The sequence below is a fragment of the Schaalia sp. lx-260 genome (genome assembly GCF_021083645.1).
GTDB lineage: Bacteria > Actinomycetota > Actinomycetes > Actinomycetales > Actinomycetaceae > Pauljensenia.
Map to the genome: position 1 here is coordinate 287,424 of NZ_JAJNRQ010000003.1, position 57,671 is coordinate 345,094.

A 57,671-nucleotide genomic window follows, 5' to 3' on the forward strand; every position below is an offset into this window, starting at 1 on the left:
ACGAGTAACCACCTCATAATTGATGGTGGAAGCTGCCTGCGCCCATTCATCAGCGCTTGGTTCTCCACGGGTTGCATCACCAATCACAATTGCCGTATTCCCTACCTGAGCAGGCGGTAAGGTATCAGCAGTAACCGGCCCAAGATCAATAATGAACTGGTCCATGCAAATACGTCCCACGACAGGTGCTCGCACGGGGCCGCGGTCCGTGCGCACAATCACGTAAGCCCCTGGGGATGAGGCTCGAAGCACCCCATCTGCGTATCCTATCGGCACTAAACCGAGCCATCGATCCGTTTGGGTGCGCGCAGTACCACCGTAAGAAATAGGGCGGTCGTATGCCACTTTTTTAACCGAGGTAAGCGGAGCGCTGATACGCATTGCCGGGTGTAAACCAAGTTCGTGTGAGGAGGCAACATCAGGGTCAGGACTTAAACCGTATATGCCTATTCCTGCACGTACCATGTCGAGGTGAGTCTCGGGATGCCACAAAATACCAGCAGTAGCTGCTGCATGACGTATCTGTGGGTGGAGTCCTTCTTTTTCGAGGATGCTCAGGCCTTCAGCAAAAATTTTCATATGTTCCGCTGTGGAGGCACGACCTGCCTCACTCATATCATCTGCACGTGAAAGGTGAGTCCATGCTCCGATGAGTTCCACGTGACCTTTGTGGAGAGATTCATGTACAGATTGAGCCAGCAGGAGAAGATCTTCAATTGTGGAGCCTGCACGTGACATTCCTGTGTCAATCTTGACGTGAATACGAGCAGGAGTCGCGCATCGTATTGCTGCTTCAACAATTTCTTCTAAAACCCATGTCCACGATACTGCGAGGTCAATATCGGATGTAATGAGCGGTACCCAATCTGTTGCAGGTGGGGCAATCCATGTCAAAATCCGAGCTTTGTCGCGTGAAATCCCCAGTTCATCCAATCCGCGTCGTAATTCCAGTGCTTCACTTACTTGAGCCACTCCAAACCATGACGCTCCAGCTTCTAAAGCGGCCACGGCCACCGGAATAAGGCCATGACCGTAGGCATTACCTTTCACGATAGCCATGAATTGTGACTGCGGGGCTAGGCGTTGTAGCGCGCGCACATTGTGACGAATAGCTGCAAGGTCGACACTGACGCTGGCTGGGTGTAATTCTGTGCGAGTACTTCCAGTTTCTTGCTGGTCAGATTCTTGCTGCTCAAAGAATGAGGAAATCACTGTTCTAGTATTCCACTTTCTGCGTATATGCTCGTGTTTTGCCACTATTTCGCGCCTTTTTCAAAAAATGCCGCCGTGTTTTCCTTTCCTTTATGGGTGAAGTAGCTGCAAACAGGAAGCACGTTATTATGAAAAGTCGTGACGTTTCTTTTTAAGGAATTGTCATGCCGAGTATTTCTCCCAGCAGTTCAGGGACGTATTCAGCAATCTGTTCTGGACGTATTGGGCCACCGTATTTACCTAGCCTTTCAGATATGCGTCGGCCAGATTGCATATGTAGCCACACTGCACCATATACGGCATGTGCGTGTTCCTGTGTCCATCTGTTTTTTCCTGGCACAGCAGGCGTATGCTGCAACGGCACAGGCAAAGAGTGCGGCATATCCTGATGGCTTGATGCAGCGGCAAGAGCAGCGCCAATCATTCCAGCCAGTACATCACCGCTGCCCGCACATGCCATCCATCCTGTTCCTTGAGGAACAATTGCGGGCCTGTTACCGGGGATAACAATAACGGTGGCGGCCCCTTTCATTACGACAGCTGCTTGCGTACATTCAGATAAATATTGTGCTGCTTTAACGGGTGAATGTGTGACATCGGTACTGGTCCATTGATACCCGTAGGCACGTAGCAGTCGTGCTGCTTCTCCTGCGTGTGGTGTCAGCACCCACAGTTTTTCCTGCGTTTTCTTTTGCACATGTTCATTGAGGGTTGGCACATAGTCTAAAGCGCCTGCGTCTATGACGATACTGATACCGTTTAGGGTGGCTTGAGGTATTTTTTCCGCTGTTTCAGCTTTCAGGTCCTCTATCCCCGGGCCTACAACGAGTGCGTGCGTTTTCCCCGGTGTCACAACAATTCCTGGGAAGCGTTGAAGCGTCAGGTTTTGTACTCGTTCTGTTGAATCAAGTCGTACCATACCCGCGCCCATTGCGATGGCCCCGCTGACCGCAAGGATTCCTGCACCTGGGTAGGAGTTTGAACCGGCGATCAGTGAAACGACTCCGCGCGTGTATTTATGGTCGTCATATCTGGGGATACGCAGTGCGTGGTATGCGTGGAAGGGACCGATAATTTCTCCGCATTTTTCTTCGGGTTCTTTTATACCAAGATTAGCAATTTCAAGACTTCCCGCATAGTAGCATGTTGGGGGTTCGATAATTTCTTGGCGAGCACCAATCATTGCGATCGTGTGATTGGCTGGCAGGATAGGATCATGCTCTATTTGGTATCCGCTATAAAGTCCTGAGGGTGTATCCACAGCTACTATATGTGGCCGATGCTGCGTGGCATATATTCGCATAGCAGATATTGCGTAGGCTAACGGTTTGCGGATAGGTCCTCTTAGGCCTGCTCCAAGGATTCCATCAATCCATATGCTTGCACGTAAAGCCACCTGAATATGATCGGGAAATACCTTGCGGACCGTGCAGTGGCTTATATGCGTGTGTTCCTTACGAAAATCATCTGTTTCTTTTGTTGTATTATCAGATATTTCTTTTTGAGGAAACTGCCATTCATTCATATTTGCCGGAATAAGTGTAACTCCCACAGATTCTGCGTGTTTTCGTGCCCGCTGATGCGAGTGCCCCGTAAATTCAATTGCTGTCACTCGATAGCCTTGCTCAGCAAGATATGCACATGCGTATAGGGCGTCTCCCCCGTTATTACCGCCTCCGATAAGCGCGCATATATCCACCTGCGTGTCGGCGCCTAGTTCTTCATCAGTGTTCGCAGTGGATGTTGGGCGGCCTGTTTCTTTCGTCGTATTCCGATCAGGATGGGCTTCATGATAACGATGAACTGCTGAGGCAACTGCGCGAGCAGCACGTCGCATATAGCGGTCAGGATCGTTGAGGGCACGTGCTTGGTCGCAAACGATAGCTTCAGTTTTAGCTATTTGAGCAGCGGTGTAATAGTAAGCACGTGTCATACACCTATTATTCATCGCCTGACGTTTTGTGCGCGCCACGGATTAAAGGCCTGTTTCACGTGCGAGAGGGCGCATCACCTAGGTGTCCATTGCTTGAGCAAGTCCTGCGCATACAGCGCCGAGGACAACAAGTATGACACCGGCACCTGTCCAGATAGCTTCACGGCGAGTGCGATGTTCTCCGAGCAGGACGATACCGCCGAGGGTTGAAATAATGACGCCTAATTGAGAAAGAGTAAAACCAACTGCTACACCATTACGAGCTGTGGATATTTGCTGTATGAGGACAGCCGAAGCCCATAAGATTCCTGTCAGCATTTGACGGAAAGTAGCTGGGGCCCAACGTGAATTCTCATTTTTACGAGGCCGCCCGTGCAGCCGTTCTCGCATGGGTGAGGATAAAAGGTATCCCGTCACCAAGCACCCGAACGATTGTGGAAGCATAATGCTTTGCCCGTCAATGCCGAACCATTGGGCGAGCAGAAGAAAAGCAACTAAGCCGATCGTTGAGGTTGTTAGTAGGCGTATTCCTCGGGGCCAATCAATATTTTGCTCTGGAGAGGACTGCGCAGAGGTTTTTTCATGTAACGAAGTAAGCCATACTCCGGCGATCAGCAAAACGATTGCAAGTATTCCCACAGGTAAAGCCCCCGGTGCTTGTAGTTCGCCAAAAAGGAGGACACCACCTAAGGACATAAAAGCGAGTTGAAGTCCCGTGGAAATCGGCATGGTACGTGACACGCCAATGACTCGCAAACATACTGTCTGGTCGTATAAACCCCATCCGAGTAGTGCACCGGAAATAAAAGAAACCACCCATGTTTTCACGTCCCAGTGCACTTCTAAGAATGGAGTGACCGTTGCAGCGGTAAGGAAACCACCGGTGTATAGGCCGGTAATTTTTTGGCGGTCTGTACCGCCAAAAAGCATGAGCAGCAAACTCATGCTGCCGAAAATCACGCTGGGGATGAGTGCGAAAAGAATGTCGAGCACCGACACAGAATACTTGGCATGGATTCCTATTGAACAGCGTATGTCGGCTATTACACGCAGGTGTTGACTAATTCACCTTGGAATAACATGTCAAAACGCAGGTGAAATCTAGGCGTAGACTGCCTCTCATGACAGGGAATTCTTCCGCGCATGCAGGCAGCCTTGGCCTCATAAATCCTTATAAGTCTTTTGAGACTACTCGCAGGGCTTGTTATTCAACGGTGACAGACTTCGCGAGGTTACGTGGCTTATCAACATCACGTCCTTTTACTGCTGCCAGTTCACATGCGAAAATTTGCAGTGGAATCACAGTCAGAAGCGGCGCATACAGAGTAGGTGTCTGCGGGACGTGGAATACAACATCTGCGAAAGCATCGACCGATGTGTCACCTTCTTCCGCAATGACGATGGTACGCGCCCCGCGTGCCCGGACCTCTTGAATATTTGAGACGACTTTGTTGTGTAGCTGAGGTCGACGAGGAGTTGGCACAATAATAATGACCAGTTGCCCCTCATCGATCAGGGCGATCGGACCATGTTTAAGTTCTCCTGCCGCGAATCCTTCAGCATGCATGTAGCAGATTTCTTTGAGTTTCAGCGCACCTTCAAGGGCTACTGGGAAACCCACGTGACGGCCAAGGTAAATGACCGATGATACGTCTTTCATGGTGCGAGCAGTTTGACGTACTGTTTCCGCATGGTCAAGTACCCATTGGATCTGCTGTGGCACGAGGGCAAGTTTGTCCATGTAATCATGAATTTCATCGACGTACTTATTGCCACGCACCTGTGAAAGGTACAAGCCAAAAAGTAAGCAGGCTGCTACTTGCGCTGTAAATGCTTTTGTTGAGGCGACCGCGATTTCAGGACCAGCATGGGTCAGTAGGACAGCATCTGATTCACGTGAAATCGTTGATCCTGACGTGTTGATAATGGATACTACACGGGCGCCTTGTTCACGTGCGTGACGCACCGCCATAATTGTGTCCATCGTTTCACCTGATTGTGAAATGGCGACAACTAGGGTTTTTTCCGTGACAACGGGATCGCGGTATCGAAATTCGTGAGCGAGTTCAACTTCCACAGGGATACGGCACCAGTGTTCAATGGCGTAACGCGCGACCTGTCCAGCATAGGAGGCAGTCCCACATCCGACAATAATCATTTTGTCGATTCCGCGGAGTACGTATTCGGGGATGCGTATTTCGTCAAGTGTTAAGTGCCCGTGCGTGTCGAAACGGTCAGCTAGTGTGTCTGCCACACCGCGGGGCTGTTCATGGATTTCTTTTTCCATGAATGTGGGCCAGCCGTCTTTTGAGGCGCGATCAGCTGCGAAGTTAGCTTCATATATTTTAGGGGTGGTAACGATTGTGCCAGCAGGGTCAATGACTGTGACTTTTTCTGCGCTGACAACAGCGATATGGTCTTGTCCGACGTCAAGGACACGTGAGGTATATTCCACAAATGCAAGTGGGTCAGAGCCAAGAAAGTTTTCGTTTTCGCCTAATCCGATAACCAAAGGTGAGGATCGGCGGGCGGCCACGATGACATCAGGGGCGTATTCGCTGAGCAGAAGTAAAGTGAATGTGCCTTCGAGTTGAGCTGTCACATGATGCATAGCATTCACCAGACGTGAAATCGCCTCGGTGTTGTTACCTGAGGTATCAAGGTTTTCTGCGACCGATGTTGGAAGTTGTGGATCTTCATATGCCTGTTGGAGCATGTGGACGACAACTTCAGTGTCCGTATCGGATTGACATTCGATACCGTGTTCACGAAGTCCTGCACGCAGGTGCTCAGCGTTTTCGATTATGCCATTATGAACGAGCGCAAAACGCCCGTCAAAGGAAAGGTGTGGGTGAGCATTGACTACTGTGGGGCGGCCGTGTGTGGCCCATCGTGTATGGCCGATAGCTGCGCAGGAGGGTTCAGGCTGTGCTGCTTCAAGAGCCTCATTCAGGTGAACTAATTTGCCTAAAGTTTTAACGACATCAATTTTCTTTGGGTGTGCCAGGGCTATTCCTGCGGAGTCGTATCCGCGATATTCTAAGCGTTCAAGTCCTGATATGACGACCTCACGAGGGCGCTGCGAATACTGGCGGGCAATATATCCAACAATTCCACACATATGTCCATTGGATCATAGAGCACGATCATGAAGGTGGTGATACGCACCACCTCGACTCCCCTTGCTCACTTTTTCCAATGCGAATTACTTTGCCATTTTCGCTTGTCTTTGCACACATGTAGGTGATATTTTATTCAAAAATTCACATATTTATTTTTCGGTATACCCGAATAAAACCACTCCTACACGCACAGCAAACAGAAAAAATCACAGTAGGATGTTTTCTTCGCGCTATCATGTGCGTGTGTGGCTTTTCTGCCTGTTTTCTTCATAAGGATAACTTTTATGAGCGATGTATCAGAGGATCAGAACTCACCGTACACGTTTTTTTCCAGACAAGACTGGGATCGTTTAGCAGCTCGCACTCCGTTACCCCTCACTGAAGCAGATGTCAACCGCATTGCCTCACTTGGTGACCCCATCGACATGCGCGAAATAGATGAAATCTACCGGCCTTTATCTGCCCTTCTTCAGTTATATGTTGATGGCCGTCGTCGCATCGCCAAAGAACGCCACCGTTTTCTGGGAGAAAAACATTCACGCCCTACCCCATTTGTCATCGGAGTTGCTGGCTCAGTTGCCGTAGGAAAATCAACAGTTGCACGACTTTTGCAGTTACTGCTTCAACGCTGGCCACATACGCCGCGCGTTGATTTAGTCACCACTGATGGCTTTTTACTGCCAAATAAAGAACTGGAAGCACGGGGTATTCTCACCCGTAAGGGATTCCCTGAATCCTATGATCGGGTGGCCCTCATTGATTTCCTGTCAGCAGTTAAGGCGGGAGTTCCTCGCGTACATGCCCCCATGTATTCCCACATTGTCTATGACGTTCTCCCCGGTCAATATGCTGTTATTGACCAACCGGATATCCTCATTGTTGAAGGAGTAAATGTTTTACAACCGCCGCGCATACATACAGGCAGGCAGAGTGTCGCAGTTTCTGACTACTTTGATTTTTCCATTTACGTTGATGCAGACGAAACGCATATCGAGCACTGGTATATTGATCGTTTCTTGGCACTAAGGAAAACTGCTTTCATGCAGGAAGATTCTTTTTTCCGTAACTACGCTCATCTATCCGACGAAGAATCTCGCACAACCGCTCAAATGATCTGGCGTACGATTAACCTGCCAAATTTGCAGGAAAATATTTTACCTACACGCGAACGAGCCACCATGATCTTCACTAAAGGAGCCGATCATCGCGTAGAAAACTTACGACTACGCAAAGAATAAAGCATGAAGCTCACCGCTTCCCGTGCTACCAGCTCAAAAGTAGGCACGGGATAGCTGAGCATCAGTTTCACGATAAAGCAAGATTTTCTTTGACAACATCTGCTAAAGAAACCGCTACACGATCTGCTTGTTCTTGAGTATGAGCTTCCACCATGACACGTACCAGCGGTTCTGTTCCTGAGGGGCGTAAAAGTACGCGCCCTGTGTCACCCAGCAGTTTTTCTGCTTCCATAACAGCTTGTTGCACAGCCGGATCGGTTGTTGCTCGTGAACGGTCAACACCTGCAACGTTAATCAGGGTCTGCGGTAAACGTTGAATGAAAGAAGTGAGTTGAGCAAGGTCACCATCATTTTCTTTCACCATACGTGCCAGCAGTAATGACGACAAAATGCCATCACCTGTTGTCGCATGGTCTGAGGCAATAATGTGCCCTGATTGTTCGCCACCTAAGTTATATCCACCTGCGAGCATGGCTTCTAACACGTAGCGATCTCCCACAGATGTCTGAAGTGTATGGATTCCTGCTTCACGCATTGCAAGGATCAAACCAAGATTTGACATCACTGTGACAACAAGCGTGTCCTGAGCAAGTTTCCCGTTGTCTCGTAGATTCAGGGCCAAAGCGCCCATAATTTTGTCACCATCAATGAGGTTTCCGTGGCGGTCAACGGCCAGACAACGATCCGCGTCCCCATCGTAGGCAACACCAAAGTCGGCTTCTGAGGCTACGGTGACTGCTTGGAGTTGTTCGGGATGCGTTGATCCTGATTTGTGGTTAATGTTGCGACCATCCGGAGAGGCGTTGAGTACAACAACGTCTGCTCCTGCTTCACGTAAAGCACGTGGGCCTAGCTCTGAGGCACCACCGTTTGCGCAATCAACCGCAATGCGCAGGCCACGTAGGTTTGTGCCAACAGCCGCAACAAGGTGGTCAATGTAGGAATCAACCGCCCAATCATCCTCATATTCGACTTCGCCTACACCATCACCGGTTGGTCGTTCCCATTGAGTTCCGAGGAGCTCTTGCACGCGGTCTTCAACTGAGTCAGCGAGTTTGTAGCCTCCGTGGGCAAAGAATTTAATACCGTTATCTGGCATGGGGTTATGAGATGCCGAAATCATAACGCCCAGATCAACGTCGTCATGACTTGCAGTTAAGTGAGCGACTGTCGGGGTTGATACGACACCTACACGTACAACATCCATTCCTGCGCTGGCAAGCCCCGCTGCTAGGGCGTGATCTAAAAACTCTCCCGATATGCGGGTATCGCGGCCGATAACTGCGCGTGGTTTAGTTCCATCCGGACGTGTTCCGGTTCCGATGAGGCGGGCAGCAGCTTCACCAAGTTCCAGTGCTAATGAAGCAGTAATATCTACGTTAGCTAAACCACGTACACCGTCAGTTCCGAAAATACGCGACACGAGTTCTCCTTGATTATTTTTTATGTACAGATTTAGCCTAGGCGGTTTCGTGGATTCCTGAGGGGAACTCATGCTTGTGTCGTTTGTTTTGCGCATGAAAATGGCGCGCGTAACAGTTGCATGACATAAACCTGTTGTCGCAGAACGAGCGCATAAGCCAGTTCGTGTGTCAGTTGTGTTGCCTCAGATAAAAATATTCAGGTTCGCTCTCTGCTGCGAGAACGAACCTGAATATGTGTGTCTTTGCGAAAGCAAAAACGTGAAGTAACGCAGATCAGCGCTTGGAGTACTGCGGTGCCTTGCGTGCCTTCTTGAGGCCTGCCTTCTTACGCTCGATAGCGCGGGCATCGCGTGTCAGGAAGCCAGCCTTCTTAAGAGCAGGACGATTTGCTTCACGGTCAATCTCGTTCAATGCGCGAGAAATGCCTAGACGCAAAGCACCTGCCTGGCCGGAAATGCCACCGCCGTTGATACGTGCAATGACATCGAAACGGCCATCAATGTCCAGCAGGACAAAAGGTGACTTCACAAGCTGCTGATGTAGCTTGTTTGGGAAGTAGTCCTCAAGAGTGCGACCGTTAATCTTCCATTCGCCGGTGCCGGGCACCAAGCGAACGCGAGCAACGGCCTCTTTACGACGGCCAAGGCCAGCACCGGGAGCGGTGATGGATTGACCTGCACCCGCAGGAGCAGTTTCAGTTTCTGTTGTGTACGAGCTAGGAACTGTTTCCTCATCGAGCTCGACAATCTCGGTGGTCTCTGCCACGGTTCTCCTCAGTGAAGTTCGGTGTGCTCAGTTGCGCAATGCGCTCACTGGGCGACCTGGGTGATCTCGTAGGAAACCGGCATTTGACCGGCATGGGGATGCTCAGCTCCGGCATACACGTGCAGTTTCTTGAACTGCTCACGACCGAGGCTGGTGTGGGGAAGCATACCGCGAACAGCTTTTTCTACCGCGCGCTCAGGACGTTCTGCCATGAGTTCACGGTATGGGGTGGCGCGTAAGCCACCGGGACGACCCGAATGATGGTAGGCCATCTTCTGTTCAAGTTTCTTGCCGGTAAGGGCAACCTTGTCCGCATTAATGATGATGACGTAATCGCCCATATCCATATGAGGGGCGAACGTCGGCTTATGCTTCCCACGAAGAATCGCGGCAACTTGAGCCGCCAGACGACCGAGGACGACATCAGTGGCGTCAATGACGTACCACTTCTTATCTGCGTCTCCCGGCTTGGGTGAATAGGTGCGCACGGGCGTTAACCTTCAATTCTTTACTCGATGGAGGTTCACTTTCACGTGTCTGTAAAAGTTTCCCTCACGAAACGATTCGCGCGAGGCGTTAGTTCTTCACATTCAAGCGAGTGGGAATACACCCGAATGTATCTAACGCACAGCGCCATCCATCCTATTCGCTTTTACCCTTCAGGGTCAAAGCAATATGTCTATTGTGTTGAATTCCTCAGTTCTTTTACGCTTTCATCACAGGCAAAATATCTGCGCTTTCAAAAGGAAAAGAAGGGGAAAGCTCATGCCGAATAAGTTATTTTCCTCATTTTCTGTCGCGTAACTTTATCGCTTTCGCACATGCGAGCACGTATTCATCCTGTCATTGCTTTTGTTTTTACATACTGTCGGGATCACAGACATCCACATTCCCCTGCTGATAATCCATCACGCCTATGACGAGCAGCGTAGACACGAGCTGCCCATTTTTCCTGAGGCGGATAGTCGACACGTTCCAATGTCAGACCGTGGGCCGGTGCAATCGGGGCTGCCTTCTGACGTGAACGTGCATCCAATAATTCACGAGGCCACGTCGGCGAGCGCCGACCTGCACCTACTTCCAATAGCACCCCCACTAAGGAGCGCACCATTGAATGGCAAAAAGCATCAGCTTCGACATGGAAAATCACGCTGCGATCCGGTGACTGTTCCACGTCTAAACGACGCAGTGTACGAATTGTTGTGGCTCCTTCACGTGGCCGACAATATGACAGGAAATCGTGCTCGCCCAGTAGTTGCTGGGCTGCCTGATGCATGGCAGTCACGTCAAGTTCTTCCGAGTGCCATAAAACATTCCATCGTTTCAAAGGATTCTTTTCACTGCCGGGTGCCACACGATACGCATATACGCGACCTGATGCTGCAAATCGCGCATCAAAGTCCTCATGAACAGCAGCAACAGCAAAGATCACCACATCTGACAGATTTTTTGGTACGACCAGTCCGTGTTGGCGCGCCCACTCACTATAGGCCTGAGCAAGTAACGCATTCATCCGTCGTTTGAATGAGTGGCACCTATTTTCCGTATCAGATTCGTTTTCCCCACGTATTTTTTTCTTTCGGCTTAGCTTTTCCCATGCTTGGTAGGGAATATCTGCATGTATGACTTGGTGTGCGGCGTGAACTCCGGCATCCGTACGACCGGCAACAGTCACATTCACAACGGCTCTCACAATAGTTGACAGCGCTTTTTCAATTTCACCTTGAACGGTGCGTAATTCTGGTTGGGCTGCCCAACCATGAAAGTAGGTACCGTCATAGGATAAATCCATACGTATTCTGAGGGTCTGGGTTGCAGAGTGCGGCTCAGCGTTGCCCTGCGCCATCATGCTGTTCATTGTTTCTCCCCTGTATGCTCAGCGTGTCGGTGATTATTGAGGCGCAGTCGCGTCATCAGCTTTTCTTCGTCGCATCATTCTTATCTGAGGGATTTCCTTGGCGTACATACTTTTTGTACCTACCATTGTCTTACAGAAATTCATAAATCCCATGCGCGTACTCCGCCGATAATTCCGGCATCGTTGGGGACGATAATGATGTCATTTCCCATGCGGCTCAGTTGAGCTGAGCTTATGCGTTTCGAGTTACCGCCGCCGATATATAAACGATCCCACATATACATGGCTCGTAATCCATCGACTATGCGGCGGATTCTGCGTGACCAGTGCGCATCCCCTAAACGTAAACGCTCATGTTCACCGACATAATCATCATATGTCAGGCCCCAACGCACAAAGCCTTGAGAGATTTCCACGTGCGGCGCTAAAGAACCGCTGTCAAAAACTGCGTTTCCAAGTCCTGTGCCTAAGGTCAGAATCATTTCTAGGCCCGTGCCTGTAATAACACCTGCTCCAGCGACTTCTGCGTCATTGAGGACTCGGGTTGGCAGGTGTGTAGCTTGTGTGATTGCGTGGCGCATATCGAAATGTTTCCAGCGCGTAACGAGTTCTGGTATGACACGTGAGCGCGGCCCGTCTTTTGTAATGTAATGAGGGGTTGCGACAACAACGCCATGTCGAATCATTCCCGGCATCCCCATGGTGATTCGGGTTGCTGCTGGTAGGTTCTGCGCGTGCTCGACAACGATATCTACCAGTAATTCTGGAGGTAAAGGGTACGGTGTCGGAGTTCGTCGAGGAGCGGCCAGCATGGTTCCGCGTTCGTTAACAACTGATGCTTTGATTCCACCGCCGCCACAATCAATCGCTAATGTGATGCTTTCGTTTGCTGTCATGGGTTAAGCCTACGTCTTTCCCGCTTTTACACGATTGTCTCATTGAAATACGGTATTGCTGTACCTTGGCCTGTATTCTCGCATGTGGGAAAAGGAAGTCCCCGAAGCCCAGTGGCTTCGGGGATCCAGGTTCACGGTGGTCAGCTCATATGCTCACCACATGTGATTTCACTCAGCGTCTTTTTCTTCCACTGTTTCGACAGTTTCAGTCGCCTCGGTTGCTTCGGTTTCTTCCACCTCGGTTACTTCGGCGGGAGTTTCCTTTGCGGCGGCTGCAGCAGTCTTTTCAGCGCTGGATACAACAGCCTTCTTTTCGAGTCGTTCCATGACGAAAGCAATCTGCATCATGGGAGCGTTGTCGCCCTTGCGGTTGCCCACGCGTGTTAAGCGAGTGTAACCACCTGTACGTTCTGCATCAATTGCTGGAACAATCACGTCAAATAAGGTGTACACAGCATCCTTATTTGGGATTTTGCTGGCAACTGTACGGCGAGCATGCATATCGCCACGCTTTGCCTTTGTCACGAGCTTTTCCACGTACGGACGCAGTAGCTTGGCTTTTGCCTCTGTCGTCACTAGCTGACGGTGCTCGATGAGCTGAATCGCTAGGTTAGACAGAATGAGCTTTTGATGCGCTGGGCTGCCGCCCAGACGCGCACCCTTTTTAGGGGTAGGCATAGGTATCTCCTACGGTTTCAGGCGCCCATCGGACGCACATTTGTCAGATGGACTGGTCGTCACTGAAGATTGAACCCGATTCCACGTCGCCAATTTGCGGCATGATCGAATCTTTCAAGGTCATGCCCAAGGTGGCGAGGGCTTCCTTGATTTCTTCAATAGATTTCGTACCGAAGTTACGAATGTCGAGGAGGTCGGCCTCAGAGTGCGCAACCAATTCACCGACGGTGAGGATTCCACGACGACGTAAAGCGTTGTACGAGCGTGACTGCAAGTTGAGGTTTTCGATAGGTAATGCGAGATCAGCAGCAAGTGTCGTGTCTGTCATCGAAGGACCGACTTCAATGCCTTCTGCTTCTTCGTTCAGTTCGCGCATGAGGCCGAAAAGCTCAACCAATGTTTTACCGGCAGAGGCAAGTGCATCGCGAGGGGCAATAGCCGGCTTTGTTTCAACATCAATGATGAGGCGATCAAAGTCGGTACGCTGTTCCACACGAGTTGCTTCAACCTTGTAGGTTACTTTCACAACCGGTGAGTAGATTGAATCAATCGGAATACGCGAAATCTCGGCCTGCGGGTCTTTGTTCTGAGCAGCAGAAACATAGCCGCGGCCACGTTCCACTGTCAGTTCAATTTCCAGCTTACCTTTATCGTTGAGGGTTGCTAAGTGCAGCTCAGGATTATGAATCTCCACGCCAGCGGGCGGAGTAATATCTCCAGCTACGACCTCGCCTGGCCCTGCTTTGCGTAGATACATCACAACAGGTTCGTCGTTTTCTGATGACAGAACGATCTGCTTGATGTTCAGGATAATTTCAGCAACGTCTTCTTTTACGCCTTCAACGGTGCGAAATTCGTGTGGCACACCATCGATACGGATGGAGGTCACAGCAGCGCCGGGGATGGATGATAAAAGTGTGCGACGCAGGGAATTACCCAGTGTGTAGCCGAAACCCGGTTCAAGGGGTTCCAAAGTGAAGCGTGAGCGGAAATCGCTGACCTTTTCCTCTGTGAGGATGGGTCGCTCTGCAATGAGCACGTCTTGTCCTTTCTAACCGATGCCCGCCATATGACATCAGATTGGGGTCCGCAATTGCGGTCAAGGGAGTATGGATTTTCTTTCGCGGAAGAATCCAGACGTGGGGGCATTCATCTCCTCAATTGTCGGTGACAACTGATTTGCTGAAAGTCCCTCTGAGTATCACACGCGGCGGCGCTTGGGAGGACGAGCGCCGTTATGAGCCTGAGGTGTCACGTCCTGAATAGAACCAACTTCTAGGCCTGCTGCTTGAAGCGAACGTATCGCGGTTTCACGGCCAGAGCCGGGGCCTTTAACGAATACATCCACTTTCTTCATGCCGTGTTCTTGAGCACGACGCGCAGCGGCTTCAGCAGCGAGCTGAGCAGCGAATGGAGTGGACTTACGTGAGCCTTTGAAACCCACTTGACCTGAGGAGGCCCAAGAAATAACGGCGCCTGTAGGGTCGGTGATCGAAACGATTGTGTTGTTGAACGTGGACTTGATGTACGCGTGTCCATGTGTCACGTTCTTGGAGAGTTTACGGCGAGGCTTACGGCCTGCACCTGTACGGGTGGTCTTTCCAGCCATCTGTGATTTCCTTCGAAGTCGTGTCTCTAGCGCTCATCTCATTCCTAGATGAGGGATGAGCAGTGCCTATTACTTGGCTTTCTTCTTACCTGCAACGGTGCGCTTCGGACCCTTACGGGTACGAGCATTGGTCTTGGTACGCTGACCGTGGACCGGCAGGCCACGACGGTGACGAAGGCCCTGATAAGAGCCAATTTCAATCTTACGGCGAATATCGGCCTGAACCTCACGACGCAGGTCACCTTCAACCTTGAAATTGTTCTCAATGTATTCACGAAGTTTAACCAGCTCGTCCTCTGAGGCGTCTTTCACGCGCAGATCAGGGCTCACGCCGGTTGCTTCAAGGGTTTCCTTGGCGCGGGTACGTCCAACGCCATAAATGTACGTAAGCGCAATCTCCATCCGCTTTTCACGGGGCAGGTCTACGCCGGCAATACGTGCCATCTTTTGCTCCAGTTGTTCTTCGGAGGTCGTCGTTCCCCTTTCCGGATGCAGTGTCCGGCCTCAGCCTCCGAACCGAGGGTCGCTCTTGAGCGTACAGAGGAACGCTGTCGGGCATGTCGCCCAGTTGTTCAAGCAGTCAAAGATTCAGCCTTGACGCTGCTTGTGTCGAGGATTGTCACAGATGACCATGACGTTGCCGTGGCGACGAATCACCTTGCATTTGTCACAGATCTTCTTGACACTCGGCTTGACCTTCATGGTGTGTACCTCCACCGTCAAAAGACGGTTAGTGTCGGTGTTATTACTTGTAGCGGTAGGTGATACGACCTCGCGTAAGGTCGTACGGGCTCAACTGAACAACAACCCGGTCCTCAGGGAGAATGCGGATGTAGTTTTTCCGCATCTTGCCAGAAATGTGGCTGAGAACAATATGACCATTTGTGAGTTCGACGCGAAACATCGCGTTAGGCAGAGCTTCGACAACTGTGCCTTCAACCTCAATCACGCCGTCATTATTTGCCATATGACTCGGATTCACCTCTACGCTTCTAGGAGTACTCAGCCGCATGAGCGACTCAGTAGGCGTACGCAGGGTACGGACGTACACATGCGACACACCCAATGTGCCATACTACGCGATTTCTTTGGGTTTACGCCACTAACAACACTGTCAGGTCGCTCACCTTCTGCTGTTATTTTCAGTATTTACGCTATCAGGCGTCAAGTATCACAGGTTCAATACCGTAGGGTGCTAGACCTGCAACGCCTGAATCTGTGGCAGTAAGTATTGAAATTCCATCATCAAGAATTGCTACAGTGTGCTCCCATTGGGCGGCATCAGAACCATCAATGCTGCGCACTGTCCATTCATCAGATTCTGTAATTGTGTCGATGGAACCTGTTGTGAGCATGGGTTCAACGGCAAGCACCATACCTGGTTGCAGTTTTGGTGAGATCCCTCGGGCACGATAATTCAGGACTTCAGGTGCTTGATGCATTGCAGTCCCGATGCCGTGGCCGGTAAATTCTTCAATAATGCCAGCTTCCCATCCGAATTCTTCTGCGCGGTCAGCAACAACGTTTTCTACAGCTGTTCCTACGCAGGATAAGCGTCGTGAGGTTGCAAGCGAGGCAAGTGCCGCCCACAGGGATTCTCGTGTAAGAGCATCAAGTTGCCGGCGACGTTGAAGAAGCGTGTTTCCTTCATGCGTACTGGCAGTGACGATCGGACCTAGGGCACCTGCACCACGGTTTGCAGCAAATTCTTCGTCGCTCACCCATGGGTCCCCTACTATCATGCTGAAAGCAGCATCACCATGCCATTGTTTGCCTTGTGCGCTTATCCATGCGCCGCAGTCAAATGTCACGATGTCGCCGTCATGGAGTATTTGGTTACCTGGAATACCGTGAACAACCACATCGTTAATTGAAATGCATACTGTTGCTGGATATCCGTAATAGTTGAGGAAGTTCGAGTGTGCTCCAGCACGCGCGATTACATCAGCGCATACGGCATCGAGTTCACGCGCACGAACACCTTCACGCGTCGCTTCACGTAGGGCACGGTGAATATCAGCTACTACTAATCCGGCGCGGCGCATGTGGAGAATCTGCTCACGCGTTTTTATTTCAATTTTCGACACGTACGCTCCCTGTGCTGACTCGGCCGTTTATCGATTGGAAGTATCCACAGCCTCTAGCACAGTAAGGATGCGTTCCCATACTTCATCTATTGAACCGGATCCGTCAATCGTTTCTAACAGATCTTGGTCAGCATAGTATGTGGCAATCGGTTCTGTTTGCTCGCGGTAGACCTCAAGACGATGACGCATCACTGGTTCAGTGTCGTCTGAACGATGTTGTTCTTCTGCGCGTTTGAGCATACGTGCTACGACTTCGTCTTCATCAACTTCAATGGCGAGGACAAGGTCAAGGCTCCGCCCAAGATCTGCTAACACGTCACGTAAAACATGGGCTTGAGCCACTGTGCGAGGGTATCCGTCCAGTAGGAAACCTTTTTCTGTGTCAGGCGCAGCCAGACGAGCTTTAACCATTGGGTTGGTGACGCTGTCTGGTACAAATTCCCCGCGATCCATGAACTCTTGAGCGCGTTTGCCTAGCTCTGTTCCACTCGCCATATTTGCACGGAAAATTTCCCCGGTTGAGATCGCTGGGATACCGAGTTTTTCAGCAATACGTTGAGCTTGAGTTCCTTTACCTGCTCCAGGAGGACCTAAGAGAATAATCGCTGTCATCGTAAGAAACCTTCATAGTGATGCTGTTGAAGCTGAGTGTTGATTTCTTTCACTGTTTGCAAACCGACACCCACAACAATAAGGAGCGTCGTTCCACCGAAAGGCATTTGTCCTTGGCTTAGTTTCAGCGGAATAATCAACAAGGCGGGTAGCAGTGCGATAACTACCAGGTATAAAGCGCCGGCAGTTGTTAAACGGTTAACAACGTAGCGCAAGAATTCAGCGGTAGGACGGCCTGCACGATAGCCCGGCACAAAGCCTCCGTAGCGTTTCATGTTATCGGCAACTTCTTCAGGGTTGAAAGTAATCGCCGTGTAGAAGAAAGTAAAGAAAACAACCAGCACAGCATACGCAGTTAAATAGGGCCATGCGCCACTGGTGAAGTTTGCTCCAATCCATTGAACCCATTTAGCTGTCTGATCGCCGAACTGAGCAAACATGGGTGGCAAGGCCAGGATTGAGGTAGCGAAAATTACCGGAATAACACCGGACATGTTGATTTTCAAAGGAATGTAGGTCGTGGTACCACCGTATTGGCGGCGACCGATCATGCGTTTCGCGTATTGAACAGGAATACGACGTTGAGCCTGCTCTAAGTACACGACAACGATTGTCACCAATAGGATCAAAAGGACGATAACGCCAACTGCTCCCCATTTGCCTGCTTGCCCGATGGCAAGGAGTTGAGAGGGCATGGAAGCTGAGATTGAGGTGAAGATCAGCAGTGACATACCGTTGCCGATGCCGCGTTCTGTGATAAGTTCACCCAACCACATGATGACACCTGTTCCAGCAGTCATCGTAATCAGCATGACAAGGAAGCCCCATACTGTGTTATCGCCGATCACGCTTTCACTACATGTGGAAAATAAGCGTCCTGAACGGGCCAGTGAAATCGTGGTTGCTGATTGGATAAGGCCCAAACCAATTGTCAGGTAACGGGTGTACTGAGTGAGTGTCGCTTGTCCTGTCTGACCTTCTTTGTGGAGGTCATCAAAGCGCGGGACGACGACACGCAGCAATTGAATGATAATCGATGCTGTGATGTAGGGCATGATACCCAAAGCAAAGATTGACAATTGCAGAAGGGCTCCACCTGAAAAGAGATTCACCAGGTCAAGAAGTGATGCCTCTGTTTGTGCTGCCAAACATTTTTGAACAGCAACTGAGTCTACGCCAGGCGCAGGGATGAACGAACCCATACGAAAAGCTGCCATGATGAAAATGGTAAAAAGCAGCTTCCGACGTAGGTCGGGAGTACGGAACGCCTGCGCAAAAGCTCCAAGCACAGCTTCCTCCTGATGGTTTGGGGATCCTTACGGATTATGTAAACAACTCAGCCAGATTACCGGATAAGAAACAGTTATGGAATCTGATAGCCAATATTGATACTGTTCCCACACGTAATAGGCAAAATATATGTTTTTAGGTAAGTGGAAAAGAAATTAGAGGGGTGATCCGACCTATTTGTCGGAGCACCCCCCTAACACATGTCAGCGGGCCTGTAAGGTACCACCGGCAGCTGTAATCTTCGTTTCGGCGGATGCGGACCATGAGTCCACGATCACGTCGAGTTTCACGGAGATTTCACCTGTGCCAAGAACCTTGACAGGTAATCCGTCACGAACCGCGCGCTTTGCAACAAGATCTTCAACAGTCACTGTTCCGCCTTCAGGGAACAATTCCTGCAGACGAGCAACGTTGACGACCTGGTATTCCACACGGAATGGGTTCTTAAAGCCACGTAACTTCGGCAGACGCATATGCATAGGTGTTTGACCACCTTCAAATGCGGCTGATACTTGGTAACGAGCCTTTGTACCCTTTGTGCCGCGTCCAGCGGTTTTACCCTTGGAGCCTTCACCGCGACCGACACGGGTCTTTGCAGTTTTCGCACCGGGGGCAGGACGCAAGTGATGCAGCTTAACGATGCTCACTGTTTCTTCCGCGGTTTTCTTTGTGGAGTCAGCCATTGTCAGTCGACCTCCTCGACGGTTACCAAGTGGCGTACGGTACGGACAGCACCACGCACAGCGTTTGTGTCTTCACGTACGACCGATTGGCCTATCTTGCGCAGCCCGAGGGTACGCAATGTGTCTTTCATGTTCTGCTTCGTGCCGATCGTGGACTTGACCTGCGTAATTTTCAGGTTTGCCATCACTCACTCACCCCTGCAGCCGCTTTATCAGCTTCGGCTTTTTCAGCTTGAGCGCGTTTTTCGGCTTCGCCTTCAGCGCGCGCACGGAGCATTGACTCTGGTGCGATACGTTCCAGCGGTAAGCCACGACGCGCTGCTACAGCCTCAGGCTGTTCAAGCTGCTTGAGTGCCGCAACTGTTGCGTGAACAATGTTGATTGCATTGTCAGAACCCAGTGACTTGGTAAGTACGTCATGCACACCTGCAGCCTCAAGGACTGCGCGCACCGGACCACCGGCGATAACGCCTGTACCGGGAGCTGCTGGGCGCAGGAGAACTTCACCGGCCGCATCGCGGCCTTGTACCAGGTGGGTAATGGTACGGCGAATCATAGGAACTCGGAAGAAATTCTTCTTTGCTTCCTCAACGCCTTTGGAAATAGCCTGAGGAACTTCCTTGGCTTTTCCGTAACCCACGCCGACGGTTCCTTCACCATCACCAACGACGACCAGAGCTGTGAATGAGAAGCGACGACCGCCCTTCACAACTTTGGAGACTCGGTTAATGGTGACAACGCGTTCAATGTACTGGTCTTTGTTTTCGCCGCGACGGCCTTCGCGGTTTTCACCGCGGCCGTTACGACGCTCGCGACGCTCGCCGTCGCCCGAACGTTCAGAGCCTTCCTGACCGTTCCTGCTTCGCTGCTGTGCAGCCATCAGATGATCTCTCTTTCTCCGAGTTCGGTCACAGCACGAGTCCGCCCTCACGGGCGGCTTCGGCTACGGCGGCCACACGGCCATGATACTTATTACCACCGCGGTCAAAAATGACAGCGGAAATGCCGGCAGCCTTGGCGCGCTCTGCAATCAGTGCGCCAACCTTGGCGGCCTTGTCCTTCTTGGTACCTTCGGTACCTTGGAGGTCGGCTTCCATCGTCGAAGCGGAAACTAAAGTATGTCCGACGGTGTCGTCGACAACTTGAGCCACCATGTGACGGTTGGAACGAGTCACTACCAAACGGGGACGCTCGGCAGTGCCAGTGATCTTCTTGCGTAGGCGCAGGTGGCGGCGCTTGCGGGCAACAAATTTGCCCTTGCCCTTGACAGAGTAGGACATTACTTACCTGCCTTTCCGACCTTGCGACGAATAACTTCACCCACGTAGTGGATACCCTTACCCTTGTAGGGTTCAGGCTTCTTCAACTTACGAATACGGGCTGCAGTTTCACCAACGAGTTGCTTGTCGATGCCTTTCACCGTGAATTTGGTGGCAGAGTCAACAATAAACTCGATACCTTCGGGGGCCACGACCGGGACAGTGTGTGAGAAACCCAAGGAAAATTCAAGATCTTTTCCTTTGGCGACGACACGGTAACCGGTACCCGTGATTTCGAGCTGCTTTGCGTAGCCCTCAGTCACGCCAATGACCATATTGTTAATGAGTGTGCGGCTCAGGCCGTGCAGAGAACGTGAGAGGCGCTCATCGTTAGGACGGGTGACAAGGATGTGTCCGTCTTCCATCACGACAGTGATGGGGTGAGCGACTACATGAGTCAATTCCCCTTTAGGACCTTTCACCGTTACGGTCTGTCCGTTAATAGTAACGTCAACACCAGCGGGAATGACGATAGGGTTTTTACCGATACGTGACATTGTTCAGCCTCCCCTATCACCATACGTAAGCGAGGACTTCGCCGCCCACGCCTTTGTCAGCTGCTTGACGGTCAGTGAGCAGACCAGATGACGTGGACAGGATTGCCACGCCAAGGCCGCCGCGGACCTTCGGCAGGTTGGTGGACTTAACGTACACGCGCAAACCTGGCTTAGACACACGCTGTAAACCTTTAATAGCAGCTTCACGGCGTGAGCTGTATTTGAGGTTCAGAGTCAGGGTCTGACCAACACGAGCATCCTCAACCTCGATGGAGGCAATGTAGCCTTCATCCACGAGGATGTTCGCAATAGCTGCCTTCAGTTTTGAGTAAGGCATTGAAACGGAATCATGATGAGCCCGATTCGCGTTACGCAGGCGCGTCAGCATATCTGCGATTGGATCAGTCATTGTCATGGGGGTATTCCCCTTCCTCGTCGCGGTTTCTCCACTTCAAGCAGAGACCTACGACGTCAGTGTTACCAGCTGCTCTTGGTGACGCCAGGGAGCTCACCACGAAGGGCGAGTTCACGCAAGCACACGCGGCACAGTCCGAACTTACGGTACACGGAGCGGGGACGACCGCAACGATTGCACCGTGTGTAGCCGCGCACCGCGAATTTCGGGGTGCGAGCGGCTTTGACTTTGAGAGAGGTCTTAGCCATAGGTCAGTTCTCCTTGAAAGGGAAGCCGAGGTGACGAAGAAGCGAACGTCCCTCATCATCGGTCTTGGCCGAGGTGACAACGGTGATGTCCATGCCACGAACTCGGTCAATGGAATCCTGATCGATCTCATGGAACATTGACTGTTCGGTCAGACCGAAGGTGTAATTGCCATTCCCATCGAATTGCTTTGCCGACAGGCCGCGGAAGTCGCGGATACGTGGCAGAGCTGTGGAAAGGAGACGGTCCAAGAATTCCCACATACGATCGCCACGCATGGTGACGTGTGCACCAATAGCTTGGCCTTCGCGGAGCTTGAACTGAGCAATTGACTTACGCGCCTTGGTGACAACTGGCTTTTGGCCTGTAATCGCGGTCAGGTCACGAATGGCTCCCTCAAGAGCTTTTGAATCACGAGCTGCCTCACCAACGCCCATGTTGACGACGATCTTTACCAGACCGCCGACTTCCATGACGTTTGCATGGCCGAACTCAGAACGTAAAGCCTCGCGGATTTCCGAGTTGTACTTTTCCTTCAGACGAGGTGCCATCTCAGATCTCCTTGCCCTGTTCGATGCCACGCTTAGCACCACCACGAGTTACACGAACTCGGACGGTACGAACACGGCCATCGCGTTCAATGGTGTCCTCGCGGAAACCTACACGCACACGCTTCTTGGTGTCTGGGTCAACAAGCGCAATTTTGGACAGCGAAATGGGGGCTTCGATAGTTTCGATGCCGCCAGCTTGTCCTTGAGCGCCTTGACGTACGTGGCGTGTCTTGAGGTTAATGCCTTCGACAAGCACTTTTTCTTCGCGTGGGAACACCTTGATTACTCGACCCTGACGACCTTTATCGCCTGGTTTGAGTGGTTCAAGGCCTTCTGCCTCACGACGTGCATTGCGCTCAGCGAGCTTTGCCTCATCCGAGGTGCGGCCGCGTACAACCTCTACGAGGTCTCCCTTGCGGATTTTCGCTGCCATCAGATCACCTCCGGTGCGAGTGACACGATCTTCATGAATTTCTTGTCACGTAGTTCACGTCCAACTGGACCGAAGATACGTGTGCCGCGGGGTTCGCCATCGTTTTTAAGGATGACTGCCGCATTTTCGTCGAAACGAATGTAGGAACCGTCGGGACGGCGAGTTTCTTTGCGCGTGCGCACAACAACCGCCTTAACGACGTCTCCCTTCTTGACGTTGCCGCCAGGGATTGCGTCTTTCACGGTAGCGACGATGACGTCGCCGATACCCGCGTAACGCCGACCCGAGCCACCGAGAACACGGATGGTCAGGATCTCCTTGGCCCCTGTGTTATCAGCGACTTTCAGTCGCGACTCCTGCTGAATCATTTTCTGTGACTCCTGTCGTCGAGCCGGTTCTCTGCGGCGAGGTTACCCTCGCCGCCGAGCCTTGCCGAACGGATTTCGGTCTAAAAGGGCGAATGTCACTTCGCCTTTTCGAGGATTTCCACAACGCGCCAGCGTTTGGTTGCTGACAACGGGCGGGTCTCCATAATCAGGACAAGATCCCCAATCTGGCATTCGTTATGCTCATCATGAACCTTGACCTTCTTGCTCTTGCGCATGACCTTGCCATAAAGAGCATGCTTGACGCGGTCTTCGATCTCGACAACGACGGTTTTATCCATCTTGTCTGAGGTCACGTAGCCGCGACGAACTTTGCGCTGATTACGAGGTGCGGACTCGGACATCCTACTCACTCCTGAGTGCTAGGGGCGGTGCGGTAGCCGAGCTCCCGCTCACGCGCGATCGTGTAGATGCGGGCGATGTCACGGCGCACGGTACGCATACGACCGTGGTCTTCCAATGAACCTACTGCTTGAGCAAAACGTAAGTTGAACAGTTCTGCTTTAGCTTTTTCGAGCTCTTTGGATAACTGGGCATCGTCCATGGCATCGAGGTCGGCGGTGGTCAGACCCTTATCGGCCATCAGAAATCACCACCCTCTCGGACCACGAAACGGGTCTTCATCGGAAGCTTGTGCTGGGCACGTCGCATAGCCTCACGAGCAAGGCTCTCTGAGACACCACCCAACTCGAACATGATACGTCCTGGTTTAACAGGCGCAATCCACCATTCAACCGAACCCTTACCGGAACCCATACGAGTTTCAGCAGGTTTCTTGGTCAAGGGGCGGTCAGGGAAAATATTGATCCACACCTTGCCACCACGCTTGATGTGACGTGTCATGGCAATACGAGCGGCTTCAATCTGTCGGTTGGTGACATATGCACCTTCAAGCGCCTGGATCCCGTACTGGCCGAATGCCAGTTCGGTACCGCCTGTCGCGTTGCCCGTGCGATGCGGACGGTGCTGACGGCGCCACTTAGTACGGCGGGGAATGAGCATGTTGGCTCAGGCCTCCGTTCCGGTCTCGGAGCCAGCAGCTGTAGCAGCGGGGGCTGCTTGTGCTTGGCTATTGTCCTGCTGGGAACGTCCACCGCGACGCGAGTTACGACGGTCGCTACGACGGCCACCGCGGTTGGATTGCTCAGCCTGTTGGCGAGCAAATTCGCGTTCGGTGATGTCACCCTTGTAGATCCACACTTTTACGCCGATGCGACCAAAAGTGGTGCGAGCTTCGTAGAAGCCGTAGTCAATATTTGCGCGCAGAGTGTGCAAAGGTACGCGGCCTTCACGGTAGAACTCTGAACGGCTCATTTCAGCGCCGCCTAAACGACCTGAAACCTGAACACGGATTCCTTTAGCGCCTGCACGCTGCGCAGACTGGATACCTTTACGCATTGCGCGGCGGAAAGACACACGAGCGGTCAGCTGTTCAGCAATGCCTTGAGCGACAAGCTGAGCATCCAAATCAGGGTTCTTTACCTCAAGGATGTTGAGCTGAACTTGCTTGCCTGTGAGCTTTTCTAAAGACTGACGCAAACGATCGGCTTCAGTTCCACGGCGACCAATGACGATACCCGGACGAGCTGTGTGCAGATCAACACGGACACGATCACGTGTACGTTCAATGTCAACCTTCGCAATACCAGCCCGTTCAAGGGTTTCAGACAAGGTCTTGCGGATTGCAACGTCCTCGGCCACGTAGTCGGCGTAGCGCTGACCCTTGGCTGAGGAATCAGAGAACCAGCGGGACCGGTGATCTGTAGTAATGCCAAGACGGAACCCGGTGGGGTTAACCTTCTGTCCCATTACTGGTCTCCCTTCTGCTTATCTTCTTTCGTGCCGACCACGATTGTGATGTGGCTCGAACGCTTGAGGATGCGGCCTGCTCGACCCTGTGCGCGCGGACGGAACCGCTTCATGGTCGGACCTTCATCAACATACGCTTCAAGAACCAATAGATCGGCTTCGTTGAAGGTTTCACCGGCCAGTTCGGCCTTAACCTTCGAGTTGGCAACTGCTGAGAGCAGTACCTTGCGAACATCGGTGGCGACGGCCTGCGGAGCGAACCGCAGGATGTCGGCGGCCTCCAGTGCGCGCTTGCCACGAACCTCGTTCACGACGCGGCGTGCTTTCTGGGGCGTGACGCGAACGTAACGCGCCTGCGCCTTGGCTTCCATAGCTTCCTGCCTCTTCTTATCTGCGGGCCGGCTCAGCGCCGACGTCCCTTACGATCATCCTTGTCGTGGCTACGGAAAGTACGCGTAGGAGCGAACTCACCGAGCTTGTGGCCCACCATCGACTCGGTAACGAAAACGGGCACGTGTTTGCGTCCGTCATGGACGGCAAAGGTCAGTCCCAAGAAATCTGGGGTGATGACCGAACGACGTGACCACGTCTTAATGACATTCTTTGAACCAGTCTCGATCGCTGCGTCAACCTTCTTCATCAGATGGTCGTCAACGAAGGGACCTTTCTTCAGACTACGTGGCATGTTTCCAGCTCCCTATCAGCGCTTCTTACCGGTCTTACGACGACGTACAATCAGACGATCGCTCGCTTTATTCGGGCGACGAGTACGGCCTTCAGGCTTACCCCATGGTGATACTGGGTGACGACCACCTGAAGTACGACCTTCACCACCACCATGCGGGTGATCGACCGGGTTCATCACAACACCGCGGACATGAGGACGCTTGCCCTTCCAGCGCATACGTCCAGCTTTGCCCCAGTTAATGTTGGATTGCTCAGCGTTGCCGACTTCGCCAACCGTTGCGCGGCAGGTGATTTCGACGTTGCGAATTTCGCCAGAGGGCATACGCAGTTGAGCGAAGCGACCTTCTTTAGCAACAAGCTGCACTGATGAACCTGCGGAGCGGGCAATCTTTGCGCCGCCACCTGGTTGCAGTTCAACAGCGTGAATAACGGTACCCAGTGGGATGTTACGCAGTGGCAAGTTATTGCCGGGCTTGATGTCAGCGGCCGGTCCTGCTTCGACGATATCGCCTTGGTTCAGCTTTGCAGGGCACAAGATATAACGCTTGTCGCCATCTGCATAGTGCAGCAGAGCAATGCGAGCAGTACGGTTCGGGTCGTACTCAATGTGAGCGACCTTGGCGGGTACGCCATCTTTGTCGTGACGACGGAAGTCAATCAGACGGTAAGCACGCTTATGCCCGCCACCACGGTGACGAGAAGTAACGCGACCGTTGTTGTTACGACCACCGGTCTTGTGCAAGGGGCGTACCAACGACTTCTCAGGGGTGGAACGAGTGATTTCGACAAAGTCGGAAACGCTCGCGCCACGGCGACCTGGAGTCGTGGGCTTGTATTTACGGATTCCCATGATGTTCCTCTACCTCTGACGCCTCAGGCCTGCTCGCCGAAGATGTCGATAGTGCCTTCACGCAGGGTGACGATGGCACGCTTCACGTCCTTACGGCGTCCGGTCCCTGTGCGGGTGCGGTACACCTTACCCTTGCGGTTCTGGGTAGCAATAGCGCCAATTTTGACACCGAAGATCTGCTCAATAGCGATCTTAATTTCGGTCTTGTTAGCGCGGGGGTCAACCTCGAATGTGTACTTACCCTGATCAACGAGGATCAGTGCTTTTTCAGTCACAACGGGTTTGAGGATGATGTCGCGGGGGTTCTTTCCCGCCTCAATCGTGCTCACTTGGCTTCCTCCTTGGTACCGAGGAAGGTCTGCAGAGCGCCGACTGTGAACACAATGTCATCTGAGTCGAGGACATCGTATGTGTTCAACTGGTCTGCCCATAGGACATGAACCTCGGGTAGGTTACGAAGGGACAGTGCTGTCATTTCTTCGTGTCGTTCGAGGACCACAAGAGCTTGACGATCCTCAACGATGTTTTGCAAGGCGGCTTTTGCTGCTTTGGTTGAGGGCTTTTCAAGTTCAACCAGAGCGGTCACCACGTGGATGCGGCCAGCACGTGCACGATCAGACAATGCTGAACGCAGAGCGCCCACCTTCATTTTCTTAGGTGTGCGCTGTGAGTAGTCACGAGGCTGTGGACCGTGGACAACACCACCACCGGTGAAATGAGGAGCACGGATAGAGCCTTGACGCGCGTTACCGGTTCCTTTCTGACGGAATGGTTTCTTGCCACCGCCAGAAACTTGTCCGCGTGTCTTTGTCGCGTGGGTGCCCTGACGTGCAGCGGCAAGCTGTGCGACGACTACTTGGTGCATCAAAGGAATGTTGGTATCCACGTCGAAAACTTCTGCAGGAAGTTCAACTGTTGTGGTCTTTTTTCCTTTGGCATCAAGAACATCAATGGTACGGATGTCAGACATAATCACGCGCCCTTCACAGAGGAGCGAACCAGGACCACGCCGTTCTTAGGGCCAGGAATAGCGCCGCTGATGAGCAGCAAGCCTTTTTCCGTGTCAACGGCTTGGATCTTCAGGTTCTGGACGGTACGACGAACGCCACCCATGCGGCCGGCCATGCGCTGTCCCTTGAAAATACGACCAGGTGTTGCACATGCGCCAATGGAGCCGGGCTTACGGTGGTTGCGGTGTGAACCGTGAGAAGCGGAAACACCTGCGAAGCCGTGGCGCTTCATGACACCTGCAAAGCCTTTGCCTTTGGTGTTACCGGAAACGTCCACAGCGGTACCGGGGGTAAAAACGTCAGCATTCAGTTCTTGGCCGAGTTCATAGGAATCAGCTTCAGAGGTACGTACCTCGACAAGATGACGCTTAGGAGCAACGCCTGCTTTGGCAAAGTGTCCGGCCAAAGGCTTGGTTACTTTGCGCGCGTCGATGTCTTCAAAGCCAAGCTGAATAGCGGTGTAGCCGTCAGTTTCTTCGGTGCGAAGCTGAGTGACGACATTGGTGCCGACCTGCACGACAGTCAGGGGCACGAGATGGCCGTTGGCATCCCAAACTTGGGTCATGCCGAGCTTACGGCCTAGCAGTGCCGTAATTGGCCTGCCAGCGTGCTGCTTCTTGTTGATTGTCATTGCAGATGTCCTCAGAGCTTGATCTCAATGTTGACGTCCGCGGGCAGGTCGAGTCGCATAAGCGAGTCAACAGCCTTCGGAGTCGGGTCGATGATGTCAATGAGCCGCTTGTGTGTGCGCATCTCAAAGTGTTCGCGGCTGTCCTTGTACTTGTGGGGTGACCGAATGACGACAAACACGTTCTTTTCGGTCGGCAGCGGTACTGGGCCTACAACGGTGGCTCCTGCTCGCTGCACGGTGTCCACGATCTTGCGCGCGGAACTGTCGATAACCTCATGGTCATACGACTTCAGCCGGATGCGGATCTTCTGTCCCGCCATGCCGTCCTACCTCTTCTCGTACAGATTCGTCACCGGTCCCCGCACTCGGGTGTGTCGCTATCTGAGCGACACTGTCCTAGCGCACGGTTCTCCCAGGTGGGAGGTGGACCGTTGTCTTGTCCAAAGATCACGGGCATTATGCCCTGCCCCACGTATTGACATGGGACAGCCCCGCTGCTGCGGGGCAACCGTTCAAGTCTGCCAGATAACACCCACTGAGATCAAGTCAAAAAGACTTTCGTGAATGTGAATCCAACGACAAGAACATTCCATCATGCACAGCACTTTTTGCATTGTGCATGACGCACGTCTTATAACACTCACCTACGGTACCCGCACTCGGGCGTGTCGTCCACTCGCTTCGTGAGACTTTCGCTCGCTTTTATAGAAAAAGCGCTTAAAATCCCTAGTTTTCCAGCGAAAAGTATTTTTATGTGACTTTCATTAAATCTTGTTTTGTATCTATTTGAAAGATATTTCCCATGCCGCTTTGGGAACTTATAACGCAGCACCTAGTGTGCTGACTAGTGACCTCTCCGCGTGGGTGGGAAACTTTTTAGAGAACAGGCAGCACGCATTCCAGCAGTAGCCTTCTCCCCTTGTAATACTTAAACGCTTATCGCAGGAGAGGGATCATGGATGTGTAAGGCATAAAAACTGCTCCCCGTTCATATCAACGGGGAGCAGTGATGCTCAAATTCTCAACGAGAGAGAATGAGAGTGAGATCAGGCTTGACGACGGCGAAGAATCAAAACACCTGCGCCAGCAGTAATGAGAGTAGCTGCTGAACCACCAAGCAACAGAGCGGTTGTACCGGTCGTTGCTAGTTGCTTGCCACCCTTACCCTTGGTAGGTTCTGGTTTCTTCATGTCCTTTTCAGGCGTAGGTTCCTTCATGTCCTTTTCAGGCTTAGGCTCCTTCATTTCCTTCTCAGGCATGGGGCAAGACATTGACATTTCAGTCTTACCACCAGCGAAAACAAAACCAGCCTTAGCTGTCGCAACAAGCTTACGATCCTTGCCTTCACCATCCCACTTATACGAAACCTTGTCAGTATCAGCAGGAAGCTCATCACCAGCAGGACACATCAGTTCAAAATCAAGAACCTCAGACTTTGGCTTTTCGCTGAAGTGCCAATAGCCAGTCACATTCGCTACACGACACTCAGGTGAAACTGCGGTATCGTCATTCCAATTCCATTCAGAAAGCTTGCCCCAAGAAGCAAAATTCCAGACTCCATCAGCTGTTTCTACACGTGTTTGTGCAGGGTCAGCAGGTTTGTAAGGAGTCGTCGCATTATCAGCGGAGGGCATCATAGCTGCCATAGAAAAGAGCGCTTCGGAGGGAGCAGGAAGCAAAGCTGTCACTTCAGCCGGCAGAGCTTGACCTGGGACATCGGATTCAAAATGGTGAATTGCTTGTACCTTGCTGATGCTACGGATAGTCGCAGCGTTGTACTTTTCCTGTTTGAACTTCACAGGGAATTCAGGGGCCATAACAGCATCGGCAAAAGGCTGTGCCACTGCATAGTAAGCATTACGTGTCGTATCTAGCGTAGGCTTCTCAAAGGTGCCCTGAACCAGTGGAACAGTCAGATCAAAGCTACGCGCAGCAGCTTCAAGGTTTCGGAAGTTTTCTTTCGAAACAGTGAAAAGATTCGCCGGCGTATCAATGGCGAGTGTCTTCAAAGTCTTGTAGTCATTATCTAAATCTTCAGCGTGAAGCCCGTCTGCCAGTTTGAAGTGAATTGTCAGCGTGCCATCCTCAGCATAGGTTGGTGGTTTTGCTGTATCAATCACCATATGATTTGGATATTGCGTGTCCGTATTAGCTGCACGGTAAGCAGCATCCCATGCAGCCGTATCCACCAGAACAGTCTGGTTTACAGAGACAACCGCTGGATCAATCTTCATTGAAATATGAAATTCCCCGCGAACCAGAAGATCAGAGAAAATTTTGTTGTAAGACTGGTTCACATCTGAAGTACCAAAAACCCGTGGAAGATAAGCTCCAATCCCGCTTCCGCTAATTTGCGTAACAAAAGCTTGACGTCCTTTTTCTTTTTTGGAGTTCCATGCGTCGATAACTGACTTCATATCCAATGTGCCACGATAGTCAATCGCATACGTATCTTTAGCTGGCACGCAGACCAATGAGGGGAAAAGTTTGTCTTCAGGATCCCCTGCAAGAATACCTTTATGGTCTTTAATGTCATTACGTCCGGCAGGGTTAATAGGTTCCGCATTCGTCGGAGCAATCACATTATTGTCATCAGCATTTGCAGCAACACTAAAAAGTAGCAGACCGCTACACGCCATAAGTGCTGCAGTGCCCGCAGCAACAGCCTGACGAAGATTTCGCATATGAGGAAACCTCTCTATAGATAAAGTTTAGAAGGGTAGCCCCCCCCCCCAAAAAAAAATTCCTTTATTAAGGTACATTGTTTCGTTTCCTTTGAAAAGAAAACAAAGCGAGATTTAGTTCATAGACACCATATTTATACGTATTCGTTATCTTTTCGTTCTATTAGTCGGTGCCATTCTTTTTCGCACAAACTTGCGTATAAAAGAAAACTTCCCTTATAGCAAAACAAGTGAAGGCCGCTACCTTACGGTAACGACCCTCACTTGCGAAAGAAAGTATCACACCATACTTACCGGTGCACTAGCTCCAGTAAGTATTCAGGTTACTCACTTCAAGATAGCGGTCACACGACCTGAACCAACGGTACGGCCACCCTCACGGATAGCGAAACCGAGGCCCGGTTCCATAGCGATCGGCTGGATCAGCTGAACAGTGATCTCGGTGTCGTCGCCAGGCATAACCATTTCGGTGCCTTCAGGAAGGGTGATAACGCCAGTCACGTCAGTGGTACGGAAGTAGAACTGCGGACGGTAGTTGGTGAAGAACGGGTTGTGACGGCCGCCTTCTTCCTTCTTGAGGATGTAAACCTGGCCGGTGAACTCGGTGTGCGGGGTGATGGTGCCAGGCTTGGCCACAACCTGACCACGCTCAACTTCATCACGCTTGGTGCCACGGAGCAACAGACCACAGTTCTCGCCAGCCCATGCCTCATCCATGGACTTGTGGAACATTTCAATACCGGTAACGGTGGTCTTTTGCGGATCACGGATACCGAGAATTTCAACTTCAGAGTTGATCGGCAGAGTACCGCGCTCCACACGACCGGTCACGACGGTGCCACGACCAGTAATGGTGAACACGTCTTCGATTGGCATAAGGAATGGCTTGTCCATATCACGCTCAGGGGTGGGCACGAAGGTGTCCACAGCGTTCATGAGTTCTTCAACCTTGCCAACCCACTGGGCATCGCCTTCAAGAGCCTTGAGAGCTGAAACCTGAACGATCGGAGCTTCACGATCAAAGCCCTGTGATTCAAGCAGGTCGCGGCATTCTTCCTCAACCAGCTCAAGCATTTCTTCGTCGTCAACCATGTCAGCCTTGTTCAAGGCGATCAAGATTGTCGGAACGCCGACCTGCTTGGCGAGCAGCACGTGCTCACGGGTCTGAGCCATTGGGCCGTCAGTAGCAGCAACCACGAGGATTGCGCCGTCCATCTGAGCGGCACCGGTAATCATGTTCTTAACGTAGTCAGCGTGGCCGGGAGCGTCAACGTGTGCATAGTGACGCGCCTCGGTCTGGTACTCCACGTGAGAAACGTTGATCGTGATACCACGATCGCGTTCTTCGGGAGCGTTGTCGACCTGGTCGAACGGGGTGAACTCGTTCAGGTCTGGGTACTTGTCATGCAGGACCTTGGTAATCGCCGCGGTCAGTGTGGTCTTGCCGTGGTCAACGTGACCAATGGTACCGATGTTAACGTGCGGCTTGGTGCGCTCGAACTTGGCCTTCGCCACTTGTGTCCTCCTGGACTCGGGTAGATTTTTCTCAGCCTATGGCTAGGTGTCACTTTAACACCCATCAGGGCATGAGACCTACAGGGTTATCATTGTGTGAGGCGAACCGCCATAATTACAACATGTAAATTCTGTTGTCCTCATGGCGATTCCACCTGTGGGACTCATTCGCCCCGAGACTTTCCGATGATCTCGTCCGCGACATTACGCGGGACCTCGGCGTAGCTATCGAACTGCATCGAATACACCGCGCGACCTTGCGTCTTTGAACGCAGATCACCGACATAACCGAACATTTCTGACAGCGGAACATGTGCGCGTACAACACGCACACCGTGCTGCTCATCCATTGACTGAATGGCACCACGACGAGAATTCAGGTCGCCGATCACGTCACCCATGTATTCCTCAGGTGTACGCACCTCGACGTCCATAATTGGTTCTAGCAGTACAGCAGAGGCTTTCTTTGCAGCCTCCTTCATTGCCATAGTACCAGCAATCTTGAATGCCATTTCAGACGAGTCAACGTCATGGTAAGCACCATCAAGCAGTGTCGCGCGGACACCCACCATCGGGTAACCAGCCAAAACACCAGTCTGCATAGCATCTTGGATACCAGCATCAACAGATGGAATGTACTCGCGTGGAACACGGCCACCAGTGACCTTATCCACGAACTCGTAATCCTTCTCTGAATCAGCTTCGATAGGCTCAAGAGCAATAATGACACGCGCGAACTGACCAGAACCACCGGTCTGCTTCTTATGCGTGTACTCGTGCTTCTCCACAGCCTTACGAATGGTTTCACGGTAAGCAACCATCGGCTTACCAACATTCGCCTCAACCTTGAATTCGCGACGCATACGGTCAACGATGATGTCAAGGTGAAGCTCACCCATACCGCCGATAATTGTCTGACCGGTTTCTGGATCCAACTCAACAGTGAATGTTGGGTCTTCTTCAGCAAGCTTCTGGATAGCAATACCCATTTTTTCCTGGTCAGCCTTCGACTTTGGCTCTACAGCCACGTGAATAACCGGCTTCGGGAATGTCATGGATTCCAGAATTACTTGCTTATCAAGGGCACTCAAAGTATCACCAGTAGTGGTGTCTTTCAGACCAATAACCGCGTAAATGTGACCAGCATGTGCCACATCGACAGGGTTTTCCTTATTGGAGTGCATCTGGAAGATCTTGCCGATACGTTCCTTCTTGCCCTTCGTGGAATTCGATACCTGAGCACCCTGCTCCACTTTACCTGCGTACACGCGGATGAAGGTAAGTTTGCCGTAGAAGGGGTGAGCAGCAATCTTGAATGCCAAAGCAGCAAAAGGCTCAGAATCAGAAGGCAGACGTGTTTCAGTCGGCTCCTCATCCTCAGCACCTGGCTTAAAGCCTTTCACCGGAGGAATATCCAAAGGTGAAGGCAAGAAGTCGATCACAGCGTCCAGAACAGGCTGAACACCCATGTTACGCAAAGCAGTTCCACAGTACACGGGGAAAGCACGACCAGCGATCGTCAATTCACGGATACCGGCTTTGATCTGCTCAGATGTGAGCTCACCATTTTCCAAGTAGGCTTCGGTGAGTTCATCATTTGCGTCAGCTGCTGCTTCCATCAACGCTTCGCGGTATTCCTCAGCTTTTTCTTGCAGCTCAGCAGGAATTTCGCCACGCACAACGAGGGCACCCATTGTTGGCTGACCATTTTCATCTTTCGCCGGATAGCGAACCGATTCCATGGTAATCAAGTCAACGGTACCCTCGAATTCGTTTTCTGCACCAATAGGAAGGTGCATCACGATCGGAGTAGCATTCAGACGGTCTTTAATGGTCTGAACCGAGAAGTAGAAATCCGCGCCCATCTTGTCCATCTTGTTGATGAAGCAGATACGCGGAACATCGTACTTATCAGCCTGACGCCACACGGTTTCAGACTGAGGTTCTACACCTTCCTTGCCGTCAAAAACAGCAACAGCACCATCGAGAACACGCAAGGAGCGTTCCACCTCAACGGTGAAGTCCACGTGTCCGGGGGTGTCAATCACGTTAATCTGGTTGCCGTTCCAGAAAGATGTCACAGCTGCCGAGGTGATGGTGATACCACGCTCTTTTTCCTGTTCCATCCAGTCAGTGGTGGACGCACCATCATGCGTTTCACCAATCTTGTAGTTAATACCCGTGTAGAACAAAATACGTTCCGTCACGGTGGTCTTACCGGCATCAATGTGAGCCATGATGCCGATGTTGCGGACCTTCTTCAGGTCGGTCAACACCTCAAGTGCCACGGAGTCAATCCTTCGTTCGTATTACTCAGTTGGTTTGTCGTTCGTTAATTTTCTGACGATAAGTGAAGCCCACAATCGCATACAGCAGAATATAAGCCCACTTATCCAGACGATTACCAGCGGTAGTGAGCGAAAGCGCGGTTCGACTCTGCCATCTTATGCATGTCTTCACGACGCTTGACAGCAGCACCTAAGCCGTTGGAGGCATCAAGAATTTCATTCGCGAGGCGCTCAGTCATTGTCTTTTCACGACGCTGACGTGAGTAGTCCACCAACCAACGCAAAGCAAGCGTGGTTGCACGTGCAGGACGAACCTCAACCGGAACCTGGTAAGTCGCACCACCAACACGGCGTGAACGAACTTCCAGAGCAGGACGAATATTGTCCATAGCGCGCTTGAGAACGGTAACCGGATCTTGCTCTGTACGTTCACGAACAGTTTCTAACGCGCCGTAAACAATACGCTCAGCAACAGTCTTTTTACCGTCCAAAAGAACACGGTTGACCAGCTGGGTCACCATCTTTGAGCCGTAAACCGGATCATCAACCAAAGGACGCTTGGGAGCGGGGCCCTTACGAGGCATTACTTCTTCTCCTTCTTTGCGCCATAGCGGGAACGAGCCTGCTTACGATTACGAACACCCTGAGTATCCAAGGAACCGCGAACAATGCGGTAACGAACACCAGGAAGGTCCTTTACACGACCGCCACGAACGAGCACAATCGAGTGCTCCTGCAAATTGTGGCCTTCACCGGGAATATATGCCGTAACCTCAATACCAGAGGAAAGACGTACACGAGCCACCTTACGCAAAGCCGAGTTCGGCTTCTTTGGGGTGGTGGTGTACACACGAGTGCATACGCCGCGACGCTGGGGTGAACCCTTCAGCGCAGGGGTCTTCACCTTTGAGCGCTTCGAGCTGCGACCCTTGCGGACGAGCTGCTGAATAGTTGGCACTGGGACTCCAGTTCTTGTTCCGTCTTTAGCTAAGCATTCTGCTCAACTCTTATAGGTCAGTCTGCCGCTTATCTTGCCCCTTTCAACGGACACACGTATCCGTCACAGGGCCGGAATGCCATGATGAAAACCCACATGAAGGTAATCAGAGAATGACACCCGGAGCTCCGACGGAACGGAACCCGCATACCTCACATACATAAGGCACCACGCACAGCGTGGAAAAGGAACCCGACATAGCGGGCTACCTCACGTAACATTAGTTGCCAGGGCCAGACAGGTCAAGGCGAGATAACGTGATTCCACACACCTTAGAAAACATAACAATCTCCACGTACCACACCCACCTACGAGAAAGGCCCTGAAACACCTAAGTGTTCCAGGGCCCCTGCTACCAAGAAGAATCCTCCTTGACAGCTCAATCACTCATGGAAAGACATTCCAAAATCAATGTTGCCCAGAGCTTCAAGGAAATCCTCTGAAACCTCACCATCTTGGAAATCCAACTCAGAATAGTTGGAATTTGCCAAAGCCTCCGGTGTTGGCTCCACACGAATATCGTTGTAACGAGCCAAACCTGTACCAGCAGGAATGAGCTTACCGAGGATCACATTCTCCTTCAGACCCACCAAAGAATCTGACTTACCATTCATGGCAGCCTCAGTCAGAACCTTCGTGGTTTCCTGGAAGGACGCAGCAGAAAGCCACGAATCCGTTGCCAACGAAGCCTTCGTAATACCCATAAGCATCTGACGACCTGATGCAGGCTGACCACCCTCAGCAGCAACCTTACGGTTCTGAGCCAAATAGAGCATACGATCAACCAGTTCACCCGGCATAAAGGACGTATCGCCCGGCTCAAGAATCGTGATCTTACGCAGCATCTGGCGGACAATCACCTCAATATGCTTGGAGTGAATACCTACACCCTGATCGCGGTACACCTTCTGAACCTCATCAACAAGCTGCTTCTGAGCCACATTACGACCCATAATACGCAGAACTTCCTTCGGGTCCAGCTGGCCTTCAGTCAACGGCGTTCCCGCATCCACATGCTGGCCTTCGCTCACCAAAAGCTTCTGGCGACGAGACAACTCGATAACAAGATCTTCTTTCGCATCATCACGTGTCACAACCACGCGACGCACAGCCGGATCTTCATCATCAATATGAATACGACCAGCAGCCTCAACCAGCTTAGCTTCAACCTTCGGTGTACGAGCCTCAAATAATTCCTGCACACGCGGCAGACCCTGCGTAATGTCAGCTGCAGAAGCCGCACCACCCGTGTGGAAGGTACGCATCGTCAGCTGAGTACCAGGCTCACCAATCGACTGAGCAGCAATAATACCGACAGCCTCACCGATATCCACCTGCTTACCTGTAGCAAGTGAACGACCATAACATGTCGCACACGTCCCCACCTGAGATTCGCAGGTCAGCACCGAACGACACACAACCTCAGCCACACCAGCCTGAATCAAGGCAGACAACAAATCGTCACCCAAATCCATACCGGCAGAAGCCAAAACAGTGCCATCCTCAGCGACAACATCACGCGCTAAAGTACGGGCGTAAGCAGTAGTTTGCACAGTTTCAAGAGCAACCCACTGGCCGGACTCGTCCTGCTGAGCAATCGGAATACGAATACCACCACGCGTACCACAGTCAGCCTCACGCACAATCACATCCTGCGAGACGTCAACCAAACGACGAGTCAAATACCCTGACTCAGCAGTACGCAAAGCCGTATCAGCCAGACCCTTACGGGCACCGTGCGTCGCAATGAAGTATTCAAGAACCGTCAGACCTTCACGGTAATTCGCCTTAATTGGACGCTCAATAAGCTTCTGCTTCGGGTCAGACACCAGACCACGCATACCTGCAAGCTGCTGGACCTGACTCCAGTTACCACGAGCACCAGAGGAAACCATACGGTACACGGTGTTGCGTTCGTCAAAGTTCGCGCGCATATCGTCAGCGACCTTTTCCGTACACTCCAACCACAACTTCACAAGTTCCTCATAACGAGTGTCCTCAGAAATGAAGCCGGTTTCGTACTGATCTTGAATCTGAGCTGCTCGTTCCTCATACTGAGCCAAAATCGACTCTTTACGAGGAGAAGCCTGAATATCAGAGAAAGAAATCGTAATACCCGACCACGTGGACCAGTGGAAGCCAGCACTCTTAAGAGCATCAAGACTTTCCGCTACCAGAACATTGGGATAGCGTTCCGTCAAAGAGTTCACGATATTTGCGAGCTGCTTCTTACCAACAACCTCATTAACATACGGGAAGTCCACAGGCAGTTGCTCATTGAAAATCGCGCGGCCCAATGAAGTTTCCAGCAGGACATCATCACCTGTAGACCAGCCTTCAGGAGCCTGCCAATCCACCGGAGGAACAATGTCATCAAAACGAATCAGGGCACGAGCATTCAAGTCCAGATCACCATTGTCGAAAGCCATAATTGCTTCACCAACAGAGGAGAAGGACGGAATAACCTCATTGCCCTGCTCATCACGAGCTAACGCAACAGCCGGATCAGGCTCTGATGTCAAATGGAACAAACCAATAATCATATCCTGAGAAGGCATAGCCACCGGACGACCATCAGAAGGCTTAAGAATGTTATTCGTTGACAGCATAAGGATACGAGCCTCAGCTTGAGCCTCCGCACCTAAAGGCAAGTGAACAGCCATCTGGTCGCCATCGAAGTCAGCGTTAAAAGCTTCACAAGCCAGCGGATGCAGCTGAATTGCTTTACCTTCGATGAGCTGAGGTTCGAATGCCTGAATACCGAGGCGGTGCAGCGTAGGTGCACGGTTCAGCAATACAGGATGCTCACGAATCACGTCATCAAGCACGTCCCACACTTCCGGACGCTGACGCTCAACCTTACGCTTTGCTGCCTTCACATTCTGCGCAAAATTCTTTTCCACCAGACGTTTCATAACGAAAGGCTTGAAAAGTTCCAAAGCCATTTGCTTAGGCAAACCACACTGATGCAGTCGCAACTGAGGACCGACAACGATAACGCTACGGCCTGAATAATCCACACGCTTACCCAGCAAGTTCTGACGGAAACGCCCTTGCTTACCTTTCAGCATGTCAGAAATCGACTTCAGCGGACGGTTACCTGGGCCGGCAACCGGACGACCACGACGACCATTATCAAACAACGCATCCACGGACTCTTGGAGCATACGCTTCTCGTTGTTCACAATGATCTCAGGTGCGCCCAACTCAAGCAGACGACGCAGACGAGTATTACGGTTAATCACACGACGGTACAAATCATTCAGGTCTGAGGTAGCAAAACGGCCACCATCAAGCTGAACCATCGGACGTAAATCCGGCGGGATCACAGGGATATTTGTCAGCACCATCGACTCAGGAGCATTCCCCGTCGCAATGAAAGCATTAATTACTTTCAAACGCTTAATCGCCCGGGTTTTACGTGGACCAGTTTCTGTCTGGATAATCTGGCGTAATGCGGCTACTTCACCTTCAAGGTCAAAGGTCTGCAGGCGCTTTTGGATAGCAGACGCCCCCATATCTCCCTTGAAGTAAGTGCCATAGCGTGTTTTCATCGCACGGTACAGACGCTCGTCGCCTTCAAGATCGCCCACTTTCAGATCTTTGAAGCGTTCCCACACAGCCTCAAGACCCTCAATATCAGCATCATAACGACGACGAATACGTGCCATCTCTTTGTCGAGATTCTTACGGATCTTTTCACGCTCAGCCGCTGAAGCACCATCTGCTTCAAGGGCAGCCAGATCCGCCTCAGCCTGTTCTGCGCACTCATTGATAGCGGCATCACGCTGAGATTCTAAATGGCCTTTTTCAACTTCAAGTTCACCGCGCAGATCTGCAAGGTCCTCGTCACGGCCCTTTTCATCCACCTCAGTAATCATGTAGGCAGCGAAATAGATGACCTTTTCCAAGTCCTTTGGTGCCAGATTCAGCACGTAGCCTAAACGAGAAGGCACGCCTTTGAAATACCAAATGTGTGTGACAGGTGCAGCAAGATCAATATGGCCCATGCGTTCACGACGAACCTTTGAGCGCGTGACCTCAACACCACACTTTTCACAAATAATGCCCTTGTAGCGTACGCGCTTGTACTTACCGCAGGCACATTCCCAGTCGCGTGTCGGACCGAAAATTTGTTCACCAAATAGGCCGTCACGCTCAGGCTTGAGGGTACGGTAGTTAATAGTTTCAGGTTTCTTCACCTCACCCCATGACCAACCGCCCTGGGTCACAGGACCAATATTATCGGCGGTTGCTAGGGTGATTTTCAGGCTGTCGAAAGTCTTTGCGTCCAACAACGTCTTTTCTCCTCGTCAGTTCTCAGATCGCATCGATCGTGGCAGCAGCATTCGGACGGGCTTCAAGAGAGATGCCGAGGTCTTCACGCATATCGAAGTTCTCGTCCTCATCTTTCAGATCAATGACGTTACCTGCAGCGTCGAGAGCTTCGACATTCAAGCACAAGGAACGCATTTCCTGAATAAGGACGCGGAAAGATTCGGGGATACCCGGTTCAGGAATATCCTCGCCCTTCACAATTGCTTCATAGACTTTCACACGACCGGTTGTGTCATCGGACTTGATAGTTAGTAATTCTTGCAGCGCATAGGCAGCACCGTATGCTTCCAGCGCCCACACTTCCATTTCACCGAAACGCTGACCACCGAATTGAGCCTTACCGCCCAATGGCTGCTGCGTAATCATTGAGTATGGGCCTGTGGAACGTGCGTGAATCTTGTCATCAACCAGGTGATGCAGTTTCAGCATGTACGCATAACCCACAGCAATCGGATACGGGAAAGGTTCACCCGAACGCCCATCAAAGAGTCGGGCCTTACCGTATTCATTCGTGAGTTTACCGCCGTCACGGCTGGGGTTCACGTAGCGAAGCAGACCGGAAAGCTCCCCGGCTTCCAAACCATCAAAGACAGGGGTTGCCACCAAACTATTCGGAGCAGCTTTCACTGCTTCTGCAGGTAGGTGGGTTGTCCACTCCTCCCCTGCTTCAACAGCTTCAGTAGCATCCCATCCTTGATGCGCAAGCCAACCAAGGTGATATTCAAGCACCTGACCCACGTTCATACGACCGGGAACACCAAGCGGGTTCAAGATAATATCCACCGGTGTACCATCCTCAAGGAACGGCATGTCTTCAACCGGCAGGATCTTTGAAACCACACCCTTATTTCCGTGGCGGCCGGCCATCTTGTCACCAATGGTGATCTTACGACGCTGGGCCACATACACGCGTACAGTTTGACGTACTCCGGGGTTCAGTTCGTCTTCGTCCTCATTGAATTCGCGGACGCCAATGACGATACCTTCTTCACCGTGAGGAACACGCAAAGAGGTGTCACGCACCTCGCGGGCTTTTTCGCCGAAAATTGCACGCAGCAAACGTTCTTCTGAGGTAAGTTCAGTTTCACCCTTCGGTGTCACCTTACCGACAAGAATATCGCCAGCAGTAACTTCAGCACCGATACGAATGATGCCACGTTCATCCAAATCAGCCAAAGATTCTTCCGACACATTCGGAATATCGCGGGTGATTTCCTCATCACCGAGCTTCGTTTCACGAGCATCGACTTCGTATTCTTCAATATGAATCGAGGTGAGGATGTCTTCTTCCACGACACGACGCGACAAAATAATCGCGTCCTCGTAGTTCAAACCTTCCCAGGACATGTAAGCCACAAGTAAGTTCTTACCTAAAGCAACTTCGCCATGATCGGTTGCAGGACCGTCAGCAAGGACAGTTCCAACTTCCACGCGGTCACCCTCATCAACAATGACACGTTGATTCGTGCAGTTACCCGGGTTAGAACGCTCAAACTTTTCCAAACGGTACGTGTCACGTCCACCGTCATCAGTTGCGACAACAATCAGGTCGGCACTTACCTCAGTAACGACACCTGGGCGGCTGGCAAGGACCATTTCACCGGAGTCTTGCGCCGCACGACGTTCCATACCGGTTCCCACAAGAGGAGCTTCAGTTGTCAGCAAAGGCACAGCCTGACGCTGCATGTTCGCACCCATCAATGCGCGGTTTGCGTCATCGTGCTCAAGGAAGGGGATGAAAGCTGTCGCAACAGACACCATCTGACGTGCGGAAACGTCCATGTAGTCAATGCGGTCGCGTGCAACCAGAGTCGGATCTTCACCGGCAACACGGCACAGAACAAATTCTTCAGCAAAGGAACCATCATCATTCAGACGAGATGATGCCTGAGCAATAAAGTGACCAAATTCGTCATCAGCAGTCAAATAAGCTACTTCATTTGTCACTCGGCCCTCACGCACCACACGGTACGGGGTTTCAATGAAACCGAAGGGGTTAATACGAGCAAATGTTGCAAGTGAACCAATCAGACCAATGTTTGGACCTTCAGGGGTTTCAATCGGACACATACGACCGTAGTGGGAGGGGTGAACGTCACGCACTTCCATGCCTGCACGGTCACGCGACAAACCACCCGGACCAAGTGCTGACAGGCGGCGCTTGTGAGTCAAACCAGCCAGCGGATTATTTTGATCCATGAACTGTGAAAGCTGTGAAGTACCGAAGAACTCTTTAATAGCTGCCACAACCGGGCGAATATTAATCAGGGATTGCGGCGTAATGGAATCCGCTTCCTGAGTGGTCATACGTTCACGTACGGTACGTTCCATACGGGCAAGACCCACACGCACCTGCGCCTGAATCAATTCACCAACAGCGCGGATACGACGGTTACCAAAGTGGTCAATGTCGTCAGCTTCAACACGTACCTGAACGGATTGCCCATTACGAATACCCGCGAAAGCCTTATCACCTTGATGGAGTGAAAGCAGGTATTTCACCGTCGCTACGATGTCCTCAAGTGTGAGGGTTGATTCCTTCGGAGAAGCATCGAGGGCAAGTTTACGGTTAATCTTGTAACGTCCTACCTTAGCTAAGTCGTAACGCTTAGCATCGAAGTAGAAGTTATTCAAAAGCGTCTGAGCAGCATCCACGTTGGCAGGCTCCCCGGGACGCAGTTTGCGGTAAATATCGGTGAGAGCTTCTTCCTGAGTGTGGACCGTGTCTTTTTCTAAGGTTTCAAGCAAAACAGGGTAGTCCGCGAATGCGTCACGGATTTCGCCTTCGGTCATGCCGATAGCCTTAAGGAAATGAGTCACAGACTGCTTACGTTTGCGATCAATACGTACGCCTACAGAGTCACGTTTGTCGATTTCAAATTCGAGCCATGCGCCGCGTGATGGAATGATCTTGGCTCCGAACACATCTTTGTCAGAAGTACGGTCTGATGTACGTTCAAAGTACACACCCGGGGAACGTACCAACTGGGAAACAACTACGCGTTCAGTGCCATTAATGATGAATGTGCCACGTGGCGTCATTAAGGGGAAATCACCCATAAAGACGGTCTGTGACTTGATTTCACCGGTCATGTAGTTCATGAACTCAGCGGTCACGTACATGGGTGCTGAGTAGGTATAGTCTTTGGTTTTTGCTTCTTCGACCGTGTATTTAGGTCGTTCGAGGCGATGGTCCCTGAAAGACAGGGCCATAGTTCCACCAAGATCTTCAATAGGAGAAATTTCTTCGAAGATTTCTTCAAGACCAGAAACATCGGGGACATCATTACGTCCGGCAGCTTGTGCTGCTTCAACACGAGCTTTCCAAGCATCATTACCGAGGAGCCAATCAAAGCTCTCGATCTGGAGGCCAAGAAGATTGGGGGCTTGGAGCGGTTCGCTTAGTTTCGCGAACGAGATACGAGTCCTCAGCTGGTGAGAAGTTTCGGAAGCGGAGTGACTGTCAGCCACGGGGGTCCTTCCCTGCGTTTTCGATGCGCGTGCGCACTTGCGGACCATTACCTGACTCCGTTCTTATCCGCCAAGCGCCTGTTACGGCGGGTAGATACGGGTCACCTCGGACATAGCAAGGCACAAACTCTCATGCTAGGCTTTTCCGCTTATTTCTTCAATAGACACAGCACTTTGTGCCCATTCTCACTAACAGGGTGCGGAGAGACTCATAATATCCACACTCAGGAAGTACTCATATAAAAACCCTAATCACAGGGATTAGGGTAATAAAAGCTCCTGCGGTTGGACTCGAACCAACAACCGTCCGATTAACAGTCGGATGCTCTGCCATTGAGCTACGCAGGAATGCTTACGCAAGTAAGAACTTTAGCGACTGAACTCCCCTTCGCGCAAATCAAAAAAAGGGAAACAGATCACCAAATGCGACCACTCCCCTAAATTTTCGTCTTTTTTCGCCATTTTACGCAGGTTATTCACCTATTCAATTCCTCAGATATCCATATTCCACATATGGACTTTCTGTATTACTTACACAAAACCCTCACAAGGCTGTAAAATGTACACGCCCCAATAGCTCAGTCGGTCAGAGCAACGGACTCATAATCCGTCGGTCGTCGGTTCAAGCCCGACTTGGGGCACCAGAAAGCCTAGGCTATCAACGAGAAATCGCTGATCTTCCAGGCTTTATTTATTGAAAATCAACACGTAATTGGACAAGCAAACTTCTCATTCAGCTTCCCATACAGAGCATCTCAAAACCGAGCGTGTCTTTTATGCTCATATTTATGAACCAAAGCTCAAAATACCTGTCTATTGACAATGTGTCGTAACTGAACTTCAGGAACCACTACTCAAAAGGGAACACACCAAAGGCAAACACTCCAAAAAGAAAAAGAAAGAGGTCCGACACTATACATGTCGAACCTCATTTCACAGTCAAATTCCTAATTTCGCCAAGCAGAAGCACGCTGACCAGCAACCCATGCTGCCACCTGCGTACGACGTTGCAAACCCATTTTGGATAAAAGCGACGTAATATGATTCTTCACAGTTTTTTCAGCAACACCAAGTTTTTCACCGATTTCACGGTTAGATAAACCATCACCAATCAGGTCTAACACCTTACGTTCTGAAGGAGTAAGGTCCGCCGTCGGATCATCATGATCGGCACGACGGCGTGTTAATGTACGTTCGTCCAAAAGAACACGACCCTCTGCAACCGCTTTAATGACATCAGTAATTTCAGCGCCACGCACAGTTTTCAACACATAAGCACGCGCCCCAGCCCCCAATGATTCTGCAAGGGCTTTATCATCATCAAAACTGGTCAACACAACCGGTAAAACTTCCGGAGCCTTCTCATGCAAAGCCTGCATGATATCTATGCCCGTCCCATCCGGCAATTGCAGATCCACAAGAATCACATGCGGACGAACCAGTTCAGCACGACGCACTGCGTCAGCAACAGTCCCAGCTTCAGCGACAACCTCTAAAGCCTCATCACGATCAATAATCTCAGCAATTCCACGACGAACAATCTCATGATCGTCAACGATCATTACACGAATAATCTCATGCATTTTTTCAGTTTCGCTCACGTATTCCATCCTAACGGCCCCAGCGGTTACGCTGTCTTTTCTGCTTTATTTTTTCGTAAAAACTCAACTGCTGCACGTGCCGCAGCATGCTCAGCATGTTTCTTTGAGGTCGCGCTCCCCTGACCAACAGCCTCATCCAACGCCTCAACAAACGCATAAGCAGTAAATTCACGACAATGGTCAGGACCACGACCTTCTACTTCGTAACGCACCTGCCCTAAATCATGCGCAAGCGCATATTCAACAAATGTTGTCTTCCAATCCTGAGCTGCACCTTTATGAGCCGCGCGCTCAAGTAAGAAACCCAGATGCTCCAAAACCACAATTCGTGCCACCGCAAAACCATGCGTCAGATAGGTGGCCCCCACCAATGCTTCAAAGGTATCCGACAAAATCGAATCCTTATCACGCCCACCATATGCATGTTCACCACGACCCAAACGAATATAGTCACCCAAATGAATACGACGTGCCGCTAAAGCTAAAGGCTCCTGCGCGACTGTTGCCGCACGCATACGGGACAAATCAGACTCTGGCAAGTCAGGGTGTTTCGTGTACAGGTATTCAGCAGTCACAATCGACAAAACGGAATCACCTAAGAACTCTAAACGCTCATTATTAGGTAGGCCTCCGGCTTCATTTGCCCATGAGCGATGCACCAAAGCAAGGTCCAACAGTTCCGTATCAACCGAAACACCCCAGGTTTCTAAAAGAAGTTTCGGGTCTGATTGTGGTGGTTGAGGTAGTTTTGACTTACGGCTCATGCATCAGCACTTTCATTACCATGAAGAAGTTCAGCTAAAGCAGCGAAACGTGAATCAATAACAACATGTTCATGGTCCGGCGGCAAATTCTCCCATTTTTCGCCGCAGTCAGAACATAAACCTAAACAATCAGGAGAACACAAAGGTCGGTCCTCCACCAAAGTCACAATAGCATCCCGTAACAATGGCTCAATGCCAAGCGTATCGTGAGAGCCAATAAGGTACACGTAGTTTTCGTCTGTTTCCTTATCACTGGCATCTGGCGGAAGGTGTTCAAAAAACATTTCCGCAATTTCCACACGATGCTCACGCTCAACAGGATCTAAACATCGCACACATTCACCATGCAATATCACATCCGTATATGCGCGAAGAAGCACACCATTATCTACTGAAGTAATTTCCGCTTCAATTGTCAGCACCGTCCCCGTGGGCACACTCATCACAGGAGTCCCCAAATCATCAGGAACATTCCATTGAAGAATTGTTTCTTTACGTGCTCCTATATGACGAGGCAGATCAACAAGAGAAATTTCAAGAGATTGTTCAGTCATGTTTCACATCAATATCTGTACGATCAACACCTGTACGCTCCGCAATCGTTCGACGACCCGCGTCTGTACGGCGTTGGAGATCTTTAAGCAAGGCAGACAATTCAGTTAAACACTGCGCCGCATACTCATCCGCACCTGAACGCAATTGCGCATCTGTACGACGAGCCTCTGCAACAATTTGATGCGCACGATCATGAGCCATCTGAGTAATATTTTCTTGACTCATCATACGTTCTGCTTGTGCTTGAGCTTCCTCGCGGATTCGCTGCGCTTCCTCATGAGCTTTATCAAGCAGATCATGCGCTTCCTCTTCGGTATGCGTCAGCAAAGTATGCGATTGTTCCGAAGCATCATTGACCAGTTGCTCAGCTTTAGTACGCGCTTCCTCCAACGTGGATTGAGCGCGCGCATTGGCTTCAGCAATCGTAGTTTCGGCAGCAGAATCAGCGCGACCAAGAACAGCATCAGCATCAGCAACAACAGCATCAGCAGCAACCAGATCTTCAGGTAATGCTTCACGCGCCTGATCTAAAAGATCCAAGATTTCTGCTTTATTCACCATAACCAGAGCAGAAAGCGGAACTACGCGAGCATCCTCAATAAGATCTTCAATACGGTCAAGTACAGCAATCACCGTTGAAGGTCCGTAAACAGTTTGGTCATCCCATTCCTGAACTTCAGTGTCTGACATCAGTCCTCCAGGTCGCTGTAAGCCGAGTGAACGGCATTCCTACACATTTGCTCTATTGTCCCTCATAAAAGAGTAAATTTGAGGAGGAACATACCGAGAAATGTCCATTCCCCATGCAAAAAGTTCACGCACCAGCGATGAAGACACATGAGCATATTCTGGGGCCGTTGGAATCCACAACGTTTCTACTCCTCCAATTTCACGATTCACCACGGCCTGCGGCATTTCTGCGCTAACGTCATCGTTTCCTCGTATCCCCTTTATAACGAAACGCGCGTCCACCTCATGGCAAAAATCCACCACAGTGCCTCGCATTTCTTTCACACGCACATGCGCAATGCCGGCAATTACTGAGCGAATCATTTCTACACGCTCAGACGCAGTGTAGGTGTGTGTTTTCGCGCGATTAGTTCCAACCGCGATAACGAGTTCATCAACACATTGGGATGCACGTTGAACTAAATCAAGATGACCGCATGTGAAAGGGTCAAAGCTCCCTGGAAAAACAGCAATCGATGGACGAGTCATACGTGCTCTCGCATATCAATATCCTCATCGTGTTTCATTTCTTGGAGAGGCGGTCCCGCGAACCAGCATCGTGTTTCCCCCCAAGTGGATATGTCCTCACATTGCAAAAAAGTTGGCCACACAGGTTCTGGGCTACGCAACGAACGTTCAATGACAACCAATGTATCTGGCATAATCCACGGTCCAAGATCATTGAGTACTTTTTCAAGCTCCCCCTCAGGTAAATCGTAAGGAGGATCAACAAAGACAAGGGTGTATTCTCCCGACAAAAGCGGCATAGATTGGCGTGTACGCAAGAAAAAGCCAACATCTTTGGCCACAATACGTCCGTACAAAGCAGTGGCAGCAATATTCGTTTTCATTGAGGCTACAGCGCTTCGTGCTTGGTCAACAAAAGTTGCACTGCTTGCACCACGTGAAAGAGCTTCAAGTCCAAGTGCGCCACTACCCGCATACAAGTCGAGCACGCAGGCATTTTCCAACACATCCCAATGTTCAAGACGTGAAAATAATGCTTCTCGGACACGTTCTGATGTGGGTCGTGTTCCCTTTGCTGGCACCGACAGCAAACGACCTTTCGCAACACCTGCCACAATCCTACTCATGTGCGTATCCTACGCACCTACATATGAGTGGCTCAAAAGGAATACGAAAAATGGTTTCTGCACAGCACGCGCACATATTGTTGAGGTGCTTGCGCATATTCCTTGCTGCTTATACGTTTAGCTACGCTCCATCCACATGATTTCCTCACTATCACGAGCGCGTAATTCTTGACGTAAAAGCGGGTATTTTTGCAAAGCCGGATCATCCTCAATAAGGATAAGAGCAGCTTCACGAGCTTTCTCGATAATTATTCCGTCACGTATAACAGACAGGAATTGAAGCCCTGACGAACGCCCCGATTGTTCAGCCCCGATCACGTCTCCTTCACGACGAAGTGCAAGGTCAGCCTCAGCCAATTGAAAACCGTCCTGTGTTGCAGCAAATGCTTCAAGGCGACGCAACGATACGTCTGCGATTCCATGACGATGAACAGCCATACATACTGAAGGTTTCGACGAGCGCCCCACGCGGCCACGTAACTGGTGTAATTGCGACAGGCCAAACTGCTGCGCGTCCATAATGACCATCATCGTTGCTTCTGGGACATCAACTCCCACTTCAATCACTGTTGTTGCGACCAGCAATGGCATTTTTCCTGAAGCAAAATCAGACATGATACGCGTTTTTTCTTCAGTAGTGTTGCGTCCTGTCAGTGTGGCGATAGCAATTCCTTGTAGCGCAGGTATTTTCCCTAAGTAAGCAGAAACGCCTTCAACACTCGCCACCTCTTGGCGCGTTCTTTCCCCTTTTCCTGCGTGTTCCTGAGGGGATACTATGCGTTTTTCATTCAAATCGTCACGAAGATCAGTTGTGTTATTTTCTAGATCTTCCTCGGTATCTTCGCAGTCAATACGAGGACACACCACGTACACACGGCCTCCTGAAGTAATTTCTTCACGCGCTCGCTGCCATATACGTTCAAACCACAGCTTTTTCTCTGCATCAACAAGGTAAGTAGATACAGGGTGACGACCAGCTGGGAGTCCTTTCATATGAGTTTGTTCAAGGTCTGCAAAAACAGTCATTGCGATAGTTCGAGGAATCGGAGTGGCTGTCATAACAATTTGATGCGGTATTCCGCTACGTGAGGCCTGACGTAAACGGTCGCGCTGGCTCACCCCAAAACGGTGTTGTTCATCTATTACAACAAGGGCGAGGTCAGCAAATTGCACATCCTCATTGAGTAAGGCATGTGTTCCTATAACAATGCATGGCTGCCCATTATTTATTTCAGTCAGAATGTGACGGCGCTGGGCCGGTGGTGTTGTCGCTGTCAGCAAGTACAAGGGGAAAGCTGTTTCTGGCGCGCCTTGTATCGGTTCAGTCAAGCGTTGGAGTGAGGCATAGTGTTGCTGCGCTAAAACTTCGGTTGGAGCAAGTAAAGCGCCTTGATGTCCTGCCCCGACGACTTGCGTCAGCGCAGCAAGGGCAACCACTGTTTTACCCGCTCCCACATCGGCTTGGAGTAAACGTTGGCTTGGTTTGCTACTTTCTAATTCACAGCTGAGGGTATTAAGAGCTTCTTTTTGAGCGTCAGTTAGTGCGAAAGGCAGGCAATCTAACAGTTTGTTCACAAGGGCATTGTTTTCTTTCGGGCTTTGCGGGGCCGAAGCATTGCGGGTAGCTTCACGCATACTCAGTAAGGCGATATGCAGGGTGAAAGCTTCTATCCAAGCTAGTGAGTGTCGTGCCTGTTTAACTGTTTCATCATTTGCGGGTTGGTGGAGATCACGTATTGCCGTGGCGCGAGAAACTAAACCATATTTTTCTCGCACGTGTTCTGGGATGATATCTGGAATAGTCGTGTCGTTGATTTCCTCGCTGATAAGGGCGATTGCTCGTTGAATCACCCATGAGGTTAAGCCATGTTTAGCTGCGTAAATAGGGATAGGACGCTGTGTACGTTGGCGTATCTGCTCCATATTCTCAGCATGATGGGCACTGTTTTCATCAGGGTATCCGCTAGGTGTATTTGTCGTTTCTACGAGTTTTTTTGGAGTATCAATATCTTCAAATTCGGGGTGGATGAGTTGGAGTTGGCCTTTATATGAGCCTACTTTCCCAGCGAAAAGATACTGTCCACCTGGGGTAAGGATTTTTTGGTGTGGGATGAGTTTATATTCGTTCGCAGCAAAAAAAGTCGCGTTCATCTGACGTACGCCATCGGTGAGTATGACTTCTAAACGTACACCTGAACGTGTGCGGTGAGGGATCAGGCGTTGCGAGAGCACCTCAGCTAGCAAAGTAACGTCTTCACCTTCATGCAAAGCACTCATAGGTGTTAATCGTCCCCAGTGGTAATAGCGTCGGGGTGCGTAAAACAGTAAATCCCCTATTGTTTCAATTCCTGCGTCATGGAATTTTTTTGCTGTTCGTGCAGGTAGACGCAGGTTCAGGGGGGTGTGCAGGAAAGTCATTGGATCCCTTGAATGAGGGTCGGGCTAGGTCCTGCGCCATCGATAATTTCCAAAGGCACAGGCCACCAGTCACTAACGTGGGCTTCAAGTAGTTGTCTGAGTGCAGGTGCGAGGGCCGCGTCAGCGTCTTGAGCGAGGAGGAGTCGAATATGTGTGGGGGCGTGTGTGAATATTTCTCGAAGCACATCAGGTAGCGCCTGTTCCGGTGACGTATCTGGGACAGGAAGTACAGCATGTCGTTGACTTACAGCATGTATAGCTTCCACCAAAATGGTTTTGAATAGCGGATTATTTTCTTTCCCATCGGGTTGTGGAACAAAAACAGGTGCGCAGGCACGTGTTATCGCAAGTGCTGTGAGTTCGTCCGTGCTACGACTCAGGATTGTATGAATCTTCATTTTTTCAAGGTCGGAGGCGACAGCTTGGGTAAATCGCAAGGTAGTGAGGTCACATGACACAAGGACAGCCACACCGTTGGAAGCTGCGTACCCTATATGCACCAGTGAATCTTTATCGCGCACGTCTGGGCACAGCAAGACGATAGCTCCGCTGCGCGCTAAGTCTTCTACTAGTCCTGGGGTGCGTGTGCATGTGAGAACTGTGGCTCTTTCGACACGTTTGCGTGGTCGTCGTTCAAGTAGTCGGATTCCTCTGTGAGTCACTCCATCTGAAAGCGTATCTTCGCCGATAAGCTCATCTGGGCGTGAGTCAATGACTTGGAATCGCACAATCGTCCCTTGACGCGGTCGAACAGCGAGGGGCGCTGACGTGTCGATATGGAATCGCCAGATTCCTATTCCGAATAGGTCTGTTATCCCTATTGACGTGTAGTGGGTTCCTAGTGCTGTCAAAGTGCGTGTGAACGCGGCGGCATCGTCTTCCATTCCTTCAAGGAGGACATCGACTGTAAATGCTCGGGTTGCTTCTGGAATTGGGACGGTTGGTGTTGGGCTTTCTCCTTGTGCTGCAAGGTCAGCGAGCATACGCGTTAAGTCGTGTAGGAGTGCTGTGTCGTCACGTACGGCCGCATCAAGACATGCGTATAGTGTGGTGATGACTGCGGCACCTGGGTCTGTTCGCCCGCCAACGGCAGTGTCAGCTTCTACAAGGCCAAATTGCGCTTGGCTTGCAAAAATGCTGACAAGTTCATTGACTTCTGGAAGTGTACTTCCGAGCTGTTGTATTTCTGTCTGTGCCTCTGTGAGAACTCGCTGGACTGCTGGAATTAAAGTGATATGTACGTGTGGTGACTCTGGAAAAGCACAGAGCATACGTCGGGTCTCTAATGGTGTGAGTTCACTGCTGTGGTCGTTCTCTTTAATCTGCGTGTTCCAAGCGGAAAAAATTGAGGTAATGAGGATTCCTATGTGCCCAACGCTGTGCCGTATTCCAGCGTGTACAGCTAATTCCAGTGCTTCAGGCAGTGTGTGCGGGTTCTCGCGTTCAAGTTCGCATGTAATGGCATAGAAAGTCCGTGAGGCATTAGTGCCTGTGTCACAATCCCCCTGACCCCACCCATCAAGGTCATCAAGGAAACGTGCGAGGCGTCCGGTTTCTTCTGCTGCAATATGTAATGCACGACAAAATGTCTGCGCGGTGAGCGGCACGTGTTCCCTTTCAGAATGTGAATGCTTTAATTCACGTGACAGTTTTCTTTTATTTATTCTCTGCGGCAGAGCATATGTGCGCCACCTGACACGCAAAAAAGGCTCTGTGAGTTGGACTATGTGCGTTTATCGGCTATTCTTTTGTGGTTGCTTGTTTCAGCGAGGTATGTTGCAGCAGGCTGACTCACACTAGGTGAGTGAATAGGATTTTAGACCGAGGAGATATCGTGGCTGCCGTTTGTGACGTGTGCGGTAAGGGACCTGGCTTCGGCAAGAGTGTGTCGCACTCACACGTGCGCACGAACCGCCGGTGGAACCCGAATATTCAGCGCGTGCGCGCGATTGTTGAAGGCACTCCCAAGCGCCTGAACGTGTGCACCAAGTGCCTCAAGTCGGATCGGGTGACTCGTAACATCTGATCTGCGTTTTTGGCCTAGCAGAGGAAAGCTCGTCGAATTTTTCGACGAGCTTTTCATTATGTGGCACCTCGTTCACCACTTCAGTTATTGACGTGAAAATGCGAAAAAATCGCATTTTCACACTTCTCCTTCCTTCCCCACTCAAAAGATTTAAGCATGAAATAAATCACAAAAGTTGCAGGGGGGGGGGCACGTTCTACGGTAAACACATCTGGTTTGGGGAGCATCCCGCCAGCAATACCCAAATGAAACAACACAGGAGATACAAATGACTGCTCGCACCCGAGTTGCCGCACTCACCGCGGCCGTTGCCCTCATGGGAACTTTCGCTATTCCTGCGGCCTTCGCTGCAGATGTTGACGATAACAATACCACCCCCAACTCAAATGAATTAGTTGCCGATTCACCTGTGACCGGCAACGCTGTTGTCGCTCCCGAAGCTGCCCCCGAAGGCACACCAGTTCCCGGCATTGGCCCAAATACTGGCACCTTCTGTGGTGACGATGCCACCACTGCTGACTGCGGAGTAACCCACACTTCCACACCTACTCCTGCTGATCCAGTTCCTGGCGGCCGTTTAATCAACCCTGAAGTTATCGCTCCGACCATTGCCGGTGGCGTTGCCATTCCTGCTCCTGCCGATGCCGAAGCAGGGCAACCGGATGCTGCCATGACGGAAACTCCCATGAACGACGCTGAGGCTCCAGCCGCTCCTGCATCTGCCGAAACAAAAGCTGAAGGAACGAAGGCTGGCCATTCCTCCATGGCTCTGGCAAAGACCGGTACAACCGCTCTGTTGGTTGGCGGCTCAACAGCTGCTCTCGTTGCCGCTGGCGCGGGCGCTTTAGTTCTTCGCCGTCGCTTCATCTGAAAATCGCTTATCGGTCAATTGAGGTGTTGCCCTTCAATTCCCGTTAAGTTCATATAGGCTCAAACGCCGGCTGGTGGCTCCTCCTTAGGCTCGGGAGGAGCCACCAGCTTTTTCATACGTGAAAATAAATTGCACCACACTGTTCCATAGGAAATCTTTGAAAGCTGTACTTTCAGCTGTGTGCAAAATGATCCCAGCCGCCTATGCCTGTTACTTTTTCGCCCTCAATATAAACCCCTGCCCCTTGATCTGCATTCACTTCCCGAACCATGCCAACAGGTTTCATTCCCGCAGGGAGCGTCACATTCGGTGGAAAAATCACCAGAAGTGAATGATCTTCTCCGCCTTGCAGTACCCATCGCGTTGGATCTGTACCGCATACAGCTGCAAGATCTTTTAATGCTGAAATATACGGCTCTAATAAATGGAATGACAAATCTATACGCACATTGCTGGCTTGAGCCATACGTTGTCCGTCAATAAGAAGGCCATCAGAAATATCCATCATGGCATGTGCGCCCTTGTGAGCAGCTTCGATTCCGCTTTCCATAGGGGGCCTAGGAACACGGTAGATTGATACGGCTTCTTCAGCACTTACAGCACTGACTGCCGTATTGTCGCGTATGTGCTGTTGTTGTGTCGCTGTATTTACCTCAGCGTCCTGCGATTTGGTGTCCAGTCTTTCTGCTCTGCTCAGTGCAGCAGGATCCCAATAGCCTTTGCTCAGCAAGTCCAGCCCTGCAGCCGAATATCCCAGTGTTCCTGCAACTGCCACAATGTCGCCTACCTGAGCGCCTGAACGGGTAATAATCCCATGAGGACAATAACCCATAGCTGTGACAGCGATAACGAGCGAGTCACCAGACGATAAATCGCCACCAACAACTTCAGCTCCCACGCGAGCCGTACATTCACCAAAGCCGGAAACTAAATCAACCAACCAATCCACTGATATATCCGGCGGGGTAACTAAAGAAACAACAAGGGCGCTTGCTTGTCCTCCCATAGCTGTAATGTCAGCAAGATTTTGAGCAGCCGCGCGACGACCAATGTCATGGGCCTGCGACCAGTCTGTACGAAAGTGACGGCCTTCTACAAGAACATCCGTTGTGACAATAAAATGTTTTTCAGGAGCAGCAATGACAGCGCAATCATCACCTGAACCTATATCCGTTCGTTTTCCCGGTGGAAGTACCTTGCGGAAACGCGCAATAAGCTCATTCTCATCAATATCGCGTACACGTAACACGATGTTGTCCTTCAAATATGATTCATGCGAACAGTTTGTGAAGCGTAAAGGCACATAGCGGCAGCAGTAGCCACATTCATTGATTCTGCGTGCCCGCTCATCGTGATACGAACCAATTCGTCACATGCTTCCATTTCCGCATATGACATTCCTTGTGCTTCATTACCCATCACCCATGCATGCGCGTGAGTAAGGAGTCCAGTTCCACGAATACCCTCACACATAAGATCTGTCAGATCCCTCGCCACAGCTGATCCTGAAGTTCCCAAAATACGTGCGCCCCGTTGTTTTGCGGTAATCACAGCATCATGAAAAGAAGGGAAAGAAACAACAGGAAGATGGAAAAGCGACCCGGCACTTGCTCGTATCACTTTCGGTGAAGCAATATCCACCGTTCCTCGCACTGTGAGAACCGCTTGGGCACCCATTGCATCGGATGTACGAATAATTGTTCCAACATTACCCGGATCACGTCCTTGGGCGATGATGACAAGTGTTCCACCGATTCTTATATTGTCAGGTAATTCTGATTCGATACAGTCCGGAGTCGCTGTCGCTAGGATGCCTTGTGCATCACGGCTCATCGTGTGGGCAACTTCAGGAGTCACAGGATGCACCCAACGGGTGGCTTGACAGAGGCGAGAAAAAAGTTCAGGGTCACGTTCAGCTACTTCATCAGTGATGTAAATATCACGCACCGTTGCGGGACGAAATGTTACCAATTCACGTACAGCTTGAGGACCTTCAATGAGCAATAATTGAGCGCGTGAACGCGCAGAACGCCCAACCAAACCAGCAATCTTTTTCACGCGATCAGCGTGAGGATTTGCCATGAGTGGCGGGCGTTCTGCATAAGCATGCACGAGGTGCACTACCTCCTGAAAATGTCAGGCGCGAGGAGCGTTGACGTCAGCAGGCAAAGCTTTCTTTGCAACCTCAACGAGGGCATTGAAAGCGTTGATATCGTTAACGGCAAGTTCTGCCAGCATACGACGGTCAACTTCGACACCTGCTAAACCAAGGCCCTGGATGAAGCGGTTGTATGTAAGTCCCTGTGCACGAGAAGCAGCATTAATACGCTGAATCCACAGACGACGGAAGTCACCTTTACGGGCTTTACGGTCACGGTATGAATAGACAAATGAATGAGTAACCTGCTCTTTTGCCTTGCGGTACATACGTGAACGCTGACCACGGTAGCCTGAAGCGAGTTCAAGGACTGTACGACGCTTCTTCTTGGCGTTGAGGGAACGCTTGACACGTGCCATTTCTTAACTCTCCTTTTCGCCTCAGATACCCAGCAGCGAACGTGCTTTCTTCACGTCAGCAGTTGCCAGTACTTGGTCTTTTGCCAGACGACGGGTCTTACGGCTGGACTTGTGCTCAAGAAGGTGACGCGCACCCGCTTGTTCGCGCATGATCTTACCTGAACCGGTGACGCGCAAACGCTTCTTAGCACCGGAATGGGTTTTATTCTTCGGCATGTCTCTTTCCTTACTGTTCCACAGGGAGCGGGGAGGCCAGTCCCTTTCAGGCTTGTTCCGTAGAAGCGGCCTGACGAGCCTGATCGCGGGCCGCACGTTCAGTACGCTTTGTACGTCGTTCTTCGCGTTCAGCTTGACGACGCTTACGTTGTTCACTCATAGCGTCAGCTTTACGTTTGGTCGGAGCAAGCACCATCGTCATATTGCGTCCATCCTGACGAGGCATAGACTCAACTATCGCAAGTTCACCCACTTCTTCAGCTAAACGCTGTAGTAAGCGAACACCTGCTTCAGGACGGGACTGTTCACGGCCACGGAACATAATCATGACTTTGACTTTGTCACCTTGCTGCAAGAAACGCTCAACGTGACCCTTTTTCACACCAAAATCATGATCGTCGATCTTTAAGCGGAAACGGATTTCTTTCAACTGTGTATTTGCTTGATTACGACGTGCGTCACGGGCTTTTTGCGCCGCTTCGTACTTGTATTTGCCGTAATCCATAAGCTTAGCAACCGGCGGTTTCGCGTCGGGAGCAACTTCCACAAGGTCTAACCCTGCTTCTTCAGCAAGACGCAAAGCGTTCTCTACACGGACAACGCCTACTTGCTCTCCACCGGGACCTACGAGGCGTACCTCAGGTACCCGAATCCGATCGTTAATACGAGGCTCGCTGATGAGGAGCTCCTTCCACAGTTCCGTTCCGTGCTACAAAGAAGGCCCTCGTAGCACTCAGTGCGCACGAAGGCCCGTATAGCTCACCCACGGTGACTGTACAGAACCCGATCCCCTCACTCGGTTAAACCGATATTTAAGAACCTCATAGGATTCTTAACGGGTATCAAGGTGGGAGTTTCCTCCGCTTGCACCCCAGACATACGTCCGGTTATTTACTCACATCCTAACATTACGCACTCTTATTCATCGAATCGCTTTCCTCACCTTTACGGTGGACTACCTCACAGGTCGCTACAAAGTAGCCTATCTGCCAACCTAGCTAAATACAGGAATAAACTGAACACGATCACTTGCCGCACGAAGCCGAGGACTTTGAGAACAACGCGCAATCACACGGCCCACACGGGCACGTCCCTGCGGATCATTCATAATCTGCTGGTCACACACAATACGCACATACACGCAGCCCTGCGGGCCACATTCCACCTGCACACGCTGCAACCATGAACACGGAAAAGGTTCAGCTTCAGGTAAATTTTCAGGGAGTTTTTCTGTCACATGCGCTTTTTCCACACCAGCAAGTACGTGTAGCTGTCGTAACAGTTCAGAATCTTTCCAGGCAGGCAGCCACTGATCCCCCTGCGCAAGCGCAGCCGTTGCAGGACGC

63 protein-coding genes and 2 tRNA genes (2 of these 65 cut by a window edge) are annotated in these 57,671 nt (G+C 51.1%); 4 read left to right on the plus strand and 61 right to left on the minus strand.

The features are described from left to right. The 4 genes from alr to glmS all read right to left on the minus strand — a co-directional run. Window positions 1-1,212: the 5' portion of an alanine racemase gene (gene alr / locus LRP57_RS05230; protein ID WP_331274741.1), read on the minus strand. 75 nt of this gene lie to the left of the window's left edge; only the first 1,212 of its 1,287 coding nucleotides appear in the window; it begins with the start codon at window positions 1,210-1,212; the stop codon falls past the left edge of the window. Between the two features lie 151 nt (window positions 1,213-1,363). Next, complete coding sequence (locus LRP57_RS05235; protein WP_231205475.1) at window positions 1,364-3,145, minus strand: bifunctional ADP-dependent NAD(P)H-hydrate dehydratase/NAD(P)H-hydrate epimerase; 1,782 nt, start codon at window positions 3,143-3,145, stop codon at window positions 1,364-1,366. A gap of 78 nt (window positions 3,146-3,223) precedes the next feature. Next, the gene (locus LRP57_RS05240; RefSeq protein WP_231205476.1) at window positions 3,224-4,138 is read right to left on the minus strand and encodes a GRP family sugar transporter; all 915 of its coding nucleotides are present in this window, start codon (window positions 4,136-4,138) and stop codon (window positions 3,224-3,226) included. A 211-nt stretch (window positions 4,139-4,349) separates the two neighbouring features. Continuing rightward, window positions 4,350-6,266, minus strand: a complete 1,917-nt coding sequence (gene glmS, locus LRP57_RS05245) for a glutamine--fructose-6-phosphate transaminase (isomerizing) (RefSeq protein WP_231205477.1) — start codon at window positions 6,264-6,266, stop codon at window positions 4,350-4,352. A gap of 285 nt (window positions 6,267-6,551) precedes the next feature. Between glmS and coaA the strand changes: the two genes are divergently transcribed. Further along, window positions 6,552-7,505: a type I pantothenate kinase gene (coaA, locus tag LRP57_RS05250; RefSeq protein WP_231205478.1), complete on the plus strand. Its 954-nt coding sequence runs from the start codon at window positions 6,552-6,554 to the stop codon at window positions 7,503-7,505. 67 nt (window positions 7,506-7,572) lie between these two features. On the opposite strand, the gene glmM is transcribed toward coaA, so the two are convergent. From glmM to LRP57_RS05465, 43 genes are all read right to left on the minus strand, one after another. Then, on the minus strand, window positions 7,573-8,928 hold the full coding sequence (gene glmM, locus LRP57_RS05255) for a phosphoglucosamine mutase (protein WP_231205479.1): 1,356 nt from the start codon (window positions 8,926-8,928) through the stop codon (window positions 7,573-7,575). A 274-nt stretch (window positions 8,929-9,202) separates the two neighbouring features. Next, the gene (rpsI, locus tag LRP57_RS05260) at window positions 9,203-9,694 is read right to left on the minus strand and encodes a 30S ribosomal protein S9 (protein WP_231205480.1); all 492 of its coding nucleotides are present in this window, start codon (window positions 9,692-9,694) and stop codon (window positions 9,203-9,205) included. Between the two features lie 44 nt (window positions 9,695-9,738). Next, window positions 9,739-10,182 carry a 50S ribosomal protein L13 gene (rplM, locus tag LRP57_RS05265; RefSeq protein ID WP_231205481.1) on the minus strand — a complete coding sequence of 148 codons (444 nt, stop codon included), beginning with the start codon at window positions 10,180-10,182 and terminating at the stop codon, window positions 9,739-9,741. Between the two features lie 386 nt (window positions 10,183-10,568). Next, window positions 10,569-11,552 carry a tRNA pseudouridine(38-40) synthase TruA gene (gene truA, locus LRP57_RS05270; protein WP_231205482.1) on the minus strand — a complete coding sequence of 328 codons (984 nt, stop codon included), beginning with the start codon at window positions 11,550-11,552 and terminating at the stop codon, window positions 10,569-10,571. Window positions 11,553-11,692: 140 nt separating this feature from the next. Beyond that, complete coding sequence (locus LRP57_RS05275) at window positions 11,693-12,448, minus strand: ROK family protein (protein WP_231205483.1); 756 nt, start codon at window positions 12,446-12,448, stop codon at window positions 11,693-11,695. Window positions 12,449-12,616: 168 nt separating this feature from the next. Next, complete coding sequence (rplQ, locus tag LRP57_RS05280) at window positions 12,617-13,126, minus strand: 50S ribosomal protein L17 (RefSeq protein WP_231205484.1); 510 nt, start codon at window positions 13,124-13,126, stop codon at window positions 12,617-12,619. Between the two features lie 43 nt (window positions 13,127-13,169). Beyond that, complete coding sequence (locus tag LRP57_RS05285) at window positions 13,170-14,165, minus strand: DNA-directed RNA polymerase subunit alpha (protein WP_231205485.1); 996 nt, start codon at window positions 14,163-14,165, stop codon at window positions 13,170-13,172. Window positions 14,166-14,327: 162 nt separating this feature from the next. After that, a complete protein-coding gene (gene rpsK, locus LRP57_RS05290; protein WP_026460037.1) occupies window positions 14,328-14,735 on the minus strand; it encodes a 30S ribosomal protein S11 in 408 nt (135 codons plus the stop codon). Between the two features lie 69 nt (window positions 14,736-14,804). Further along, a complete protein-coding gene (gene rpsM, locus LRP57_RS05295) occupies window positions 14,805-15,179 on the minus strand; it encodes a 30S ribosomal protein S13 (RefSeq protein WP_231205486.1) in 375 nt (124 codons plus the stop codon). Window positions 15,180-15,323: 144 nt separating this feature from the next. Next, window positions 15,324-15,437 carry a 50S ribosomal protein L36 gene (gene rpmJ / locus LRP57_RS05300; RefSeq protein ID WP_003790577.1) on the minus strand — a complete coding sequence of 38 codons (114 nt, stop codon included), beginning with the start codon at window positions 15,435-15,437 and terminating at the stop codon, window positions 15,324-15,326. Between the two features lie 43 nt (window positions 15,438-15,480). Continuing rightward, entirely contained in the window at window positions 15,481-15,702 is a 222-nt protein-coding gene (infA, locus tag LRP57_RS05305; protein WP_231205487.1) for a translation initiation factor IF-1, read from the minus strand. A 190-nt stretch (window positions 15,703-15,892) separates the two neighbouring features. Further along, window positions 15,893-16,822, minus strand: coding sequence for a type I methionyl aminopeptidase (locus LRP57_RS05310; protein WP_231205488.1), 930 nt, complete (start codon window positions 16,820-16,822; stop codon window positions 15,893-15,895). A gap of 27 nt (window positions 16,823-16,849) precedes the next feature. Beyond that, window positions 16,850-17,434, minus strand: a complete 585-nt coding sequence (locus LRP57_RS05315; RefSeq protein WP_231205489.1) for an adenylate kinase — start codon at window positions 17,432-17,434, stop codon at window positions 16,850-16,852. After that, window positions 17,431-18,723 carry a preprotein translocase subunit SecY gene (gene secY / locus LRP57_RS05320; protein WP_231205490.1) on the minus strand — a complete coding sequence of 431 codons (1,293 nt, stop codon included), beginning with the start codon at window positions 18,721-18,723 and terminating at the stop codon, window positions 17,431-17,433. The genes LRP57_RS05315 and secY overlap by 4 nt, the downstream gene beginning before the upstream one ends. 204 nt (window positions 18,724-18,927) lie before the next feature. Next, entirely contained in the window at window positions 18,928-19,407 is a 480-nt protein-coding gene (rplO, locus tag LRP57_RS05325; protein ID WP_231205491.1) for a 50S ribosomal protein L15, read from the minus strand. Between the two features lie 2 nt (window positions 19,408-19,409). Continuing rightward, a complete protein-coding gene (gene rpmD, locus LRP57_RS05330; RefSeq protein WP_231205492.1) occupies window positions 19,410-19,592 on the minus strand; it encodes a 50S ribosomal protein L30 in 183 nt (60 codons plus the stop codon). Next, complete coding sequence (rpsE, locus tag LRP57_RS05335; protein WP_231205493.1) at window positions 19,592-20,287, minus strand: 30S ribosomal protein S5; 696 nt, start codon at window positions 20,285-20,287, stop codon at window positions 19,592-19,594. Before rpsE ends, rpmD begins: the two co-directional genes overlap by 1 nt. A 28-nt stretch (window positions 20,288-20,315) precedes the next feature. Then, window positions 20,316-20,687 carry a 50S ribosomal protein L18 gene (gene rplR, locus LRP57_RS05340; RefSeq protein ID WP_231205494.1) on the minus strand — a complete coding sequence of 124 codons (372 nt, stop codon included), beginning with the start codon at window positions 20,685-20,687 and terminating at the stop codon, window positions 20,316-20,318. Then, a complete protein-coding gene (gene rplF, locus LRP57_RS05345) occupies window positions 20,687-21,223 on the minus strand; it encodes a 50S ribosomal protein L6 (RefSeq protein ID WP_231205495.1) in 537 nt (178 codons plus the stop codon). Before rplF ends, rplR begins: the two co-directional genes overlap by 1 nt. Before the next feature lie 16 nt (window positions 21,224-21,239). Continuing rightward, on the minus strand, window positions 21,240-21,638 hold the full coding sequence (gene rpsH, locus LRP57_RS05350; protein ID WP_231205496.1) for a 30S ribosomal protein S8: 399 nt from the start codon (window positions 21,636-21,638) through the stop codon (window positions 21,240-21,242). A 62-nt stretch (window positions 21,639-21,700) separates the two neighbouring features. Further along, complete coding sequence (locus LRP57_RS05355) at window positions 21,701-21,886, minus strand: type Z 30S ribosomal protein S14 (protein WP_231205497.1); 186 nt, start codon at window positions 21,884-21,886, stop codon at window positions 21,701-21,703. A 3-nt stretch (window positions 21,887-21,889) separates the two neighbouring features. After that, complete coding sequence (rplE, locus tag LRP57_RS05360) at window positions 21,890-22,435, minus strand: 50S ribosomal protein L5 (protein ID WP_231205498.1); 546 nt, start codon at window positions 22,433-22,435, stop codon at window positions 21,890-21,892. Between the two features lies 1 nt (window position 22,436). After that, window positions 22,437-22,868 carry a 50S ribosomal protein L24 gene (gene rplX, locus LRP57_RS05365; protein ID WP_231205499.1) on the minus strand — a complete coding sequence of 144 codons (432 nt, stop codon included), beginning with the start codon at window positions 22,866-22,868 and terminating at the stop codon, window positions 22,437-22,439. Then, the gene (rplN, locus tag LRP57_RS05370; RefSeq protein WP_231205500.1) at window positions 22,868-23,236 is read right to left on the minus strand and encodes a 50S ribosomal protein L14; all 369 of its coding nucleotides are present in this window, start codon (window positions 23,234-23,236) and stop codon (window positions 22,868-22,870) included. Before rplN ends, rplX begins: the two co-directional genes overlap by 1 nt. A gap of 95 nt (window positions 23,237-23,331) precedes the next feature. After that, window positions 23,332-23,598: a 30S ribosomal protein S17 gene (gene rpsQ, locus LRP57_RS05375; RefSeq protein ID WP_231205501.1), complete on the minus strand. Its 267-nt coding sequence runs from the start codon at window positions 23,596-23,598 to the stop codon at window positions 23,332-23,334. A gap of 5 nt (window positions 23,599-23,603) precedes the next feature. Next, the gene (gene rpmC, locus LRP57_RS05380; protein ID WP_231205502.1) at window positions 23,604-23,837 is read right to left on the minus strand and encodes a 50S ribosomal protein L29; all 234 of its coding nucleotides are present in this window, start codon (window positions 23,835-23,837) and stop codon (window positions 23,604-23,606) included. Then, window positions 23,837-24,256 carry a 50S ribosomal protein L16 gene (gene rplP / locus LRP57_RS05385; protein ID WP_231205503.1) on the minus strand — a complete coding sequence of 140 codons (420 nt, stop codon included), beginning with the start codon at window positions 24,254-24,256 and terminating at the stop codon, window positions 23,837-23,839. Before rplP ends, rpmC begins: the two co-directional genes overlap by 1 nt. A 6-nt stretch (window positions 24,257-24,262) precedes the next feature. Continuing rightward, on the minus strand, window positions 24,263-25,063 hold the full coding sequence (gene rpsC, locus LRP57_RS05390; protein WP_231205504.1) for a 30S ribosomal protein S3: 801 nt from the start codon (window positions 25,061-25,063) through the stop codon (window positions 24,263-24,265). Further along, window positions 25,063-25,434: a 50S ribosomal protein L22 gene (rplV, locus tag LRP57_RS05395; protein WP_231205505.1), complete on the minus strand. Its 372-nt coding sequence runs from the start codon at window positions 25,432-25,434 to the stop codon at window positions 25,063-25,065. Before rplV ends, rpsC begins: the two co-directional genes overlap by 1 nt. A 32-nt stretch (window positions 25,435-25,466) precedes the next feature. Beyond that, entirely contained in the window at window positions 25,467-25,748 is a 282-nt protein-coding gene (gene rpsS / locus LRP57_RS05400) for a 30S ribosomal protein S19 (RefSeq protein WP_026460016.1), read from the minus strand. A 15-nt stretch (window positions 25,749-25,763) separates the two neighbouring features. Continuing rightward, on the minus strand, window positions 25,764-26,600 hold the full coding sequence (rplB, locus tag LRP57_RS05405; RefSeq protein ID WP_231205506.1) for a 50S ribosomal protein L2: 837 nt from the start codon (window positions 26,598-26,600) through the stop codon (window positions 25,764-25,766). A gap of 23 nt (window positions 26,601-26,623) precedes the next feature. Further along, on the minus strand, window positions 26,624-26,929 hold the full coding sequence (gene rplW, locus LRP57_RS05410; protein ID WP_231205507.1) for a 50S ribosomal protein L23: 306 nt from the start codon (window positions 26,927-26,929) through the stop codon (window positions 26,624-26,626). After that, a complete protein-coding gene (gene rplD / locus LRP57_RS05415; protein WP_231205508.1) occupies window positions 26,926-27,570 on the minus strand; it encodes a 50S ribosomal protein L4 in 645 nt (214 codons plus the stop codon). The genes rplW and rplD overlap by 4 nt, the downstream gene beginning before the upstream one ends. 2 nt (window positions 27,571-27,572) lie before the next feature. Further along, the gene (gene rplC, locus LRP57_RS05420; protein WP_231205509.1) at window positions 27,573-28,241 is read right to left on the minus strand and encodes a 50S ribosomal protein L3; all 669 of its coding nucleotides are present in this window, start codon (window positions 28,239-28,241) and stop codon (window positions 27,573-27,575) included. 11 nt (window positions 28,242-28,252) lie between these two features. Further along, complete coding sequence (gene rpsJ, locus LRP57_RS05425) at window positions 28,253-28,561, minus strand: 30S ribosomal protein S10 (protein ID WP_003790631.1); 309 nt, start codon at window positions 28,559-28,561, stop codon at window positions 28,253-28,255. 726 nt (window positions 28,562-29,287) lie between these two features. Continuing rightward, a complete protein-coding gene (locus LRP57_RS05430) occupies window positions 29,288-30,925 on the minus strand; it encodes an SHIRT domain-containing protein (RefSeq protein ID WP_231205510.1) in 1,638 nt (545 codons plus the stop codon). A 327-nt stretch (window positions 30,926-31,252) separates the two neighbouring features. Next, a complete protein-coding gene (gene tuf, locus LRP57_RS05435; RefSeq protein WP_231205511.1) occupies window positions 31,253-32,440 on the minus strand; it encodes an elongation factor Tu in 1,188 nt (395 codons plus the stop codon). Window positions 32,441-32,604: 164 nt separating this feature from the next. After that, a complete protein-coding gene (fusA, locus tag LRP57_RS05440) occupies window positions 32,605-34,728 on the minus strand; it encodes an elongation factor G (protein WP_231205512.1) in 2,124 nt (707 codons plus the stop codon). A gap of 113 nt (window positions 34,729-34,841) precedes the next feature. Continuing rightward, on the minus strand, window positions 34,842-35,312 hold the full coding sequence (gene rpsG, locus LRP57_RS05445) for a 30S ribosomal protein S7 (RefSeq protein WP_231205513.1): 471 nt from the start codon (window positions 35,310-35,312) through the stop codon (window positions 34,842-34,844). Beyond that, a complete protein-coding gene (gene rpsL / locus LRP57_RS05450; RefSeq protein ID WP_026460007.1) occupies window positions 35,312-35,686 on the minus strand; it encodes a 30S ribosomal protein S12 in 375 nt (124 codons plus the stop codon). Before rpsL ends, rpsG begins: the two co-directional genes overlap by 1 nt. A gap of 422 nt (window positions 35,687-36,108) precedes the next feature. Continuing rightward, the gene (locus LRP57_RS05455) at window positions 36,109-40,023 is read right to left on the minus strand and encodes a DNA-directed RNA polymerase subunit beta' (protein ID WP_269213850.1); all 3,915 of its coding nucleotides are present in this window, start codon (window positions 40,021-40,023) and stop codon (window positions 36,109-36,111) included. A 22-nt stretch (window positions 40,024-40,045) separates the two neighbouring features. Further along, window positions 40,046-43,582, minus strand: coding sequence for a DNA-directed RNA polymerase subunit beta (gene rpoB, locus LRP57_RS05460; RefSeq protein WP_442984576.1), 3,537 nt, complete (start codon window positions 43,580-43,582; stop codon window positions 40,046-40,048). Between the two features lie 228 nt (window positions 43,583-43,810). Continuing rightward, window positions 43,811-43,882 (minus strand) — tRNA-Asn (locus LRP57_RS05465). Between the two features lie 219 nt (window positions 43,883-44,101). On the opposite strand from LRP57_RS05465, the gene LRP57_RS05470 reads away from it, so the two are divergent. Then, window positions 44,102-44,178, plus strand: a tRNA-Ile gene (locus tag LRP57_RS05470). Between the two features lie 303 nt (window positions 44,179-44,481). Here the strand turns inward: LRP57_RS05470 and LRP57_RS05475 are convergent. The 8 genes from LRP57_RS05475 to LRP57_RS05510 all read right to left on the minus strand — a co-directional run bounded on the left by LRP57_RS05475 (window position 44,482) and on the right by LRP57_RS05510 (window position 52,302). Then, the gene (locus LRP57_RS05475) at window positions 44,482-45,096 is read right to left on the minus strand and encodes a response regulator (RefSeq protein WP_231205560.1); all 615 of its coding nucleotides are present in this window, start codon (window positions 45,094-45,096) and stop codon (window positions 44,482-44,484) included. 65 nt (window positions 45,097-45,161) lie between these two features. Then, on the minus strand, window positions 45,162-45,899 hold the full coding sequence (gene rnc, locus LRP57_RS05480) for a ribonuclease III (protein WP_231205515.1): 738 nt from the start codon (window positions 45,897-45,899) through the stop codon (window positions 45,162-45,164). Then, window positions 45,896-46,453, minus strand: coding sequence for a YceD family protein (locus tag LRP57_RS05485; RefSeq protein WP_231205516.1), 558 nt, complete (start codon window positions 46,451-46,453; stop codon window positions 45,896-45,898). Before LRP57_RS05485 ends, rnc begins: the two co-directional genes overlap by 4 nt. After that, on the minus strand, window positions 46,446-47,144 hold the full coding sequence (locus LRP57_RS05490; protein WP_231205517.1) for a hypothetical protein: 699 nt from the start codon (window positions 47,142-47,144) through the stop codon (window positions 46,446-46,448). Before LRP57_RS05490 ends, LRP57_RS05485 begins: the two co-directional genes overlap by 8 nt. A 39-nt stretch (window positions 47,145-47,183) precedes the next feature. Continuing rightward, the gene (gene coaD, locus LRP57_RS05495; protein WP_231205518.1) at window positions 47,184-47,672 is read right to left on the minus strand and encodes a pantetheine-phosphate adenylyltransferase; all 489 of its coding nucleotides are present in this window, start codon (window positions 47,670-47,672) and stop codon (window positions 47,184-47,186) included. Further along, window positions 47,669-48,277 carry an RsmD family RNA methyltransferase gene (locus LRP57_RS05500; RefSeq protein ID WP_231205519.1) on the minus strand — a complete coding sequence of 203 codons (609 nt, stop codon included), beginning with the start codon at window positions 48,275-48,277 and terminating at the stop codon, window positions 47,669-47,671. The genes coaD and LRP57_RS05500 overlap by 4 nt, the downstream gene beginning before the upstream one ends. Window positions 48,278-48,394: 117 nt before the next feature. Then, entirely contained in the window at window positions 48,395-50,695 is a 2,301-nt protein-coding gene (locus tag LRP57_RS05505; RefSeq protein ID WP_231205520.1) for an ATP-dependent DNA helicase RecG, read from the minus strand. Then, complete coding sequence (locus tag LRP57_RS05510) at window positions 50,692-52,302, minus strand: DAK2 domain-containing protein (RefSeq protein WP_231205521.1); 1,611 nt, start codon at window positions 52,300-52,302, stop codon at window positions 50,692-50,694. Before LRP57_RS05510 ends, LRP57_RS05505 begins: the two co-directional genes overlap by 4 nt. Before the next feature lie 227 nt (window positions 52,303-52,529). On the opposite strand from LRP57_RS05510, the gene rpmB reads away from it, so the two are divergent. Next, window positions 52,530-52,721 carry a 50S ribosomal protein L28 gene (gene rpmB / locus LRP57_RS05515; RefSeq protein WP_231205561.1) on the plus strand — a complete coding sequence of 64 codons (192 nt, stop codon included), beginning with the start codon at window positions 52,530-52,532 and terminating at the stop codon, window positions 52,719-52,721. Between the two features lie 268 nt (window positions 52,722-52,989). Further along, window positions 52,990-53,592: a hypothetical protein gene (locus LRP57_RS05520; RefSeq protein ID WP_231205522.1), complete on the plus strand. Its 603-nt coding sequence runs from the start codon at window positions 52,990-52,992 to the stop codon at window positions 53,590-53,592. Window positions 53,593-53,764: 172 nt separating this feature from the next. On the opposite strand, the gene LRP57_RS05525 is transcribed toward LRP57_RS05520, so the two are convergent. The 6 genes from LRP57_RS05525 to LRP57_RS05550 form a co-directional block, all read right to left on the minus strand. After that, window positions 53,765-54,841, minus strand: coding sequence for a thiamine-phosphate kinase (locus LRP57_RS05525; RefSeq protein WP_231205523.1), 1,077 nt, complete (start codon window positions 54,839-54,841; stop codon window positions 53,765-53,767). 11 nt (window positions 54,842-54,852) lie between these two features. Continuing rightward, window positions 54,853-55,713 (minus strand): TrmH family RNA methyltransferase, encoded by an 861-nt coding sequence (locus LRP57_RS05530; protein ID WP_331274742.1) that lies wholly within the window; start codon window positions 55,711-55,713, stop codon window positions 54,853-54,855. Window positions 55,714-55,728: 15 nt separating this feature from the next. Next, window positions 55,729-56,109, minus strand: coding sequence for a 50S ribosomal protein L20 (rplT, locus tag LRP57_RS05535; RefSeq protein ID WP_231205524.1), 381 nt, complete (start codon window positions 56,107-56,109; stop codon window positions 55,729-55,731). 21 nt (window positions 56,110-56,130) lie between these two features. After that, the gene (rpmI, locus tag LRP57_RS05540) at window positions 56,131-56,325 is read right to left on the minus strand and encodes a 50S ribosomal protein L35 (RefSeq protein ID WP_231205525.1); all 195 of its coding nucleotides are present in this window, start codon (window positions 56,323-56,325) and stop codon (window positions 56,131-56,133) included. A 46-nt stretch (window positions 56,326-56,371) separates the two neighbouring features. Then, window positions 56,372-57,022 (minus strand): translation initiation factor IF-3, encoded by a 651-nt coding sequence (gene infC / locus LRP57_RS05545; RefSeq protein ID WP_231205563.1) that lies wholly within the window; start codon window positions 57,020-57,022, stop codon window positions 56,372-56,374. Window positions 57,023-57,319: 297 nt separating this feature from the next. Beyond that, window positions 57,320-57,671, minus strand: the 3' end of a protein-coding gene (locus LRP57_RS05550; RefSeq protein WP_231205526.1) for an SseB family protein. Its footprint extends 653 nt past the window's final position; only the last 352 of its 1,005 coding nucleotides appear in the window; its start codon lies beyond the right edge, outside the window; its stop codon occupies window positions 57,320-57,322.

Coding starts and splice junctions, on each gene's coding strand:
- LRP57_RS05235 (WP_231205475.1), bottom strand. CDS start 3,145: ATGACACGTGCTTACTATTACACCGCTGCTCAAATAGCTAAAACTGAA.
- glmS (WP_231205477.1), bottom strand. CDS start 6,266: ATGTGTGGAATTGTTGGATATATTGCCCGCCAGTATTCGCAGCGCCCT.
- coaA (WP_231205478.1), top strand. CDS start 6,552: ATGAGCGATGTATCAGAGGATCAGAACTCACCGTACACGTTTTTTTCC.
- truA (WP_231205482.1), bottom strand. CDS start 11,552: ATGAACAGCATGATGGCGCAGGGCAACGCTGAGCCGCACTCTGCAACC.
- LRP57_RS05275 (WP_231205483.1), bottom strand. CDS start 12,448: ATGACAGCAAACGAAAGCATCACATTAGCGATTGATTGTGGCGGCGGT.
- rplQ (WP_231205484.1), bottom strand. CDS start 13,126: ATGCCTACCCCTAAAAAGGGTGCGCGTCTGGGCGGCAGCCCAGCGCAT.
- rpsK (WP_026460037.1), bottom strand. CDS start 14,735: ATGGCTGGAAAGACCACCCGTACAGGTGCAGGCCGTAAGCCTCGCCGT.
- rpsM (WP_231205486.1), bottom strand. CDS start 15,179: ATGGCACGTATTGCCGGCGTAGACCTGCCCCGTGAAAAGCGGATGGAG.
- rpmJ (WP_003790577.1), bottom strand. CDS start 15,437: ATGAAGGTCAAGCCGAGTGTCAAGAAGATCTGTGACAAATGCAAGGTG.
- infA (WP_231205487.1), bottom strand. CDS start 15,702: ATGGCAAATAATGACGGCGTGATTGAGGTTGAAGGCACAGTTGTCGAA.
- LRP57_RS05315 (WP_231205489.1), bottom strand. CDS start 17,434: ATGACAGCGATTATTCTCTTAGGTCCTCCTGGAGCAGGTAAAGGAACT.
- rplO (WP_231205491.1), bottom strand. CDS start 19,407: ATGGCTGACTCCACAAAGAAAACCGCGGAAGAAACAGTGAGCATCGTT.
- rpmD (WP_231205492.1), bottom strand. CDS start 19,592: ATGGCAAACCTGAAAATTACGCAGGTCAAGTCCACGATCGGCACGAAG.
- rpsE (WP_231205493.1), bottom strand. CDS start 20,287: ATGGCTGCACAGCAGCGAAGCAGGAACGGTCAGGAAGGCTCTGAACGT.
- rplR (WP_231205494.1), bottom strand. CDS start 20,687: ATGTCCTACTCTGTCAAGGGCAAGGGCAAATTTGTTGCCCGCAAGCGC.
- rplF (WP_231205495.1), bottom strand. CDS start 21,223: ATGTCACGTATCGGTAAAAACCCTATCGTCATTCCCGCTGGTGTTGAC.
- rpsH (WP_231205496.1), bottom strand. CDS start 21,638: ATGACAATGACTGATCCAATCGCAGATATGCTGACGCGCCTGCGTAAC.
- LRP57_RS05355 (WP_231205497.1), bottom strand. CDS start 21,886: ATGGCTAAGACCTCTCTCAAAGTCAAAGCCGCTCGCACCCCGAAATTC.
- rplE (WP_231205498.1), bottom strand. CDS start 22,435: ATGGCACCTCGTCTGAAGGAAAAGTACAACTCGGAAATCCGCGAGGCT.
- rplX (WP_231205499.1), bottom strand. CDS start 22,868: ATGGCAGCGAAAATCCGCAAGGGAGACCTCGTAGAGGTTGTACGCGGC.
- rplN (WP_231205500.1), bottom strand. CDS start 23,236: ATGATTCAGCAGGAGTCGCGACTGAAAGTCGCTGATAACACAGGGGCC.
- rpsQ (WP_231205501.1), bottom strand. CDS start 23,598: ATGTCCGAGTCCGCACCTCGTAATCAGCGCAAAGTTCGTCGCGGCTAC.
- rpmC (WP_231205502.1), bottom strand. CDS start 23,837: ATGGCCGATAAGGGTCTGACCACCGCCGACCTCGATGCCATGGACGAT.
- rplP (WP_231205503.1), bottom strand. CDS start 24,256: ATGCTCATTCCCCGCCGTACTAAGTGGCGCCGTCAGCACCGTCCGCAT.
- rpsC (WP_231205504.1), bottom strand. CDS start 25,063: ATGGGACAGAAGGTTAACCCCACCGGGTTCCGTCTTGGCATTACTACA.
- rplV (WP_231205505.1), bottom strand. CDS start 25,434: ATGGAAGCCAAGGCGCAGGCGCGTTACGTTCGCGTCACGCCCCAGAAA.
- rpsS (WP_026460016.1), bottom strand. CDS start 25,748: ATGCCACGTAGTCTGAAGAAAGGTCCCTTCGTTGACGACCATCTGATG.
- rplB (WP_231205506.1), bottom strand. CDS start 26,600: ATGGGAATCCGTAAATACAAGCCCACGACTCCAGGTCGCCGTGGCGCG.
- rplD (WP_231205508.1), bottom strand. CDS start 27,570: ATGTCTGACATCCGTACCATTGATGTTCTTGATGCCAAAGGAAAAAAG.
- rplC (WP_231205509.1), bottom strand. CDS start 28,241: ATGACAATCAACAAGAAGCAGCACGCTGGCAGGCCAATTACGGCACTG.
- rpsJ (WP_003790631.1), bottom strand. CDS start 28,561: ATGGCGGGACAGAAGATCCGCATCCGGCTGAAGTCGTATGACCATGAG.
- LRP57_RS05430 (WP_231205510.1), bottom strand. CDS start 30,925: ATGCGAAATCTTCGTCAGGCTGTTGCTGCGGGCACTGCAGCACTTATG.
- rpsG (WP_231205513.1), bottom strand. CDS start 35,312: ATGCCTCGTAAGGGCCCCGCTCCCAAGCGTCCTTTGGTTGATGATCCG.
- rpoB (WP_442984576.1), bottom strand. CDS start 43,582: ATGGTCCGCAAGTGCGCACGCGCATCGAAAACGCAGGGAAGGACCCCC.
- LRP57_RS05475 (WP_231205560.1), bottom strand. CDS start 45,096: ATGATCGTTGACGATCATGAGATTGTTCGTCGTGGAATTGCTGAGATT.
- rnc (WP_231205515.1), bottom strand. CDS start 45,899: ATGAGCCGTAAGTCAAAACTACCTCAACCACCACAATCAGACCCGAAA.
- LRP57_RS05485 (WP_231205516.1), bottom strand. CDS start 46,453: ATGACTGAACAATCTCTTGAAATTTCTCTTGTTGATCTGCCTCGTCAT.
- LRP57_RS05490 (WP_231205517.1), bottom strand. CDS start 47,144: ATGTCAGACACTGAAGTTCAGGAATGGGATGACCAAACTGTTTACGGA.
- coaD (WP_231205518.1), bottom strand. CDS start 47,672: ATGACTCGTCCATCGATTGCTGTTTTTCCAGGGAGCTTTGACCCTTTC.
- LRP57_RS05500 (WP_231205519.1), bottom strand. CDS start 48,277: ATGAGTAGGATTGTGGCAGGTGTTGCGAAAGGTCGTTTGCTGTCGGTG.
- LRP57_RS05505 (WP_231205520.1), bottom strand. CDS start 50,695: ATGACTTTCCTGCACACCCCCCTGAACCTGCGTCTACCTGCACGAACA.
- LRP57_RS05520 (WP_231205522.1), top strand. CDS start 52,990: ATGACTGCTCGCACCCGAGTTGCCGCACTCACCGCGGCCGTTGCCCTC.
- rplT (WP_231205524.1), bottom strand. CDS start 56,109: ATGGCACGTGTCAAGCGTTCCCTCAACGCCAAGAAGAAGCGTCGTACA.
- rpmI (WP_231205525.1), bottom strand. CDS start 56,325: ATGCCGAAGAATAAAACCCATTCCGGTGCTAAGAAGCGTTTGCGCGTC.